This is a genomic window from Rhizobium sp. CIAT894, from assembly GCF_000172795.2.
GTDB lineage: Bacteria > Pseudomonadota > Alphaproteobacteria > Rhizobiales > Rhizobiaceae > Rhizobium.
In genome coordinates, this window is the sequence record NZ_CP020947.1 from 3,904,779 (window position 1) to 3,961,615 (window position 56,837).

Genomic DNA, 56,837 nt, shown 5'->3' on the forward strand with positions numbered 1-56,837 from the left:
GCGCAGGCCGGTATCGACGGAACCTGCCGGATCAATATTGTTCTGCCCCTTGATGGCGTTCTGCAGGTCCGGGATGGTCAGGCCGCGCTCGGCGAGCGCCTTGGACGAAACGTCGATATAGATCTTCTCGGGCTGGTCGCCGATGATGACGGCCTTCTCGACGCCCGGCGTCGTCAGCAGCATGTCGCGCGCCTGAATGGCGAATTTCTTCAGTTCCGGATAGGAATAACCGTCGCCGCTGATCGAATGCAGCGTGATGAAAGTATCGCCGAACTCGTCGTTGAAATAGGGGCCGAGCAGGCCCTGCGGCAACTCGCTCGCGATGTCGCCGACCTTCTTGCGCACCTGGTAAAAGGCATCCGCAACCTCCTGCGAATTGGTGTCGCCCTTGACCTGCAGGGTGATGATCGCACTGCCGGCCCGGGTATAGGACTTGACCCAATCGATATGCGGCGTTTCCTGCAGCTTGCGCTCGATCTTGTTGACGACCTGGTCTTCCATTTCCTGGATGGAGGCGCCCGGCCAGATCGCCTGAACGACCATGACGCGGAAGGTGAATTCCGGGTCCTCGCGCTGGCCCATGCGCATCAGGCCGAGCACGCCGGTGATGATAATCAGCCCGAAGAGGAAGCGGGCGATGCTCGGATGTCCGATCGCCCAGCGCGACAGATTGAAGGGCCGCTTTTCAGAGGTGGCGTCCATGGTCCTGTTTCCCTTTGTGACGCGATCAGCGGACCGTCTGGTCAGTATCGGCCAGAGCCGACTGCTGCTCCGGCACCTTCACCTTCAGGTTTTCGCTCATGAACTGCGTGCCGGCCGAAACGACGAGATCGCCGGTGTCGAGGCCCTCGGTCACATGCACGCCGTCGCCGGTGAAATCGGCGACCTTGATGTCGCGGCCATGCACGGTCGCCGTCGCGCGATCGACGGTCCAGACCATCTGCTTTCCGTCCTTCTCAGCAAGCGCGCTGAGCGGGATCGAGACATAGCTGTTGCCATTGCTGACGTCGGCCTCGATGGTCGCCGTCATGCCGAGCAATACCTGAGGATCGTTCGGCAGGCTCACCCGGACCGCAAAGGTGCGCGACTGCTGGTCGGCACTGCCGGAAACCTCACGCACCTTGCCGTCGAGCACCAGCCGGTCGTCGGCCCAGAAGCTTGCCTTGACTGTCTTGCCGGGCTTGAATTCGGCAATGTCGTTTTCCGGAACGGCAATCTGCACTTCCTTCTCACCGTCGACGGCAACGGTGACGACGGGAGTGCCCGAGGCAACGACCTGGCCGACATCGGCATTGATCGTGGTGACAATCCCTTTGTAGTCGGCCTTCAGCTCCGCATAACTCACCTGGTTCTTCGCCTGGTCGAGCGCCGAGGCGGCGGCATCGCGGCTTGAAACGGCCTGATCGTAACTGAGCGACGCCTGCTCGAGCTGGGATTTCGGCGAAACATTCTTGTCGAAGAGCTGCTGATTGCGCTTGTTGACGAGATCGGCGGTTTCGACGCCTTTTTCGGCGGCTGCGAGATTGGCTTCCGCGGTCTTGACCGCGAGCTGGTAATCGGTGGAGTCCATCCGGGCGAGCACGTCACCCGGCTTCACCTTGTCGCCGATATCGACGAGGCGTTCGGTGATCTTGCCGGCAACGCGAAAGCCGAGGTTCATCTCGGTGCGTGCCTTGACCGAGCCTGAATAGTCCAACTTGCGCGTGTCGCCGGCCTTGGCGATTTCGACGACCTTTACCGGCCGGATGACTTGCTTGACCTCGGCCTTTTCCTCCGAGCAGGCGGAAACACCCATGCCGATGGCGCCGACGAGCAGGAGGCTGGCGGCGGACGGCATGCGGTGGCTGAGGGTCTTGAGCGAAAACATCGTCCGCACTCCTGGATCGTTTCGGGGTTTTCGACGGCGGCTGCCGCCTGTTATTTCTTCAGCGCCCTGATCACGTAATCGATCAGTTCGTCGACGCTCGCGCGGTTGGTTTTGGCAAGACATTGCGCCACCATCTGCGGGTGGCAGAGATTGATCGTCGCCGCGCCGAAGCAGCGCGAGGCCACGACCGGATCCTGCTCGGCGAACTCGCCGGCTGCAATGCCTTCGGCAATGATTTCGGCAATGAGATCGTGAATGCGGTCGATATGTTTTTCGATGACGTGCCAGTCGCGCTCGATCGCGACGACGATCATCTCGTGCACCTTCATCTCGTCGAGCATCAGATCCAGCGTCAATTGATGCTGGGCTTCGACATAGCGGCGCAGCCGCTCACTGGCGGCGATCGGCTGGTGGCGGATGTCGTAGGCGATCTGATAGGAGGTGGCGAGCATGCGCCCACAGAGCGCCTGGTGGATTTCCACCTTGGAGGCGAAGAAACGATAGATATTGGCCGGCGACATGCCGAGATCCCGGGCAATGTCGGCCACGGTCGTCTTGCTGTAGCCATAGTGGCGAAACAGCCGCTCGGCGGCATCGAGAATGCGGGTGACATTCTCCTGCCGGGTGACGTCCAGTGTATTTTCCGCGATGTCGTCCATAGTTTCGATGCCCGAATTACGACTGACGAATTTTGAATTTCGTCAGTCGTAAAATATCAGGTGTCATTTGTCAACACTCGAACGGACAACGGGCGCCGTCAACCGATCGCACCGATAGACAACCAGGATTTATATGAAGATGATGAACACCCGGTAAAATTGAAAGTGCCGCGTCTCGGAAGACGCGGCACATTGTCGGCGGAAGCGCGGGAATCAGCCGAGCTTGACGTCGAGCGTAATCGGAACGGCGGCAAGCGCCTTGGAAATCGGGCAGCCGGCCTTCGCCTTGTTGGCAAGCTCGGTGAAGGTCGCCTCATCGGCGCCGGGAATGCGGCCGGAGAGCGAAAGATGGATGGCGGTGATGGCAAAGCCGCCCTCGACGCTTTCGAGCGTCACCTTGGCCGAGGTTTCCATATGCTCGGCGGTAAAGCCGGCCTCACCGAGGATCAAGGACAGCGCCATGGTGAAGCAGCCGGCATGGGCAGCGCCGATCAGTTCTTCCGGGTTGGTGCCGGGAATGCCTTCGAAGCGGCTGGCAAAGCCGTAGGGATAGTCCTTCAGGGCGCCGCTCTGCGTCGAGATCAGGCCTTTGCCGTCTTTGAGGCCACCGGTCCAATGAGCCGAAGCCGTGCGATTGATCTGCATGCCGTCCTCCTGTTTCGATTGTGGTTTCAGAGCAATGATGCCGAAAAGTGTGAACGGTTTTCGGACTACATCATGCTCCAACTATTTCCAGCAGCGGCAGGGCGCCGCTCCATGCCTGCGGGAGATCTGAGAGCCTTCCCGATGGACAATATAATGCTCTATCCCGAGAAGACGACAGGCCTGTAAAGATCGGCGGGAATCGAAACGCTTTCAGGCGGGATGCTGCAAGACGCTGAGGCCTCCGTCGACCGTCAGGCAGGTGGCATTCATGAATGGGCACTCGTCGGAGATCATGAACACGGCCGCCATGGCGATCTCCTCAGGTGTGGCGATGCGCCCGCCGGGATGCAGCCTCATCGTCTGCGCTTTGGCCGCCTCCGGATCGGGGAAGCCGTTCCAGTAATCGATGACCTTCTGCGTCGAGACATAACCCGGCGCCAGCGCATTCACCCGGATATTGTAGGCGGCATATTCGAGACCCAGAGATTTCGTCATCCCAAGCAGCGCATGTTTTGCCAGCGGATAGGGAAATGTGTGCGGGATAATGGTGAAAGCATGCGTCGAAGCGATATTGAGGATGACGCCGCCGCCCTGTTCGATCAGCCCAGGCAGCACCGCCTTGCAGCAGTTCCACGCGCCCTTCAGATTGATGTCGAAGCAGCGGTTCCACACCTCGTCCGTCGTCTCGAGCGGTTCGGAAAAGACGTTGACACCGGCATTGTTGACGAGCGCGTTCAACTGCCCGATCTCTTCGTTCGCCTGCGCGACCAACGTCGTGATCGTTCCGGCATCGGTAATGTCGGCCGGCAGATAACCAAGCCGGCCACCGATGCCTTTGAGCTCTTTGGCCGACCTCGCCAGCAGTGTGGCGTCGCGATCGACGAGAAAGACGGCGGCATCCTCCCCCAGAAAGGCCTTCGCCATCGCAAGACCGATGCCCTGCGCGGCACCCGTTATCAGGATGTGCTTGTCCTGCAGGCGGCTGCCCATCTATCTCCCCTCCGATTGAGCCGGCAACCCCGACATCCGGATCGTTACCGTGCCGGCAAGACTTTCGCCGGGCGCAAGCGGCGCGAGCCCGCCAAAATCAGGCAGGTGATGGCCATTCGGCAGGTGGCTCATCGGCTCGAGGCAAAAGAAGTCGTTCCGGTCGACCGGCATATAGAGCATGAAGCGCTCAAGCGCGCCGTCGGCTTGCAGCGTCGCCTGAATTCCAAGTTCCGGCCAGGCGATGGCCGCCCGCCCGTTCCACCCCTCGAAGGCATTGTTCATCCATCTCTGCGGCAAGAGCTTTTCCGATCTGAAATCGAAATAGTCGGGCACAGGACCGGGCACATCAGGCAAATGGTCCGGCCGCTCGCTCCAATAGCGATCGGCCGCAATCGTCAGTCTCGTCTGTGACGTCCGTACGAAGAAAGGGTGTTGCCCGAGCCCGAAGGGAAGCGGCGCCGCGCCGCGGTTTTCGACGGACAGCGCCAGCACCAGCGCATCGCCGGCGAGACGGATCTCCTGCCGGGTCAGATAGGCATAGGGTGAAACCCTGTCGGCGCTACGGGAAAAGGAAAACCGCGCATGCTCTGAACTGGAGTCTTCAAGCTGCCAGAGGCCGAGCCAGCCGTCGCCGTGCCGATAGAGCGGATCTGAGGTATTCGGCTGGAAGGCATAGTCGCGCCCGGCGAAGGACATGGCGTTGCCTTCGACGCGATTGCCGAACGGCACCATCGCGAAATTCGCCATCGCACCATTCGGCCCGCCGGCCGCAACAAGAAAGGGCATCTCCCGATAGGTGGCTGCGGTGACAGCAGCACCCCGACGGCTGACCCGGACGGCGAGATCGCCATGCCTCAGTTCGATTTCGTCCGCAACTCGTCCCTGGTTCATCCGCGTCGCCCCGCAGCCGAAGATCTCAAATTGTCGAGCAGCACCGCGATCAGCAGGATCAGCCCGCGCACGACATACTGGTAGAATGCCTGGATATTGAGGAGATTCATAACATTTTCGGCAATGCCCATGATCAGCACGCCGACGATGACGCCGCTCATGGCCGCCCGTCCGCCGGCCAGCGAAACGCCGCCGAGAACGCAGGCCGAAATGACCGAAAGTTCAAGTCCCGTCGCCGCATTCGGCTGGCCGGAGGTGATGCGCGAGGCAAGCAGGATGCCGGCAATGCCGCAGACGAGGCCCTGCAGTGCAAAGATCCAGATGCGCATGTTGACGACGTTCACCCCTGCCAGCCGCGAAGCTTCGGGATTGCCGCCGATCGCCAGCGTGTTCTTGCCGAAAACGGTGCGGTTGAGCACGAAACCGAAGAGGACGAAAAGCATCAGCATGATCCAGATCGGCATCGGCACGGTCAGGAAGCGCGACAGGGCCAGTTGATAGAAAGCCGGATCGTTGATGCCGACGGCGCGGCCATCCGAAGCGATCAGCGCCAGCCCGCGCACGATCTGCATGGTCGCGAGCGTCGTGATCAGCGCGTTGATCCGAAACCGGGCAATGACGATGCCGTTGACGAAGCCGACGACCGCGCCGCAAAGCAGGGCGGCCAACAGGCCAAGGGGGATGGAGCCGGTGGCGTTCGATACCATCACCGCGGCCATGCCGGAGAAGGCGACGATCGAGCCCACCGAAAGGTCGAAATCTCGCGACGCCAGGCAGAACATCATCGTGCAGGCGACAATGCCGATCGTGACGACCGATTGCAGCAGCCCCAGCATGTTGCGCTCGGTCAGGAAGTTCGGAACGAAGAGCGAGACGATCACGAAGGCGACAGCGAAGATCACTACGAGCCCCTGTTCGCCGAGAAGGATTTTTTTCAACGAATTCATCGTCCTGGTCCCAGTCTTAAACGGTGCCTGCAGCATTCTTGTCGGGAAGCCCCGCCGTCAGGATGCTGCGCTCGTCGAAATCCTGGCGGGCGACATTGGCGGCCACCCTGCCCTGGCACATCACCATGATGCGGTCGGAAATGCCCATGACCTCCGGCAGCTCGCTTGAGATCATTACGATCGCCATGCCGCCGGACGCCAGCTCGTAGAGGATTTCGTAGATTTCCGATTTCGCCCCGACATCGATGCCGCGCGTCGGCTCGTCGATCACCAGAACCTTGATGCCCTGCTCGGAGAGCCAGCGGCCGAGAATGACCTTTTGCTGGTTGCCGCCCGAGAGATTGATGATGTCCTGCTTGCGCGATGGCGTGCGCACCCGAAGCCGGGCAATGAACCGATCCGCCAGCGCCGCCTCCTGTTTCAGGCTCAGAATGCCGAACGGCGAGAAATGCCGCCGCGAGGAGATCGCGATATTCTCCTCGATCGACCGGCCCTGGACGATGCCGTCGAACTTGCGATCCTCTGGGCAGAGCACCAAGCCCGCATTGATCGCCGCCTTCGGATTGTTCGGCGAAACGGCGACGCCATCGATCGTCACCTGGCCCTGATGCCTGATGTCGGCGCCGTAGAGCAGCCGCGCCATTTCGCTGCGGCCGGCACCGATCAGGCCGAAAAAGCCGAGGATCTCGCCCTGGCGGACGGAAAAACTGATCGGATTGCGCAGCTTCGGCCCCGACAGGCCCTTGACCTCCAGCCTGACGCCGCCGAGCGCACGTTCGCGCCATCCCCAGACATTGCTGATTTCACGCCCGACCATTTCCGAGATGATCTGTTCGCGTGTCGTCTCGGCGATCCGAGGATGGTGGGCGGCAAGCTTGCCGTCGCGTAGCACCGTCAGGCTGTCGCAAAGCCGAAAGATCTCGTCGAGACGATGCGAGACATAGAGAATGACCGTTCCCTTCGCCTTCAGCCTGTCGATGAGCGAAAACAGGATTTCGCTTTCGCGCGAGGAAAGCGAGGAGGTCGGCTCATCCAGCGCGATCACCCGCGCATCGAGCATCACGGCCTTGGCAATCTCGACCATCTGCCGCGCGCCGATCGAAAGCGAGGCGACCTTGGCCGACGGGTCGACATCGATGCCGATCTCTTCGAGCTTCGAGCGCACCGTCTCGATCAGGGTTTTGGCATGGATCACGCCGCCTTTGGCTGGAAAGCGCCCGAGCCAGAGATTTTCGGCGACCGTCAGCTCCGGCACCAGCTGCAGTTCCTGATGGATGACGATGACGCCGGCATGGAAAGCGTCGCGAACGGAGCCGTAGTTCTGCTCCTCCGCCCCGATCAGGATACGGCCGGCATCGGCGGCCTGATCGCCCGACAGCACCCGGATCAGCGTCGATTTACCGGCGCCGTTTTCGCCCATCAGTCCGTGAACGGCGCCCTTCTCGACCGAGAAGGAAACATCCGCCAGCGCCTGCACGCCGGGATACCCCTTGGAAATATTGTTGAATTCGAGGAAGGCCATCGTCGCTCCATCGAGAAGGACCCGGCGGCACGCGAAGTCGCCGCCGGACGTTCGTCATCCTGGAAGGATGATCATTCGATGCCAAGATCCTTGCGGACCTTTTCGTAATCGCCGCGCAGCGCCAGCGAACCGGAGGTCAGCGTCAGTTTTGCCGGCTCCTTGTTATTGGCGATCCAGTCGTACATGTTCAGCGCCGTTTCGTAGCCGTGACGCTTCGGCGAGATGATGACCGTGCCGAAGAAGCCCGTCGCAGCCGGCTTCTTGAACTCGTTGATCGCCGATTCCGCGCCGCCGATGCCGACGCCGATGACGTTGGTTGCCGGAATGCCGACCGACTCGGAAGCACGGACGGCGCCGAGGACGGCTTCGTCGTTAAGACCGAAGGCGACCCAGTATTTCACGTCGGCATGTTTGTTGAGTACGGTGGTTGCCGCGTTGAGGGCTGCTTCCGTATCCGTCTTTGCCTGCGGCGCGTCATAGATGTTTTCGGCCGGGAAGCCGGCCGACTTCAGTACCGAGATCGCGCCTTCGACGCGGTCGACGGCGGTCGGCAACTGATCGTAGGAGATGCGGACGGCGCCGACATTCTTCATGTCCCAGCCGCGCTTCTTGATCTCGTCGACGATCGCCTGCCCAACGGTTTCGCCGATCTTGGTGGCCGAGATACCCATATGCGGCACGTCTTCCAGCGGCTTACCGTCAGCACTGACGAGACGGTCGTCGACCGTCATCAGCTTCAGCTGATTGGCTTCCGCCTTGGCGACGATGCCGGGGCCGAGCTTGACGTCGGGCGTGCAGATGATGAAGCCCTGCGCACCCTGGGCTCCGAGATTGTCGATCGCCGACTGAACCTTCTCGCCGTCTTCGGCGCCGATCTTGACGACGGTGAAGCCTTTTTCCTTGGCGGCTTGATCGGCGAATTTCCATTCGTCCTGGAACCACGGCTCTTCGGGCTGCTTGACGATGAACCCTATCTTGACGTCTGCGGAAAATGCCGAGCCGGCCGCCAGAAGGGCGAATGTGCCAGCCAGGATGGCTGCTTTGAACAAGCGCATGTCTCTCTCCCTAAACTCTGAAATCGAGCAGCTGCCTCCCAGGCAGCGTCCAATGAATTATCTAAATCATCATACCAGTCAATTGCCAATGTATGATGATTTAGATAATAGGATAGTCATGAGAGCCGGATGGACCCGTCGCAAAGCGGATCGAATTCGGATAATCAGGTTCGGTTGCTGCCCGGGAGAGAGCGCGGAGAGGTGAAGTTGGAATCGACTGAGGAACAGGCCCGAGCGGAAAGCTCCGGCAGCGAACGCCGGCCGCGTGTCCGCCGCAACGTCACGGCGGCAATCGCTCAGGATATCTGCGCCGACCGCTATCCCTCGGGCTCGCCGTTGCCCCGCGAGAACGATCTTTGCGACCTCTATGGCGTCAGCCGCACCGTCATTCGTGAATCGCTGAAAGTGTTGGAATCCAAAGGGCTCGTCCGCGGCAAACCGCGAGTCGGAACGACCGTCTGCGACAGGGACGACTGGAACATCCTGGACGCCGAGGTGCTCGACTGGATGGGGCCTTACATCAAGGACTTCGACCTGCTGGGATGCATTCTCGAAGCCCGGCGCACCATAGAACCGGCCGCCGCCGAATATGCCGCCGAGCGCGCCAGCGCCCAGGAGATCGCCGATCTCGACAAGGCCTGGCGGCAGATGCGCGACAGCGCGGGCGATCCGGAAAGTTTCACCGACGCCGACGTGATGTTTCATGCGGTGTTGCTCACCGCCAGCCACAACCAGGTGTTCCGCCGTCTGTCCAGCGCCATCCATGCTGCCCTGAAATATGCGCTGCATGCCTCCAATATCGCCGTCGAAAACCGGGAGGATGCGGTTCTCGTTCATGGTGAACTCGTCGAAGCCTTGCGCATGCGCGACAAGGCCGGCGCCAGAGAATGCGCCAATCGCATGCTCGACCTTGCGGTTCGCGACCTTGCCGCCGCCGAGAAGGCGATCGGCAGGACGAAATGATCAATCACGAGAGGCCGTGGACGCGCTGTCCCATCGCAAATCCGAGAAGAGATTGAGACCTGAGATGAAGATCACCAAACTCACCACCTATATCGTTCCGCCGCGCTGGCTGTTTCTGAAGATCGAGACCGATGAAGGCATCGTCGGCTGGGGCGAACCGGTCGTCGAAGGCCGCGCACTGACCGTCCAGGCCGCCGTCCACGAACTGGAAGACTATCTGATCGGCAAGGATCCCTTCCTGATCGAAGACCATTGGACGGTGATGTATCGCGGCGGCTTCTATCGCGGGGGCGCCGTCCATATGAGCGCGATCTCCGGCATCGATCAGGCGCTGTGGGATATCAAGGGCAAGGCCCTGGGCCAGCCGATCCATTCGCTGCTCGGCGGGCAACTGCGCAACCGCATCAAGGTCTATTCCTGGATCGGCGGCGACCGTCCTTCCGATGTTGCCAACAACGCCAGGGAAGTGGTCGCCCGCGGCTTCAAGGCGATCAAGCTCAACGGCTGCGAGGAAATGCAGATCGTCGACACCAACGAGAAGGTGGAGAAGGCCGTCGAAACCATCGCCGCTATTCGTGAGGCGATCGGCCCGCATATCGGTATCGGCGTCGATTTCCACGGCCGTGTCCATAAGCCGATGGCGAAAGTTCTCGCTAGGGAACTCGACCCCTACAAGCTGATGTTCATCGAGGAGCCGGTGCTGTCTGAAAACAAGGAAGCGCTGCGCGATATCGTCAATCACACCTCGACACCGATCGCACTCGGCGAGCGGCTCTTTTCGCGCTGGGACTTCAAGCAGGTGCTGTCGGACGGCTATGTCGACATCATCCAGCCGGATCTTTCCCATGCCGGCGGCATCACCGAATGCCGCAAGATCGCGGCCATGGCAGAAGCCTATGACGTGGCGCTCGCGCCGCATTGCCCGCTCGGCCCGATCGCGCTTGCCGCCTGCCTGCAGGTCGATGCCGTCAGCTACAACGCCTTCATCCAGGAACAGAGCCTCGGCATCCACTACAACAAAGGCAACGACATCCTCGACTACATCTCCAACAAGGAGGTGTTCCACTACGCCGACGGTTTCGTGTCGATCCCGCAAGGGCCGGGTCTCGGCATCGAGGTCGACGAGGCCTATGTCATCGAACGCGCCAAGGAAGGCCATCGCTGGCGCAACCCGATCTGGCGCCACGCCGACGGCAGCTTCGCCGAGTGGTAGGAGGAAGGGGTCGCGCAAGCGGCCCTTTTTCATTCATGGTGTCGGACATCGAGCCTCTCATCCGTCATAGTAGAAGCTCAAGAGGAGGTTTCCATATGGCCAGAGCGATCGCAATCATCGTCGCCCGCATCATTTTCAGTTTTATCTTCTTCATGGCCGCCGGCTTTAAATTCGCCGGCATCGGCACGACGGCGGACTACATCGCCGCCGCCGGTTTTCCGATGGCGACATTCCTTGCCTGGGTCGCAGCGTTGTTCGAGATCGCCCTGGCGCTCGCCTTCATAACCGGAGCCTTCTTCACCGAGGCGAGCCTGCTCGCCGGCATCTATGTGATCTTCCTCGCCTTCGCCTTCCACGGCCCATCCCATTGGCAGCAGAACCAGGCCGAGTTCGGCTTCTTTGTCGATCACTTCACCTTCCTTGCCGGCCTGCTCTTTGCCGCCGTCCATGGGCCGGAGAAATGGGCTTTGAGACACAGCCTCCTCAGATAGCCCACGAGGCACTCTCCGCCGGGCGCCGGTTCCGGCATCGGCACATCACCGGGACGCCGATCTGGATCGACGGCGGCCAGGGGCTGCTGCGATAGCGTCAGATGCGACGATCAGGCGTTGAGCCGGGCGCCGTCGAGCGTATAGAGCTCCTGCGCGCGCTGCACGCCGCGCAATGCATAGCGCCCGACACAGGCGATGGCCCCGCGCTGCTCCTCCGGTATCGCGGCGGCGAAATCGGAGGAGATCAGCAGGTTGAGATCGACCGAGCGGCACATCGAAGCAATGCGGCTGACCTCATTGACGGCAGGGCCGATGACGGTGAAGTCCAGCCGGTCCTGGCTGCCGATATTGCCGTAGAAGACGTCGCCGATATGCAGGCCGATATAGACATCCGTCGTCGGCCGGTCGCCGGCCTTGCGTTCGGCGTTCAGCTTGGCGAGCTTTTCCCGCAGCAGCGCTTCGGCCTTGAGTGCCGCGCGGCAGGTTTCCGCCGGCGCCTCGCCCTTGAAGATGGCGAGCACCCCGTCGCCGATCAGCTTCAGCACATTGCCGCCGGCTTCATGGATCGCCGAGATCACCACCTCGCTGTAATCATTGAGCAGCGGGATGATTTCCTCCGGCGGCACGCGATCGGAAATCTTGGTGTAATTCAAGAGATCGGAAAACCATAGCGCCGCTGAAATCCGCTCCGATTTGCCGCGGCTGATCTTGCCTTCCATCACCTGGCGCGCCGCATCCTCGCCGAGATAGACCTCAGCGATGGTGCGGGCGATGCGCCCGAGCGCAATGCACTTGATTGCCAGCCCCAGAACCGGCACCAGCTTGCGCAGGATGGCAAGGTCGTGATCGGAAAAGCCTTCGGGGTGCTTCGTCGAGAAATTCGAGAAGAAGCAATCCATCTCGCCGATCGTGCCGGCCTCGGCGAAACGATGCATCATCGCGATATAATCGGTATGGCCGGCCTCGACGATCTTGTCGAGTTGGCTGAAATCGATCGGATCGCCGAAGCCGATGCGGCGGCGCACCTCCCGCTCATTACCCGACCAGAGATGATAGAAGGACGAACGCTGCCAGCTCGCAGCCGCCTCGCCCGTACCCGACGGGCCATATTCGAATTCCGTCTCGACCAGCTCCTCGCTGTCCCAGCGGAAGGCGCGGCCTTCATGCACCGGATGCAGCGTATCCATCAACGCCAGGCCGCGGTCGATCCGCAGGCCGGCCTTCCGGCAGGCCGCGCAGAAACCGGTCATGAGTTCGGATTCCGAAGCGCCCTTCAGTCCCTGCTCGGTAATCCAGGCCGCAATCGTGCTGACGTCGCTGTAATCCATATCGATCACCTTTGCTCCTGCTGAAGCTGTAGCCCGAAGTCGGCATCGAAGGAAGCCGATTGGCTCAATCGCCCGCCGGCATATTATAGGGCGTGATGATTTCCACCGATGACAGCGAGGCCGAAACCGCCCGACCCGGCGACGTCGCCCGGCCCATGATTGCCCTGAAGGCCGAACGCGCATCGGTTCTGAGATCATGATGCAGCACGAAGCCGATCCGCCGCGCGGCAAGCAAGGCGCGGTTATCGGCGTCCAAATCATGGGCGACAAAGACGCCGACCCGGCGCCTGGCCGCATCGAAGGCCGCCAGCACCGCCCGGTTGCCGCCGCCGATCGAATAGACGGCGTTGATCGTAGGATCCGCCGCAAGAGCTGCCGCCGCGAGCGTTCCCGTCGCCGCATCGGCGCCGTGCCCCTCGCTGATTTCGCTGATGCCGATCTCGGGATAATGGGCGCGAATGATGCGGCGAAAGCCGATTTCGCGCTCTTCCTCGCCGCGAAACCGCCCACTCGACAGCGTCACCAGCACCTTGCCGCCACGGCTCCCGAGCACTTCGCCGATGAGATAGGCCGCCGTCTCGCCCGCTGCCCGATTATCGGCGCCGGCATAGACGATCCGCGCCGAATTCGGCAGGTCGGTTACCAGCGTCACCACAGGAATGCCGGCCGCATCCAACCGGGCGACGGCGGCCGCCACCTCGGCGACATCGGGCGCCTTGAGCACGATGCCATCAGTGCCGCGCAGCCGGATGCGGTCGAGAAGCTGCACCATCTCGGCCGGCTTCATCACTTCGGCGAAATGGAACCGGCAGCGGAAGACGCCGGGCAGGAAGGCCGCCATCTCGGCCTCGAAGGCGGCGCGCACCGCGTCGCTGAACCGCTGCGGCGTCTCCATGACGATATCGATCGCCAGCATGCGCCCGCTGCCCATCGCGCCTGCCTGCTGCTTCTCCAGCTCTGCGATCGCCGCCTTCACCCGCATTTCCGTCTGTTGGCGCACACCCGGCCGGCCGTTCAGCACCCGGTCGACGGTCGCGGTGCTGAGGCCCGCTTGAAAAGCGATATCCTTGACGAGGAAGAGATGGGCCATGGAATCCGTTTGATGGTTTTTTGATGGATTCCTGATCTATATCACCCGGTATCGCGGCGTATAGTGCCTTCATCGAAAGAGGAGGAGCCATCATGAAGACCGACAATCAGATGAAATTGCGCGCCGATCGCGTCTGGCTCAGCGAAGATGCCTGCGATCTCGAGGATTTTCGCCGTCTGGCGGAAAAGACCACCGCGCTTGCCGATTACCCCACCGCGTCTGCAGTCGAAAAAAACGTGTTGATCTATGACAGCCGGAAGGTGGCGGCGGCAGTTGCAACCACGGAGGGCCGGCGTGCCGTCCTGGCCGAGATCTCAGAGGCGTTCGGCGAAGGTCCCGGCGTCGCCGTTTTCAAGCATGCTTACCAGGATACCGGCGTCATCGACCGCGCCAGCGCGATTTTCGACCAGATTATCGAGGAACAGCACCGCACCGCGACCGGCGGCGGCGATCATTTTGCCAAGCCCGGAGCCAACGACCGCATCTGGAATTCGCTGGAAAAACATTGCCTCGCCGATCCCGCGAATTTCGCGGAATATTACGGCAACGTCATCGTTGCACTCGCAAGCCAGGCCTGGCTTGGCCCGAGCTACCAGATGACGGCGCAGGTCAATCGCGTCAATCCGGGCGGCGCGGCGCAGTCGGCCCATCGCGACTACCATCTCGGTTTCCAGTCGTCTGCAGTGATCGAGCAGTTCCCGGCGCATGTGCACCGGCTCTCGCCGGTGCTGACGCTGCAGGGCGCGGTCGCCCATTGCGACATGCCGCTCGAAAGCGGCCCGACGCTCTTCCTGCCGCACAGCCAGACCTATGTGCCGGGTTATCTCGCGCTCAAGCGCCAGGAATTCCGGGATTATTTCGAGGCCAACCATATCCAGCTGCCGCTCGAAAAAGGCGACGTCGTCTTCTTCAATCCCGCCCTCTTCCACGCCGCCGGTACCAACCGCTCGGCCGATATCAAGCGCGTCGCCAACCTCCTGCAGGTCTCCTCCGCCTTCGGCCGCGCCATGGAAACCGTCAACCGCGAGAGGATGAGCGCCAGGCTCTTTCCTGCCTTGAAAACCTTGCAAGGCAAACTCTCTCCCGACGAAATCGCCAACGCCGTCGCCGCCTGCGCCGAAGGTTATTCCTTCCCGACCAACCTCGACCGCGACCCGCCGCTCGGCGGCCTGGCGCCGAAGACGCAGGCGCAGCTGATGCACGAGGCGTTGAAAGAAGGCTGGAGCGACGAAGCCTTTACGGCGGCACTTGCCGGGCAGGCGCAGAAGAAATTGAGCTGACTAAGGAAGGGAAGCCCCTTTCATCCGCAATGACCTAAAAGCCTCCCGCGCCCGCGGGAGGCATTCGCACATCACCAAGGAGGAACCAATGAGCACAAACCACGGCCGTCTCGACGGCAGGATCGCCATCGTCACCGGCGGCACGCAAGGATTGGGCGCCACCATTGCCCGCCTCTTCGCCGAACGCGGCGCGGAAGGCATCGTCATCTGCGGCCGCAATGAAGCCAGGGGCAAGGCGAAGGCCGAAGAGATTTCGACCGTAACCGGCGTGAAGGTCGTTTACGTCAAGGCCGATCTCGCCAAAGTCGAGGATGCGAGCCACGTCGTCCACGCCTGTGACGAGGCCTTCGGCCGGGTCGATGCGCTGGTCAATGCCGCCGCCATCACCGATCGCGGCACCATCCTCGACACCAGCCCGGAACTCTTCGACGCCATGTTCGCCATCAATGTCCGGGCGCCATTTTTCCTGATGCAGGAGGCAGTAAAGGTCATGCGCCGCGAACAGACAGAAGGCACCATCGTCAATATCGGCTCGATGTCGGCCAAAGCGGGCCAGCCCTTCATCGCCGCCTATTGCGCCTCCAAGGGCGCGCTGGAAACGCTGACGAAGAACACCGCCTATGCACTGCTGCGCAACCGCATCCGCGTCAACGGCCTTAATATCGGCTGGATGGCCTCCGAAGGCGAGGATCGAATTCAGCGCGAATATCACGGCGCGCCGGCCGACTGGCTGGAGAAGGCGGCGGCAGGCCAGCCTTTCGGCCGCCTCGTCGATCCGCACGAGGTGGCGCGCGCCTGCGCCTATCTGTCGTCTTCCGAATCCGGCCTGATGACCGGCTCGGTCATCTGCTTCGATCAGTCGATCTGGGGCGCTTATGACGGCTCGCCGCATCCGGTCGCAGCCCTCTGATAAGTCCCGAGCCCGGCATTTCCCGTGGCCGGGCTCCGGCACCTCCCGGCATTTGCCGCGACAGCACCGCGCGTCTTTTCAGACGCTGCAGCACTTTGAACTGCGGCATAATTTCATCCTCAAATCGATTCCGGTTGGAGGGATTATGCAGTAGGAAGAGGGCGGCAGCATTCAGGGAGGAACTGGCTTGGCCGACAATCCGCTTTATGACATCCGCGATGAACGTTTCGCCGCTCTGGTCATCGGCAGTGCCGCACTCGAAGAGCTTTATTCCGGCTGCCGCTGGACGGAAGGCCCGGTCTGGTTTTCCGACCTGAACTGCCTTCTCTGGAGCGATATCCCGAACGAACGCATGATGCGCTGGACGCCTGACGGTACAGTCTCCGTCTTCCGCTCGCCCTCCAACTACGTCAACGGCAATAGCCGCGACCGGCAGGGCCGGCTCATCTCCTGCGAACATGGCGGCCGCCGCGTCACCCGCACCGAACCGGACGGCACGATCACCATTCTCGCCGACAGCTACAAAGGCAAGCGGCTGAACTCGCCTAACGATGTCGTCGTGCATTCCGACGGCGGGATCTGGTTCACCGATCCGACCTACGGCATCCTGTCGGATTACGAGGGTCACAAGGCCGAGCCCGAGCAGCCCACCCGCAACGTCTATCGGATCGACCCCGCAAGCGGCGCAATCGAGGCCGTCGTCGAGGATTTCATCCAGCCGAACGGCCTTGCCTTCTCGCCCGACGAGACGAAGCTCTATATCGCCGATTCCGGCTCGGCAAAACATGAAGTGCCGCGCCACATAAGAGTTTTCGACGTCGTCGACGGCCGGAGTCTGACGAACGGCCGCTATTTTTGCAGCCTCGACGCCGGCAATCCCGATGGCTTCCGCTTCGATGTCCAAGGCAATCTCTGGACGAGCGCCGGTGACGGCGTGCACTGCTTTTCGCCGGACGGCACCCTGCTCGGCAAGATCAGGGTGCCGCAGACGGTGTCCAATCTCACCTTCGGCGGCCCCAAGAAGAACCGGCTCTTCATCACCGCGACGCGTTCGGTCTATTCGATCTATACCAAGACCAACGGCGCTCAATATCCGTAGGAACTGGAACACGGCGCCCCACGCAGGACAGGCACCCGACGATATCGAATCGTCGGCCAGAACGACATTGCTCCAACACATGTCACCCGAAACACTGTGAAGCGGTTGCGGATGACGACATGCATGAAAAAAGCTAAAGCGCATCGCAGGAATCAAATTCGATGTGACGCGCTTGCGCTGCTCGCACCTTATCGCATCAAGGAGGAATATAAGATGACCCGATCTTCACGCGCCGAGAGGCACCGCACCGCTGCTGATGCCATCACCGGGAGAGGCTGATATGCGGTCCGTCGTTTCCTTCAACGAAGGCTGGAGTTTCCACGAGGGCTTCGGCCAGCGTCTGCTCGAAAGCTTCGATGCCGCCAAGTCGGTCAGTCTGCCCCATACCGCCGTCGAACTGCCCTTCAACTATTTCGACGAGACCAGCTATCAGCGCGCCTTCACCTATCAGAAAGTGCTGCGCTGGCTGCCGGAATTCGAGGGCCGCGAAATCTCCCTCGTCTTCGACGCCGCCATGGCCGACAGCGTCGTTTATTTGAACGGCGAAGAAATCATCGCCCATAAGGACGGCTACACCCCCTTCGAGGCCCGCCTCACCGGCAAGCTGCTCAAGGGCGAGAACCTCGTGACCGTCAAGATCGACGGCAGCGAAAACCCCGCCATTCCGCCTTTCGGCGGCCGCATCGATTATTTGACCTATGCCGGCATCTACCGCGACGTCTGGCTGAAAGTCACCGACCCCGTCTCGATCCGCAATCTCAAGATCGAAACCACAGACGTGCTTGCCCCGGAAAAATCGGCAACCATCCGTGTCGATATCGCCAATCCCGAGAGCCGCAGCTTCTCGGCGACCGTCACCGCGACGCTGAAGCAGGCGGACGGCACGGTGATCGCCACCGCGGCAACCGAAACGATCGGTGACCGTGCCAGGCTTTCTTTCGGTGGCCTCACCGGCATCACGCTCTGGGACATTGCCGATCCCGCGCTCTACGAGGTGACCGTCGAACTCAGGACCGAGCACGGCTCCGACCGGCTTTCCACCCGCTTCGGCTTCCGCACCGCCGAATTCACGCCGGAAGGTTTCCTCCTGAACGGCAAGCCGCTGAAGCTGCGCGGCCTCAACCGTCACCAGGCCTTCCCCTATGTCGGTTATGCCGCCGGCCGCTCCGCCCAGGAGCGCGACGCCGACATCATGAAGAGCGTGCTGAAGTGCAATATCGTCCGCACCTCGCACTATCCGCAGTCGAAATGGTTCCTCGACCGCTGTGATGCGATCGGCCTGCTGGTTTTCGAGGAAATCCCCGGCTGGCAGCATATCGGCGATGCCGACTGGCAGAAGGAATCGATCGAAAACGTCCGACGCATGATCGAGCGCGACTGGAACCATCCCTCGATCATCATCTGGGGCGTGCGCATCAACGAGTCGCAGGACAGCCACGACTTCTATGTCGAGACCAACCGCCTGGCTCGCGAACTCGACAGCACCCGCCAGACCGGCGGCGTGCGTTATATCACCGAGAGCGAACTGCTCGAAGACGTCTACACGATGAACGACTTCATCCTCGGTAATGAGGAACTGCCGGGCGCCAACCGCCCGCGCACCGTCCTTCGCGCCCAGCAGGAAAATACCGGTCTGTCCCGGAAGGTGCCGTACCTCATCACCGAGTTCAACGGCCACATGCACCCGACGAAGATCTACGACCAGGAACAGCGCCAGGCCGAGCATGTACGCCGCCACCTTGATGTGTTGAACGCCGCCTATGGCGACCCCGATATCTCGGGCGCCATCGGCTGGTGCATGTTCGATTACAACACCCACAAGGATTTCGGCTCCGGTGACCGCATCTGCTATCACGGCGTCATGGACATGTTCCGCGAGCCGAAATTCGCAGCCTATGCCTATATCAGCCAGTGCGATCCTTCCGAAGAGATCGTCATGAAGCCGGCAACCTTCTGGGCGCGCGGCGAGCGCAATATCGGCGGCGTGCTGCCGCTGATCATCCTGACCAATTGCGACGAGGTGGAACTGCAATATGGCGCGCTTTCCAAGCGCATCGGTCCGGACCGCGAGAATTACCCGCACCTGCCGCATCCGCCCGTCGTGCTCGACCATCGCCACTTCACCGCCGACGAACTCGGCACCTGGGGTCTCGAATGGATCGACGGCACTCTGACCGGCTATATCGGCGGCCAGCCCGTGGCGAGCCTGACGTTGGCGGCCGATCCCTTGCCGACGACGCTTGAAATCGTCGCCGACAGCCAGACACTGAAGGCCCGCGAACGCGACAGCACCCGCGTCATCATCCGTGCGCTCGACCAGTGCGGCCAGCGCCTGCCCTTCATGAACGACAGCATTTCGCTGAAGGTGCATGGGCCAGCAAAGATCGTCGGTCCGACCAATGTGCCGCTGCAGGGCGGCACCGCGGGCTTCTGGCTGGAGGCGACGGGCTTTACCGGCGAGATTACCGTCGAAGCGGTCTCCTCGCGTTTCGCGCCGGTGACCCTCACTGTGACGGCCATCGCTTAATTGAGCGCAGAGCCGCGCGTCTTATAGGCCCCCGGCTCTCTAATGGCCGTCACACGATCCGCACCTGGCTTTCGGGATCGAAGAACACGGCCTTGTCGAGATTGAAGGCGAGGCGTGTGTTCTGGCCTGGAGCGATGCCTGCATCGGCGCGCAGGCGGGCGACGACGGATTTGCCGCCGAGCTTGGTGACGGCGAAGGTGTCGGAGCCGGCCGGTTCGACGACCTCGATCAGGCAATCGTCCTCGGTGAGCGAACGCGCCTTGCGGTCGGCGCCGTCGGGATCGGTCAGGGCTTCCGGGCGGATGCCGAAGATCACCTGCCTGCCGGCATAGGCCGACAACCCGTTGGCGCCGGCGACCACCGGCAATCTCAGCGGCGCGCCATTCGGCCGTTCGAGTGCGACGGCAAGCCCGGAGGCGCCATTCTCGACGGTGGCGTTGAGCAGGTTCATCGCCGGCGATCCCATGAAGTCGGCGACGAAGAGATTGGCCGGGCTGTTATAGATCTCGGCCGGCGTGCCGAACTGCTGCAGCACGCCGTCCTTCAGCACGGCGATCTTGGTCGCCAGCGTCATCGCCTCGATCTGGTCGTGGGTGACATAGACGAAGGTGGTGCCCATGCGCTGGTGCAGCCGCTTGATCTCGGTGCGCATGTCGACACGCAGCTTGGCGTCGAGATTGGACAAGGGCTCGTCGAACAGGAAGACCTGCGGATTGCGCACCAAAGCCCGGCCCATGGCGACACGCTGGCGCTGGCCGCCGGAGAGCTGGCTCGGCTTGCGGTCGAGCAGATGGCCGATCTGCAGCATGTCGGAAACCTGTTTGATCGCCTTGGCCCGTTCCTCCTTCGGAACGCCGCGGATCTCCATGCCGAAGGCGATATTTCCGGCCACCGTCATGTTCGGATAGAGCGCATAGGACTGGAACACCATGGCGATATCGCGCTTGGACGGATGCAGACCGCTGATGTCGCGCCCGTCGATCCTGATATCGCCAGACGTGATCGTCTCCAGCCCGGCGATGGTGTTGAGCAGGGTCGACTTGCCGCAGCCGGACGGGCCGACCAGCACCAGGAAGCCGCCCTTTTCGAGTTCGAGGTCGATCCCCTTGAGGATGTCGACGGCGCCGAAGCGTTTTCTGAGACCGGAGATTTCCAGGAAGGCCATGACTTACCCTTTGACTGCGCCCGCCATCAGACCGCGCACGAAGTAGCGGCCGGCGAGGATATAGACGATGAGCGTCGGAACGGCCGCGATCATCGCCGCCGCCATGTTGACATTGTATTCGACCACCCCGGTCGAGGTGTTGACGACATTGTTGAGCGCCACCGTCATCGGCATGGAGTCACCGGTGCCGGCGTAAGCGGAGGCAAACAGGAAGTCGTTCCAGATATTGGTGAACTGGTAGATGACGGTGACGACGATGATCGGCAGCGAGTTCGGCAGCATGATGCGGCGGAAGATCTGGAAGAAGCTGGCGCCGTCGACCTGGGCGGCCCTGACCAGCTCGGTCGGAAAGGCCTCGTAGAAATTGCGGAAGAACAGCGTCGTGAAGCCGAGGCCATAGACGACATGGACGAAGACCAGGTTGACCGTCGAATTGCCGAAGCCGAAGGAAAAGCCGGTGGCGTTCTGCAGCGTCACCCCGAAGCGGCCGAGCGAGCCGAGGATGGTCGCCATCGGCAAGAGCACCGACTGGAACGGGATGAAGCAGGCAAACAGCATCAGCCCGAACACCAGCGTATGGCCGGGGAAGCGCCATTTGGTCAGAATATAGCCGTTCAGCGCCCCCATGATGGTGGAGATCGCGACTGCCGGCACCACCATCTTGATCGAGTTCCAGAAGTAGCCCTTGATGCCGGCGCAGGTCAGCCCGACGCAGGTCTCGCCCCAGGCCTTGATCCAGGGATCGAAGGTCGGCGCCTCAGGCAGCGCCAGCATGTTGCCGTTCTGGATCTCGTCCATGGTCTTGAACGAGGTCGTCAGCATGACGAAGAGCGGCATCAGGTAGAGGATGGCGAAGATCACCAGCAGGCCGTAGATGACCAGCCGGCCGATCCAGCGGGTGTTGCTGTTCCTGATGTCGCTGCCCTGGGAGGCCGGTGCGGTTGCAGTCGAGATTGCGGTCGAGGCGGTCACGCTGCTCATCGCGCCTTCTCCTTCAGTTCGGAATAGAGATAGGGCACGATGATCGCCGAGATGGTCATCAGCATGATGATGGCGCTGGCCGAGCCGACGGCCATCTCGTTGCGCTTGAAGGTGTATTCATACATGAAGTTGGACGGCAGCCAGGCCGAGCCGCCCGGCCCGCCCGAGGTCAGCGCCACGACGAGGTCGTAGGATTTGATGGCCATATGGGCGAGCACGATGAAGGCGGAGAGAAAGATCGGCCGCAGCAGCGGAATGACGATGCGGCGATAAAGCTGGAAGGGCGAGGCGCCGTCGATCTCAGCCGCCTTCATGATCTCGCCGTCGATGCCGCGAAGCCCTGCCAGGAACATCGCCATGACGAAGCCCGAGGCCTGCCAGACACCGGCGATGACGACGGTATAGATGACGAAGTCCTTGTTCTTGATCCAGTCGAAGTGGAAGCTCGTCCAGCCGAAGTGGTGCAGCGTCTGTTCGAGACCGAGGCCGGGGTCGAGGAACCATTTCCAGGCCACCCCGGTGACGATGAAGGAGAGCGCCATCGGATAGAGGAAGATCGGCCGCAATAACCCCTCGCCGCGGATCTTCTGGTCGAGCAGGATGGCAAGCAGCAGGCCGAGGCTCAAACAGATGCCGACATAGAGAAAGCCGAAGATCGCCATGTTGGTGATCGAGGTGTACCAGGAGGACGGCGGGTCGCTCTCGAAGGTCCAGCGCCACAGCCGCTGATAGGCGCGCCCCCCGGTCAGCGCATAGGAGGGGAAGGTCTTGGAATTGGTGAAGGACAGATAGGCCGTCCAGACGATGAAGCCGTAGACGAAGATGAGGGTGATGACGAAGCTCGGCGCCAGCACGATCTTCGGCAGCGCATCCTGCAGCCGGCCCCGCAGCGAGACGCTCGTCGATCGCCCGGGGGTCAGAACCGGGTCGGTGGTCGCAACTGTGCTCATGGATATCATCTCCCTTCCCGCAGGATCGCTCGGCATTTATCGCTGCGGAGCCTGGAGCTTCCCCGCGAGGTCACGCGGGGAAGCATATTCATCGACGACCCTTAGCGGGCGTCGTCGATCGCCTGGACGAGCTGCTTGACGGCTTCGTCGGAGCTCTTGATCTGGCCGTGGACGAACTTCGAGACGACGTCCTTATAGGCATTGGCGATCGCCGGAGGCGCGCCGTAGCCCTGGGCGAGCGAACCGAACAGCGTGCCGCCCTCGTTGGCCGCCTTCAGGTCGGCGATGCCCTTCTTGCCGCAGGCGTCGAAGTCGGTGTCGGGAACGTCGGTACGGGCCGGCACCGACCCCTTGACGACGTTGAAGGCCGACTGGAAGCTCTTCGACAGCGTTGCCGTTGCCAGCGCCACCTGGGCCGCCTTGCGGTCGTCGGGGACGTTGAACATGCCGAACATGTCGGAGTTATAGATGACGCTGCCATCGGTGCCGGGGAAGCGGTAGCACAGGAAGTCCTTGTCCGGGGTCTTCTTGGCGGCGACGAATTCGCCCTTGGCCCAGTCGCCCATCACCTGCACCAGCGCATCACCCTTGATGACCATGGCGGTCGCCAGGTTCCAGTCGCGGCCGGAGAAGTTCGGATCGACGTATTTGACGATCTTCGCCAGGTTGTCGAAGGACTTCTTCATCGTGTCCGACTTCAGCGACGCCTCGTCGAGGTCGTTGAAGGCCTTCTTGTAGAATTCCGGGCCGCCGGTCGACAGCACGATGGAATCGAACATCGTCGCTTCCTGCCAGTTCTGGCCGCCGAGCGCCAAGGGGATGACGCCGGCAGCCTTCGCCTTGTCGAGCAGGGCGATCAGATCGTCGAAGCTCTTCGGCTGGGTGCCGCCGATCTTGTCCATCACAGCCTTGTTGATCCACAGCCAGTTGACCGAATGCACGTTGACCGGGGCTGCGACCCACTTGCCGTCATAGACGGAGAACTTCTGCAGGGCCGCCGGCACCGACTTGTCCCAGCCTTCCTTCTTGGCCGTCTCGGTCAGATCGCCCATCACGCCGGCCTGGGCATAATCGAGCACGGTATAACCCAGCATCTGCGAGGCCGTGGGATAAGTGCCCGCCGCCACCATCGCCTTCAGCGCCGTCATCGCCGCGTCACCGCCGCCGCCGGCCACCGGAACGTCCTTCCAGGCAAACCCTTCCTTCGACAGATCCTGCTTCAGGACGTTCAGCGCCGCCGCCTCGCCGCCCGACGTCCACCAGTGCAGCATCTGCACTTCCTTCACGTCGGCAGCCTGGGCCGCACCAAGGCCAGCCATCATCACGACGGCAATCGCCGCCGAGCTCAAAAACTTGCGCATGAATTTCCTCCCATTTGAAAATCGGCGGCGGGCCCTCCCTGCCGCCCGATGTTTTCCACCGGTTGCGGCGGTCGACATCGGCCGCGCTCCTCCGCGCGGTTGCTAATTTAAAACGTTATAAGCCATAGATCGTCAAGCCCTTTCTCGACTCCCGAGAAAAATATGGATATTTCCATAAACTATTGAATTTTATATTCAATATTGATTTGGCTAACAGATCGTTAAAATTTAAAACGTTTTCATTCCACGATTGCGCGCCCGAGTCATCGTGTTATTGTATCGGCAATTCCACCACGGAAAGCCGAAAGTGACCGAACCGTCCCGGCCGCGACGCGGCGAAAGTCTCGATATCACCCATAAGCGCGGCAAGCCGACCTTGCGAACGATCGCCACGATCGCCGGCCTTGCGGTGACGACGGTGTCACGCGCGCTCGCCGATGCGCCGCAGATTTCGCTGGAGACCCGCCAGCGCGTGCGCCGTATCGCCGGCGAGATCGGCTATCTCCCCGACCGGGCTGCGCAGCGCCTGAAGACCGGCCGCACCAATGTCATTGCCATCCTGCTCGATTCGCACGAGGAAGTGGTCGGCTTCAGCACCTCGATCATGTACGGCATCGCCAAGGCATTGAAGGAGACCTCCTACCATCTCGTCGTCGCCCCGAACTTTCTGTCGACGACCGATGTCGAGGCCGTAGACTACATCATCCGCAACCATCTCGCCGACGGGTTGATCTTCACGCGGACGGAGCCGCTCGATGCCCGCGTCCGCCTGCTGCTCGAAACCGGCTTTCCATTCATCTGCCACGGCCGCACGGAATTTTCGACGCCCCACCCCTATGTCGACTACGACAATTTCACCTTTGCCTATGAGGCGACGCGCCGGCTGATCGCCAAGAAACGCAGAAAAGTGGCGGTGATCCTGCCGCCCAAACGGCTGACCTTCTGCCAGCATATCCTGCACGGCTTCATGACGGCGGTGCGCGAGGCAGGCATTGCCTATGAGATCCCCGAAACGGTCGATCTCGATACGCCGGCGGATGTGCTGCGCGATTTCATCTGCAGCCGCGCCGCCGCTCCGGATGCGCCCGATGGTTTCATCTGTCCCGGCGAGGTCTCTGCTCTCGCCGTCATCGGCGGCATGGGCGACGCCGGCCGGACACTGGCTGTCGATTACGATATCGTCGCCAAGGAAACCTCCCGCCTCCTCACCCAGTTGCAGCCGAAAGTCGACACGATCCATGAGGACCTGACGGCGGCGGGTGAGGATCTCGGCCGCATGCTGCTGCAGCGCATCAACAACCCTGACGCCGAGGGCCTGCATCTGCTGCTGCCGCCGCAGATCAATTTCCCGATCGGTTGACCCCTCCGAAGGCTCGCGCCTTAAGCCTATTCCCAACGCGCAGGTTTTGCCCTAGAAGCACGCCGTAATCCGGTCGCAGCCCACCCGGTCAAAACAAGGGAATCCAAAATATGAAGATCATCGTCGTCTGCTCTGGCGGACTCGACTCCGTTTCGCTTGCCCATAAGATAGCAGCGGAAGAACAGCTTATCGGCCTCGTCTCCTTCGACTACGGCCAACGGCATCGCAAGGAACTCGATTTCGCCGACAAATGTGCCGCACGCCTTGCCGTTCCCCACCATATCATCGACATATCAGCCATCGGCGGCCATCTCAGCGGATCGGCGCTGACCGACAATGTCGAGGTCCCGGACGGCCACTACGCCGAAGAGACCATGAAGGCCACCGTCGTGCCGAACCGCAATGCCATCATGCTGGCAATCGCCTTCGGCCTGGCGGCTGCCCAGAAAGCCGATGCCGTTGCCGTCGCCGTGCATGGCGGCGACCACTTCATTTACCCGGACTGCCGTCCGGGCTTCATCGACGCCTTCCAGCGCATGCAGGACGAAGCGCTGGATGGTTATGCGAGCGTCAGACTGCTTGCACCCTATGTGGAGGTGTCGAAAGCAGCGATCGTGATCGACGGCGAAAAACATGCGACGCCGTTTGCGGAAACATGGTCCTGCTACAAGGGCGGCAGGCTCCATTGCGGACGCTGCGGCACCTGCGTCGAACGCCGCGAGGCCTTCCATCTTGCCGGCGTCCCCGATCCCACCGAATACGAAGACCCGGATTTCTGGAAGGCGGCGGTGTCGCAATATTCGGCCGCGGAGGTGCGTTGATGTACCGCATCACCAAGGAGTTTCATCTTTCCGCTTCGCACCAGCTGGATCATCTGCCGGCCGACCATCAATGCGCCCGGCTCCACGGTCATAACTATATCGTGGTCGTCGAGCTCGCGGCCGAAAACCTGAACGATGACGGCTTCGTGCGCGACTATCACGACCTCTCGCCGCTCAAGCGCTATATCGACGAGGCGCTCGATCACCGGCACCTGAACGAGGTCTTCGGCCATTCGAAAGTCACCTCCGAATTCCTGGCAAGGCACTTTTACGACTGGTGCAAGCAGCGCTTTCCCGAGACGTCGTCCGTCCGCGTCAGCGAGACGCCGAAGACCTGGGCGGAGTACCGGCCATGAGCGGAGAGACCATTCGCGTCAGCGAGATCTTCGGCCCCACCATCCAGGGCGAAGGCGCTCTGATCGGGCTGCCGACGGTATTCGTCAGGACGGGCGGCTGCGACTATCGCTGTTCCTGGTGTGACAGCCTCCACGCGGTCGACAGCGCATACCGGGATCAATGGATTCCGATGGCGGTCGATGCGATCTGGCAGGAGGTGACCAAGCTGTCCGGCGGCAGGCCGATGACGGTTTCCCTTTCCGGAGGCAATCCGGCGATCCAGCCCCTGGGACCGCTGATCGAGCTCGGCCATTCCCAAGGCTACCGCTTTGCGTTGGAAACGCAGGGAAGTGTGGCCCGGAACTGGTTTCGCGACCTCGACATGCTGGTCTTGAGCCCCAAGCCGCCGTCAAGTGGAATGCTGACCGATTGGGGTGAGATCGACAATTGTCTTCGGCTGACCGCCGGCGGGCCGGAGATCGCATTGAAAATCGTCGTCTTCGACGATGCCGACTATGCCTTTGCGCGAGAGGTGGGCCAGCGCTACCCCTATATTCCCCTGTACCTTCAGCCGGGCAACCACACGCCGCCGCCCCCCGATGACGACGACGCCCGCATCGATATCGACGGCGTGATGGATCGCATGCACTGGCTCGTCGAGAAGGTGACGGCCGACGGATGGTTTGCGCCACGCGTGCTGCCGCAACTGCACGTGCTGCTGTGGGGAAACAAGCGCGGCGTCTGACGCTGTCTGAGCCTAAAGCGCGTCGCGATCTTTCAGATTCGCTCCTCGCGCTTTAGCTCTTTGTTTTTACACATGTCGTTGCGGCAAAAGCGCTTCGGGCTTTGCCTGGGAAAACCGCGGCACACTTTTGCGCAACATGTTCTAACGCTCCGGAAAAGCGAAGACATCGACAGGCTCTCCGAGCCCGCGCAGCGGGAAGGTACCCAGGCTGTCCATGTCCTTGGCGCAGTCCGCCATTTCGACGAAGGCCCGCGACAAGAGCACCGGACGCTTGACCTCTTTGGTCAGGCTTTCCAGCCGCGAGGCGACATTGACCGCCGGGCCGATGACGGTGAAATCCAGCCGCCGGCGCGAGCCGATATTGCCGTACATGACGTCGCCGACATGCACGCCGACGCCGTAACGCAGCGGCTCGCGCCCCATGCGCAGATGCTGCTCGTTCAACTCGGCCATCGACGCCTGCCCTTCGCGGATCGCCTGCAGCAGATCGAGGCAGGCGGTTTCCTTGGTCAGCGGGAAAATCGCCAGCAATCCGTCGCCCATGAATTTGAGGATCTCGCCGCCATAGCGCTCGATCGGATCCGACATTGCGTCGAAATAGTCATTGAGCAGGTGGATGACATCGTCGCGCGGCCAGAGATCGGAAATCGCCGTAAAGTCGCGCAGGTCGCAGATCATGATCGCCGCGCCGACAGTGGCGCCGCTGCCGCGCGTCGTCACGCCCGACAGGATCTGCTCGCTCGCATGCGGCCCGACATAGGTCTGCAGCAGCGTGCGCGCCATGATGTTCTTCAGCCTGATTTCGCTGACGAGGGTCAGTGCCGGCAGGAGATCGCGCAGGAAATCGACATGCTCGCGCTCGAAGCCGCCCGGCCGGCTGGTGGAAAATGTCACGACATGCCGCTTGCCGAGGGTGTGCTCGAGCGGCCAGGCGATATATTCGGTCAAGCCGTCGTCATGCAGGTCCTGATAGAATGAATCCAAGTCGCCGACGGCTGCGCCTTCCAGCTGCCTGCGCACCTCCTCCGCGCCCTGATGGATCGCGTTGACAGGACTGTTCAGGAACTCCGGCGTGTTTTCGACGCCATAGGCGAATGTATCGATCTTCGCTTCCGCCAGTCCCTCCTTCCAGAGAAGGCGAGCACCTATCCATTGCGGGTGGTTCACCCTGAAATGCAGCGTCGCCCGCGCCACCGGCACGCCGGCCGCCAGCAGCTTCCCACACATGTCCACCAGGATATTGTCGATGAAACGCTCGCCCCGCGTCTCGTTCACCAGCCAGTCGAGAATCCGTCTCCGGCGAATCGGCCAGACGCCTTCGTCCGCCTCGACTGAGGTCCCGACCTTGTTCAAAAAAGACGACATCTAAAACTCCCGCTACGCCACTTCACTGGCGAGTGCCGAACTCAATTTTCCCGCTGAATGTGGTCGATGGGAAAGCAAATGATAAGGGGAGGTATCGATTAAACCTCAGAAATCCCAGTCCTCGTCTTCGGTCGCCACGGCCTTGCCGATCACATAGGAGGAACCGGAGCCGGAGAAGAAGTCGTGGTTCTCGTCGGCGTTCGGCGACAGCGCTGACAGGATCGCCGGATTGACCTTGCAGGCCTCGGCCGGGAAAAGCGCCTCATAACCGAGATTCATCAGCGCCTTGTTGGCGTTGTAATGCAGGAATTCCTTGACGTCTTCGGTCAGCCCGACTCTGTCATAGAGCGCCTCGGTATATCTGGCCTCGTTGTCGTAGAGCTCGAGCAGCAGGTCAAAGGCGAAATCCTTGAGTTCCTGCCTTCTTTCTTCCCCGAGCAGCTCCAGCCCGCGCTGGAACTTGTAGCCGATATAATAGCCGTGCACCGCCTCGTCGCGAATGATCAGCCGGATCATGTCGGCCGTATTGGTCAGCTTGGCGCGGCTCGACCAGTACATCGGCAGGTAGAAGCCGGAATAGAACAGGAAGCTTTCGAGGAAGACGCTGGCGACCTTCTTCTTCAGGGGATCGCCGGAGGCATACTGCTCCATGATCAGCGCCGATTTGCGCTGAAGGAATTCGTTCTCCTCCGACCAGCGATAGGCATTGTCGACATCGGGCGTCGAGCAGAGCGTCGAGAAAATCGAGGAATAGGAGCGCGCGTGCACCGCCTCCATGAAGGAGACATTGGAAAGCACCGCCTCCTCATGCGGCGTTATCGCATCCTCCATCAGCCTGATGGAGCCGACACCGTTCTGGATCGTGTCGAGCAGCGTCAAGCCGGTGAAGACGCGAATGGTCAGCTGCTGCTCGGCCGCCGTCAGCGTCGCCCAGGACGGAATGTCGTTCGACAGCGGCACCTTTTCCGGCAGCCAGAAATTGCCGGTCAACCGGTTCCAGACCTCGAGATCCTTATCGTCCTCGATGCGGTTCCAGTTGATGGCGCGCACGCGGCTGATTGGCTTTATGGATATGTTCATTGGATGGTCTTTCTTCCACAAATTCTAACGGAGTGCGGAGCCCCCTCACCCTGCCCTCTCCCCGCTGGGGAGAGGGGAACGCCGTGCAATCGGCTTGTCTCTTCTCCCCAGCGAGGAGAAGGTGCCGGCAGGCGGATGAGGGGGCTACCAGCTCGAAACTCTCGGCCAGCAGCCCAAACTCACAGCGTACAAGACACACACCCCTGCACCTCGGTACCGGACAGCGCCATCTGGCGAAGGCGGATGTAGTAGATCGTCTTGATGCCCTTCTTCCAGGCGTAAATCTGCGCCTTGTTGATGTCACGTGTCGTCGCCGTATCGCGGAAGAACAGGGTGAGCGACAGGCCTTGGTCGACATGCCGGGTCGCCGCCGCATAGGTATCGATGATCTTCTCCGCCCCGATCTCGTAGGCGTCTTGATAATAATCGAGATTGTCGTTGGTGATGAACGGCGCCGGATAATAGACGCGGCCGATCTTGCCTTCCTTGCGGATCTCGATCTTCGAGACGATCGGATGGATCGAGGAGGTCGAGTGGTTGATGTAGGAGATCGAGCCCGTCGGCGGCACCGCCTGCAGGTTCTGGTTATAGAGGCCGGAGGTCATGACCGCCGTCTTCAACGCCGCCCAATCATCCTGTGTCGGAATATGGATTCCTGATTTGTCGAACAGCGCCTGCACCTTCTCGGTCGCCGGCTTCCATTCCGTTTCGATATATTTGTCGAAATAGTCGCCGGAGGCATATTTTGAATTTTCGAAGCCCTTGAAGCTCTGGCCCCGCTCGACCGCCAGCAGGTTCGAGGCGCGGATCGCGTGATAGGTCACCGTATAGAAATAGATATTGGTGAAATCGACGCCTTCCTCCGACCCATAGAAGATGCGCTCGCGGGCGAGATAGCCGTGCAGGTTCATCTGGCCGAGCCCGATCGCATGGCTTTCGTCATTGCCCTTCTCGATCGACGGAACCGAGGCGATATGGCTCATATCGGAGACCGCCGTCAGCGCCCGGATCGAAGTCTCGATCGTCTTGCCGAAATCGGTGGAATCCATGGCCGCGGCGATATTCAGCGAGCCGAGATTGCAGGAAATATCCTTTCCGAGGTGCTTGTAAGAGAGGTCGTCATTGTAGTCGCTCGCCTCGCTCACCTGCAGGATCTCCGAGCAGAGATTGCTCATCGAGATGCGACCCGCAACCGGGTTTGCCCGGTTCACCGTGTCCTCGAACATGATGTAGGGATAGCCGCTCTCGAACTGGATCTCGGCGAGCACCTGGAAGAATTCACGCGCCTTGATCTTCTTCTTCGAGATGCGGGCGTCCGCCACCATCTCCCGGTACTTTTCCGTCACCGAAATCTCGGTGAAGGGCACGCCGTAGACACGCTCCACGTCATAGGGCGAGAACAGGTACATGTCCTCATTATTCCTGGCGAGTTCGAAGCTGATGTCAGGCACGACGACGCCGAGCGACAGCGTCTTGATGCGGATCTTCTCATCGGCATTTTCCCGCTTGGTATCGAGGAAACGCATGATGTCGGGGTGATGGGCGTTAAGATAGACGGCACCCGCACCCTGGCGCGCGCCGAGCTGGTTGGCATAGGAGAAACTGTCTTCCAAGAGTTTCATCACCGGAATAATGCCTGACGACTGGTTCTCGATCTGTTTGATCGGCGCGCCGGCCTCGCGGATGTTCGTCAGCGACAGCGCCACGCCGCCGCCGCGCTTCGACAATTGCAACGCCGAATTGATCGACCGGCCGATCGATTCCATATTATCCTCGACCCGCAGCAGGAAGCAGGAAACCAGTTCACCGCGCTGTTTCTTGCCGGCATTGAGGAAGGTCGGCGTCGCCGGCTGGAAACGGCCGGAAATGATCTCGTCGACCATATCGCGGGCAAGGGCTTCGTCGCCCCGCGCCAAGGTCAGCGCCACCATGCAGATACGGTCTTCGTAGCGCTCGAGATAGCGCTTCCCGTCGAATGTCTTCAGCGTGTAGCTGGTGTAATATTTGAAAGCGCCGAGGAAGGTCGGGAACCGGAATTTCCTGGCATAGGCCTGGTCGAACAGGTCGCGGACGAAATTGAAGGAATACTGGTCGAGAACCTCCTGCTCGTAATAACCTTCGGTCACGAGGTAATCGAGCTTTTCCCGGAGATTGTGAAAGAACACGGTGTTCTGGTTCACATGCTGCAGGAAATACTGCTTCGCCGCCATGCGGTCCTTGTCGAGCTGGATCCTGCCCTCGTCGTCATAGAGGTTCAGCATCGCGTTCAGCGCGTGATAGTCGAGCGTTTCCGCCGCTTTCAAAGGGCGTTCGCCGGCGGGATGAGCAAAAGTGTTATGCGGTTTTGCGCCCACATCCCGCGTCAGAGTTGTTCCCGTGTCCAAAATCGTTCCATTCCGTGTTTGACGTTGGCGACATCCTCGGCCGTGCCCATGAGCTCGAACCTGTAGAGGTAGGGCACCTGGCATTTGCGCGAAATCACGTCGCCGGCGAGCCCGTATGTCTCGCCGAAATTGCTGTTGCCCGCGGCAATCACGCCCCGGATGCGTCCTCGATTCTCCGCATCGTTCAAGAAACGGATCACCTGCTTGGGAACGGCACCCTTGCCACCGTCGCCGCTATAGGTCGGTACGATGAGAACGAAGGGTTCGCCGATATGGAACGCCTCTGCGCCGCTAGAAGGAATGCGCACCGCGTGCATCCCGAGCTTGGCGACGAATCGATGGGTGTTCTCCGATCGGCTGGAATAATAGACGATCAGCCCCATCGCCGTTTTCCGGTCAGGAGAGCGCGCTGATCATGTCGGGACGGAAACCCGCCCAATGCCGCTCGCCGGCAATGACGACGGGCGCCTGCATGTAGCCAAGGCTGCGGACGCGATCGAGCGCTTCGGCATCCTGCGAGATATCGACGATATCGTAATCAACGCCCAGGCGGTCGAGGGCGCGATAAGTGGCGGTGCATTGGACGCAAGCAGGTTTGCTATAGACGGTAACGCTCATCATCTTCCTCGTGATGTCAAAGAATTCAGGACGCAATACTGGGATCGGGCGCCTTGCGACGTCCGGGGCAACGCTTGATGCTGATCTGGCAAAGTCGGCGGTTTAAACGCCCGATACGATCCCTTTCGGGATTTGCGCGGACGGCGGCCTTGATGTTGTGGACATGACTTCAACCCCGAACTGCTCATGCGGACGTTCGGGGCAGAGCAACAGTCGCGGATCCTTCCGCTTCATGCGCGCGACCTTCCGGACACCCCGCCCGTGGACATCTCGTTCAAGGCAGGTCTCCTGGCTTGCGGGTCGAAGCACCCTGCCCCAGCCTTCCCAAGGCATCATGCCTCAGTGACCTGAAATCGGACAGTTGCTCGCCGCTCACAGTTGCGGGGGCAGCTCCGGCCTTGTTGCGCCGTCATGGCGAAACGCACCGTATTCCCGTCTTAGCCCGCGATCCTGACGAATCGAAGGAACCTTGAACACTAGATATAGTATCTGAATCAAAAATCGCGTCAACGGGTGGTTTGCGCATCGCGTTACGGCAGGTTTGAAATCGCTGCGTTCCTGTGAAAAACATGGATAATAAAGGCTTAAACAAAACGAACTGTGGAGAAGGCCGTGATGAGCAGGCCAGCCTGGTCGGCTCCCAGGCTGCTGACAAACCACAGCAAAACCCTTGACGTCATCCCAGGCCTTGTGCCGAGGATCTACGCACGATCAATTAAGTATTTGAAAATAAACGTTTTCCCGTCAGGAAATTACCGTAGTTAGATGCTCGGCACACGGCCGAGCATGAAGGAGGAGACTTTGTCGGCAAACCGAGAGCCGGCCTGACTGAGGATCGGCTCCGCTATTTTCAATTCTCGATCAGGCCCGAACCGGCAGCAGTCTTCACGCCGCCACCGGAAAAACATTCATCCCTTTACGCGAAGCAGCCTGAGCGCGTTGATCGTCACCAGCACGGTGGCGCCGGTATCGGCGAGAATCGCCGGCCAGAGCCCGGTAATGCCGGCGATCGTCGTCACCAGGAACACCCCCTTCAGCCCGAGCGCGATGGTGATATTCTGCAGGATGTTGCGCATCGTGCGTTTGGACAGTTCGATCATCCGCGCCACATCGCCGACACGTCCATGCAGCACGGCGGCATCCGCCGTCTCCAGCGCCACATCGGTGCCGCCGCCCATGGCGATGCCGATATCGGCAGCGGCCAGCGCCGGAGCGTCGTTGATGCCGTCGCCGACCTTGGCGACGATGAAGCCCTGGTGCTTCAATTCGCCGACGACTTGCTGCTTGTCCTCCGGCATCATCTCGCCACGCCAGTCGATGCCGAGCATGCCGGCAACCGCTGCCGCCGTCCGCCTGTTGTCGCCCGTCAGCATCATTGCCTTGACGCCGGCCGATTTCAGGGCGGTGAGCCCGGCCTGCGCATCCTCGCGCGGCTCGTCGCGCATGGCGATCAGGCCGGCCGCAACACCATCGACGAGCAGCACCGAGACACTCTTGCCTTCATCGTTCAAAACAGTAATGCGCGCATCCTTTTCGCCGTCGAGTGCTCCGCGCTCGCGGGCTGCGGACGGCGACAACAGGTCCAGCGTCTGACCGCCGGCCTTGCCGCTGACACCCTTGCCCGGCAGTGCTTCCAGTTCGAAGGCCGGCGGCACGGGAAGGCCGTCGGCCTTGGCGCGGTTGAGGATCGCCAGCGCCAAGGGGTGGCTGGAGCCCTGCTCCAGCACCGCCGCGCGCGACAAGATCTGCGCTTCGCTCAATCCGAAGGAAACGATGTCGGTCACTTGAGGCTTGCCTTCCGTCAGCGTGCCGGTCTTGTCGAAGGCGACCATCGTCACCTTGCCGAGCGTTTCCAGGACGGCGCCGCCCTTCATCAGCAGCCCGCGCCGCGCACCCGCCGAAAGCGAGGCGGCGATCGCCGCCGGCGTCGAAATGACGAGCGCGCAAGGGCAGCCGATCAGCAGGATGGCAAGGCCCTTATAGACCCATTCACTCCACAAACCGCCGAGCAGCAGCGGCGGCAAGACCGCAACAAGGGCTGCGACCACGACCACGCCGGGCGTGTAATAACGCGAGAACCGATCGATGAAACGTTCCGTCGGCGCCTTCGATTCCTGCGCCTCCTCCACCAGCTTGACGACGCGGGCAATGGTATTGTCGGCAGCGGCCGCCGTGACGCGAACCCTGAGCACCGCATCGCCATTCACCGTTCCGGCAAAAACGACGGCATCAATACCCTTGCGCACCGGCGTGCTCTCACCCGTTACCGGCGCCTCGTCGATCGCACTCTCGCCCGAGATGATAATGCCGTCGGCCGAGATGCGGTCGCCCGGACGCACCATGATGATGGCGCCGACAGCGAGACTTTCCGCCGGCACTTCCCGCGTCTGGCCATTGTCTTCGAGCAAGGCATTCTTCGGCACCAGCGTCGTCAGCGACTGGATGCTTTCGCGCGCCTTGCCGGCCGCCACGCCCTCCAGCAGCTCGCCGACGAGGAACAGGAATACGACGGTCGCCGCCTCCTCCCCCGCATTGATGATGACGGCGCCGACGGCGGCGATCGTCATCAGCATCTCGATCGAAAACGGCGTGCCGGAGAGAGCCGCCATGACCGCGCGCCGCGCGATCGGCACCAGGCCGACCAGCATGGCGATGATGAAGGCATAGGATCCGATCGCCGGCACCAGATGGCCGATCGCATAAGCGGCAATGAGCGCTGCACCCGAGAAGATCGTCAGCCGGCCCTTCTTGCTCTGCCACCAGGGACCGGTCGTCGGCCCATGGTCGTGTCCATGCAGACCTTCGATTTCCTTCTCGCCATGGTCATGATCGTGACCTGCGTGATCATGGCCGGCATGTTCGTGATCATGGCCGGTATGATCATGACCTGCGTGATCGTCATGGTCGTGGTCGTGATGATCGTGCGAACCATGGTCCCGCGCCGACGCTGCGCTTCCGGTAAAAGGCGAGACCGTGTAACCGAGCCCCGTCACCTTCTTCTCGATCGCCTTGAGGTCGCTGCTGCCGTCATGGCGGACGGTCATCGTGCCCGCCATCACTGAGACGGAAACATCGGCGACACCCGCCACGCGTCTCACCGCCGTATCGATCTTGGTCGCACAGGAGGCGCAATCCATGCCGCCGACCCGGTATCGTGTCTCGTTCGTCTCAGCCATAATCCGCTTCCTTGCCAAACAGAAGCATCCCTCCTACATCCTCTAGCGACTAGAGGTGCAAGAGAAAAATCATGAAAAAGATCACGATTGGTGAGGCCGCTCGTCAGAGCGGCGTCAAAGTGCCGACGGTGCGTTATTACGAGAGCATCGGCCTGCTTGCCGCGCCGAGCCGCAGCGAAGGCAACCAGCGCTCCTTCGAGCCCGCCGATATCAACCGCCTCGCCTTCATCCGCCATGCCCGCGAGCTCGGCTTCGAGATCGAGGCGATCCGCACGCTGCTCACCCTGCAGGATGATCCGCACCAATCCTGCGCCTCGGCCGATGCCATCGCCAAGGCCCGCCTCGTCGAGGTCGAGCAGCGCATCCGCAGCCTGATGGCGCTGAAGGCCGAGCTGGAAACCATGGTGGAAGGCTGCGGCCATGGCCGCGTCGACCAATGCCGCGTCATCGAGGTTCTCGCCGATCACGGCCAGTGCACGCATTCGCACCACTGACGAACTGACGGCCTTGCAGGCAACGCGCGCCCGCGCCAAAACTGCAGCAGAAAGAATCGGGCAAAGACATCGATGAACCAGAAGCGAATTGCCATCATCGGCGGCGGTCCGGCGGGCCTTGCGGCCGCCGAACTGCTTTCGCTTTCCGGTCATGCCGTGACGGTCTACGACGCGATGCCGACCTTCGCCCGCAAGTTTCTGCTGGCCGGCAAATCAGGTCTGAACATCACCCATTCCGAGGATTATGCCCGTTTCGTCACGCGCTTCGGCGCCGCCGCCAGCCGTCTGCGCCCGGCTCTCGATGCCTTTACCCCTGCCGATATCAGGGATTGGGCCGCAGAGCTCGGGACGGAAACTTTCGTCGGCTCGTCCGGGCGGGTCTTTCCGACGGTGATGAAAGCCTCTCCCTTGCTGCGCGCCTGGCTCAGGCGATTGGAGGTGCAGGGCGCCACGCTGCGCAGCCGCCACCGCTGGATCGGTTTTACCGATGAGGGCTATGTTTTCGAAACCCCCGAAGGACGCAGCATCGTAGATTGCGACGCCGCCCTGCTGGCGCTCGGCGGCGCAAGCTGGCCGCGCCTCGGCTCCGATGGACGCTGGCTGCCGTGGTTATCGGAGAAGGGTGTCGAGATTGACGCCTTCCAGCCCGCCAATTGCGGCTTCGTCGTCGGGTGGAGCCAAAACTTCAGCGAGCGTTTCGCCGGCGAGCCGGTGAAGTCGGTCGCAGCCACATCCGAGGCCGGCACCTTTCCCGGCGAATTCGTCATCACCGCAAGCGGCATCGAGGGCAGCCTGATTTACGCCCATGCCGCCGCACTGCGCGATCGGCTGCAAAACCATGGCCGCGCCATCCTGACGCTCGACCTCGCACCAGGACGGACAGTTGAACGACTGACAAGCGACCTGGTGCGGCAGGACGCCAAATCGAGCTTTTCGAACCGCTTGCGCAAGGGCGCCGGCCTCGACGGCGTCAAGACGGCGTTGCTGCGGGAGTTCGCTCCCGAGCGCGACCGCACCGACCCTCGACGTCTCGCCGGCATGATCAAGGCCCTGCCGGTGCCCGTTCTCGAAACCCGGCCGATCGCCGAGGCGATTTCCTCGGCCGGCGGCATCCGCTGGAGCGGCGTCGACGACCACTTCATGCTGAAGGCGCTGCCGGGCATCTTCGTCGCCGGCGAGATGCTCGACTGGGAGGCGCCGACCGGCGGTTACCTCCTCACCGCCTGCCTTGCGACCGGCCGGGCGGCCGCGCGCGGCATCGAAGCCTGGCTGTTGCGGTAGACGTCGTGATCCTGAACCGGATCTAGATCAATGAAGTGGAGCACAATATCGTGTGACGATCGCTGACACTTTCAGCATCACGCCCGGATTGCCGAGGGCGAAGGCAGGATGGCCGCCGAGGCAGGCAATTTGCAAACCGGCCTCTTTTCCATCAGACTATGCTGAAGTTCCGTGGGAGGAGCAGATGCACGAACAGTCAGCGCATGCGGAGCATGTCTACACCTCTGCGCAACGGAATTCCGCCGCCGCGAGTTCTCCGATCGTCGCGTCGTGGCGGCGGTGCATGACCATGCATCGTCTCGCGCCCGAGGACGAGCGTGCGCCGCTACGCCTCACCGATCAGGAATTTCACCACACTCGCCAACGGTCGGAACAACTGATTGCCGGTGCGAGCGAGGAACTCGACCGCCTCTTCACGACCGTCGGCAGAGCCGGCTGCTGTATTCTTCTGACGGACAGGAACGGCATTGCCTTGGAGCGCCGGGGCTCCGCCGGCGACGACAAGGACTTCCACGCTCTCGGCCTCTGGACCGGGTCGGTATGGACCGAGGCGAGCATCGGCACCAACGGCATCGGTACGGCGCTTGCCGACGAGCGCGCTGTGGCCATCTTCCGGGACCAGCATTTCTTCTGCTCGAATATCCGGCTGAGCTGCACGACGGCGCCGATCCGGGATCATCGCGGCGAACTCACAGCGGCCCTCGACATCTCCACGTGCCGCGAAGACGTCAGCGAGATGACGCTTGCGATCCTCACGCAGGCCGTGCGCGACGCGGCGATACGCATCGAGCTCAATCTTTTCCGTTCAGCCTTTGCCGGCGCTCGTTTTCTGATGGTCCCCACAAGCACCAATTCCACGGCCGCCTTGCTTGCCGTCGACAGGCACGACCTCGTGCTTGGCGCCACCCGCGCCGCCCGCATCGCGCTGCAATTGGACGACAAGCGTATTGCCGCCGGCATCCCGGCCGCCGATGCCCTGCAAGAGGCGAGCATTTCGCAGCAGGAAGAAATGGTGGAAGCGGAAAAGGCGGCACTGCTGCGTGCTCTGTCACGCACCAGCGGCAACGTTTCGCAAGCGGCCATCGCCCTAGGGATCAGCCGCGCGACGCTTCACCGGAAGATGAAAAAGTTCGGCCTGCATTAGGCAAGGCTCCAGCAGTTCCATGGATGCAGCAATCAAGATGTGCCCCTGTCGCATGTCTGCGACAGTGTGCACTGCGGTATCGAAGACCTCCCCTGTTCCCTTCGCCAAAACACGCACATTTTCCTCCCACCGGTTCGCTTGGGAACCTGGATCATCAAGGGAGGATGACATGCTTCATCAGAAAGTCGTCGAGTCGCCGTTCAAGCTCAAATACGGCAACTATATCGGCGGCGAATGGCGCGAGCCGGTCGAAGGCAAATACTTCGAAAACCTGACGCCCGTTACCGGCGGCAAGCTCTGCGACATTCCCCGCTCCAGTGAAAAGGACATCAATCTGGCGCTCGATGCCGCCCATGCGGCCAAGGACAAATGGGGCCGCACTTCGGCTGCCGAGCGCTCCAATATCCTCATGAAGATCGCCCAGCGCATGGAAGACAAGCTGGAATTGCTCGCCCAGGCCGAGACCTGGGACAACGGCAAGCCCATCCGCGAAACCATGGCGGCCGACATTCCGCTGGCGATCGACCATTTCCGCTACTTCGCCTCCTGCATCCGCGCCCAGGAAGGTTCGATCGGCGAGATCGATCACGATACGATCGCCTATCACTTCCACGAACCGCTCGGCGTCGTCGGCCAGATCATTCCCTGGAACTTCCCGATCCTGATGGCCACCTGGAAACTTGCTCCGGCGCTTGCCGCCGGCAACTGCGTCGTCTTGAAGCCTGCCGAGCAGACGCCGGCCTCGATCCTGCTCTGGGCCGAACTGGTCGGCGATCTCCTGCCGCCCGGCGTGCTCAACATCGTCAACGGCTTCGGCATCGAGGCCGGCAAGCCGCTGGCGACCAGCCCCCGCATCGCCAAGATCGCCTTCACCGGCGAGACGACGACCGGCCGGCTGATCATGCAATATGCCAGCCAGAACCTCATTCCGGTGACGCTGGAACTCGGCGGCAAATCGCCCAACATCTTCTTCGCCGATGTGATGACCGAGGATGACGACTTCCTCGACAAGGCGCTCGAAGGTTTTGCGATGTTTGCCTTGAACCAGGGCGAAGTCTGCACTTGCCCGAGCCGCGCCCTCGTCCAGGAATCGATCTATGACCGCTTCATGGAAAAGGCGGTCAAACGTGTCGAGGCGATCAAGCAGGGCAATCCGCTCGACAGCGCGACGATGATCGGCGCCCAGGCCTCGACCGAGCAGCTGGAAAAGATCCTCGCCTATCTCGACATCGGTAAGCAGGAAGGCGCCGAGGTTCTGGCCGGCGGCTCCCGCAACGATCTCGGCGGCGATCTGGCGAACGGCTACTACGTCAAGCCGACGATCTTCAAGGGTCACAACAAGATGCGGGTGTTCCAGGAGGAGATCTTCGGGCCGGTTGTTGCGGTCACGACCTTCAAGACCGAAAAGGAAGCGCTCGAAATCGCCAATGACACGCTCTACGGTCTCGGCGCCGGTGTCTGGAGCCGCGACGCCAATCGCTGCTACCGTTTCGGCCGCGAGATCCAGGCCGGCCGCGTCTGGACCAACTGCTACCATGCCTACCCCGCCCATGCCGCCTTCGGCGGCTACAAGCAGTCCGGCATCGGCCGCGAAACCCACAAGATGATGCTCGAACACTACCAGCAGACCAAGAACATGCTGGTGAGCTACAGCCCGAAGGCGCTCGGTTTCTTCTGAGATGCTCCCGCATGATGGGAGAGGGTCAAACCCCTCCCCAACCCCTCCCCACAAGGGGGAGGGGCTTAACCCGCTGAACCGCCTCGCTCTGGAACTCACATATCTCCTTGCTGAAACGTCATTGAGGAAAGTTGCCGGTGCGGCAGCTTAGCCCCTCCCCCTTGTGGGGAGGGGTTGGGGAGGGGACTTCTTCTCCCCGAAACTTTGGAGGAAGACCGATGGAAACCACCGTCAACGGCGAACCGCGTGTTCTCGCAACCGACGCGGCCCTCGACCTGATCACGGAGATCAGGCGCGATCATCCCGATATCCTCTTCCACCAGTCCGGCGGCTGCTGCGACGGTTCTTCACCCATGTGTTATCCCACCAGTGAATTCATGGTCGGCGACAGCGACGTCAAACTCGGCGAGATCGGTAGCGTGCCGGTCTATATCAGCGCCAGCCAGTTCGAGGCATGGAAACATACGCAGTTGATCATCGATGTCGTGCCCGGCCGCGGCGGCATGTTCTCGCTCGATAACGGCCGCGAGAAACGCTTCCTCACCCGCTCCCGCCTCTTTACCGGCGGCGAGGCCTGCGCCGTCCCTGATGTGACGTCCCGCATATAGTTTAGAGATGTCTCGCCTTGTCTCGGCAGCGGGCGTACGCTACCGAAAGCATATATGCGACATCCCTCAACAGCGGCACCGTCAGGAGATTGATTGTGATGAACGAGCAGAAAGCCGTGATCGTCACGGGAGCCGGCGGCAATCTCGGCAGCGCCGTCGTCCGCGAGCTTGCTGCGGGCGGCGCCAAACTCGTCTGCATGAACCGTTCGAGCCAGGAGCTGGAAGCCTTGGCCGGCGATCTTCCCGCCTCCACGGAATTTCTGTCGATCGCGGGGACGGATCTCACCGATTATGCCTCCTGCGCCGCCGCCGTGGCCCGGGCGGTCAAGCGCTTCGGCGGCGTCGGCGCATTGGTCAACACCGTCGGCGGCTTCCAGATGGGACCGGTCGGCCCGGAGGCCCCCGCCCAATGGGACACGATGATGACCGCCAACGCCCGCACTGCGCTGACGATCAGCGCTGCGGTACTGCCGACCATGAAGGCATCGGGCTACGGCCGCATCGTTCATGTCGCCGCCGCACCCGGCCTGAAGGCCGGCCCCAACCAGGCCGCTTACGCCGCCTCGAAAGCCGCGGTCATCCGGCTGACGGAAGCGCTTGCCGCCGAATGCCGCGACGACCGCATCACCGCCAATTGCATTCTGCCCGGGACGATCGACACGCCTGAAAATCGCGCCGCCATGCCCAATGCGAAGACGGACGGCTGGGTATCGCCGCAATCGATCGCGCGGCTCATCGCCTTCCTGATTTCGCCGGCCGCAGCCGTCGTCACCGGTGCGGCGATCCCGGCGACGGGCCGCGAATAATCCAAGGCGGGGCCTGACCGACGGCCTCGATGTTCACGGAACCTCGCGAGGATGAAACGACCTCAAAGTTTTGGCCGGCGACATACGATCTGACTTGAGCTTCTGTTCGCCTTGAGGCAGCCTCATCTCTGCTTGGCTCAGATGGCGGGCGGGAGGCAGCGGGCGGACATGATGGGGTTGATGATCGCACGGCATTTGCCGGAAAACGGGCGGGGCCGATGACGGACGGTCCCGCATTGCGCGCGGTCAGCGCCACCAGCCTGGTGCGCGAGGAATGGTTCCTGGGCGTCAGCATCGCGACGAGCCTGGTCTTTCTTGCTTTCCAGGAGCAGCTCTTCGCGCAGCTTTCCGATCCGCTTTGGTTCACTGTCGTTTTCGGCTGGCTGTTTGCCGTGGTGCTCGGTTCCGCTCTGTCGGTCGTGCGGCACGCAGACCACTTGGCGGAGCGGTTGAAGGAGCCTTACGGCACGCTCATTCTGACGCTTGCCATCACCTCGATCGAGGTCATGGCCATATCAGCCGTCATGCTTCACGGCGAAAACAACCCCACGCTTGCCCGCGACACGCTGTTTGCCGTGGTCATGATCATCCTGAACGGCATGGTCGGCCTGTCCTTGCTGCTCGGCGCCTGGCGGCGACCGGAACAGCAGCACAACCTGCAGGGCGCCAACGCCTATCTCGGCGTGATCGTGCCGCTGGCGACCTTGAGCCTGGTCATGCCGACATTTCTTGCAGGCCCGGACGGACAGCATCCCTCGGCAGCGAGACAAATGGTATTGGGCGTAATATCGGTCGGTCTTTACGCGACGTTTCTGTCTCTCCAGGCTGGCCGCCATCACGATTATTTCACCACCGATCGCAACCGCGATCAGCATCCCGGCGAACACGCTCCCACTCGCGGGCAGCTCTGGCCCCATACCGTTCTGCTCTTCGCCTATATGGGTCCGGTCGTCTTTCTGGTCGAGCAGCTTGCACGGCCGATCGACTACATTATCGAAACCCTGCATGCGCCGACCGCTTTCGGCGGCGTTGTCATGGCCATCCTTGTCGCGACGCCCGAGGCGGTCAGCGCCGTGCGCGCATCCATCGCCGATAATCTTCAGCGTTCCGTCAATATCTTTTTGGGTTCGGTCTTATCGACGATCGGGCTGACGGTGCCGGCGATGCTGGTGGTTAGCCGTCTTTACGGGCACCCGGTCACCCTCGGCCTGGAGCACGGCGATCTGGTGATGCTCCTGCTCACTCTCGCCGTCAGCATCATCACCTTTGCCAGCGGCCGCACGCATCTGATGCAGGGTGCCGTCCACCTGGTGCTTTTCCTGGCTTACGTGCTGCTCATTTTCCAGCAATGATGTCCGCCGGCGCAAGAACAGAAAAGTAAAGAGTTCCACGCTCCCTTGGTCTTCCGCTATGATGACGGCAGCTATTGCACCGCTTGCAGGCATTATATCGCTTGCGGGATAGACGTGACGATACGGAGACCGGACTTGAGTTCACTGTTGCTTGGCGGGCTTGTATTTGTTTTTCTGTCGGCGGCGACATCGCTGGGAATGGTGGTGCGCGGCCGTTTGCCGGATCATCATCTCAGCTCGGAATCCAAGGACGTCATCAGGCTGGCGACAGCGGTGGTGGGGACGCTGTCTGCCTTGGCGCTCGGCCTGCTGATCGCATCCGCCAAATCGACCTACGACAATGCCGAGGTGGAGATGAGGACGGCGGCAGCGCGGGTCCTGCTGCTGGACCGCGTCATGGCGCAATACGGCCCGGAAACCGGCGATGCGCGTCGGCTGCTGCGCCAGCTCATCGAAAGACGGCTGAGCCGCGGCTGGACCGCCGAAACCACCGACGAGGCATCCGGCAAGGCGCTCGGAGAATATCAGGATATCGAGGCGGTTCAGGGCGACCTTCGATCCTTGTCGCCGAAGGATGCCGTCCAGCACTTTCTCCAGACGCGCGCGCTCGATGTCAGCGGCATGGTGGCTGAGACCCACTGGCTGCTGGTCGAATCCGGCAGTGAGGGCTTGCCCTGGGCGTTCCTCGCCGTTCTCGTCTGTTGGCTGTCCCTGCTTTTTGCCACCTTCGGGCTGCAGGCGCCGCCCAACCCGACGGTGATGTCAATTCTCTTCGTCTGCGCGCTCTCCGTCGCCGGTGCGGTGTTCCTGGTTTCGGATATGGCCAATCCGTATGTCGGACTGGTCCGCGTGTCGGACGCCCCCTTGGAATCGGCCCTGGAACGGCTCGGGAAACCGTAACCGCGGTGCCCGCTCCAGCTCTTCCGGCCTCGGCAGTTCAATTGTGCACCAAGGGCTATTGCAATTTTGAGCAATGCCGCGACATAATATCGCACGACTTGAACTTCGGCAGGCCGATTGGGGGCCGCCGTCGAGGCACGCATGAAGACGACAGCGCCACGCGTCGTTCAGAGGCGCAAGGGACGTTGTCGCATTTTTTGAATTGCCTGCATATTTCCTTCAGTCGATCCCGATTGAAGGAAATATGCAGTGGGCTCTTGACCTGTCGAGGCGGCGGCAATGCGTGGGAGATTGCATCAGGGTCTGCGACTGTTTTTGACATTGGCCGGCATGGCAATTTTTGCCGGCTGCGAGGAGAGCGGCAACACCTATGTTCCCCCTCCGCCGCCCGCGGTTCGGGTCGCCCAGCCGGTGCAGCAGCCGGTGACGCTCTATTTCGAACTCACGGGCAATACGGCGCCGCTCAATGCCGTCGATATCGAGGCGCGCGTCCAGGGCTATATCCAGTCCATCGATTACCAGGACGGGATGATGGTGAAGAAGGGCACCAAGCTCTTCGGCATCGAGCGCGATACCTACCAGGCGCAACTGGATCAGGCGAAGGCATCGCTCGCCTCGCAGCAGGCCTCCCAGGTCGGCGCAAAGCAGGAATATGACCGACAGCTCAATCTCATGAAGCAGGAGGTCACCACCCAGACCGCGGTCGACAGCGCCAAGGCGACGCTCGACGAGGCGAATGCGGCCATCCTCAACGCCCAGGCCAATGTCGAACTCGCGACGATCAATCTCGGCTATACGGAGGTGCTCGCTCCTTTCGACGGCATCGTCACGGATCACCTCGTCGATATCGGCACGCTGGTCGGCGTGTCGGGCCCCACCAAACTCGCCAGCATCGTCCAGACCGATCCGCTTTACGCCTATTTCAACGTCAGCGAAACGCAGGTGCTGATGATCAAGGAAACCCTGGCAAAGCAGGGACATACCTTCAGGCAGACGGACCTGCCGAGCATACCGGCGGAGATCGGTCTGCAGACGGAAGAAGGTTACCCCCACAAGGGACATCTCGATTACGTATCGCCTCAGCTCGACGCCTCCACGGGCACGCTCCAGGTCCGTGCCCTGTTCGACAACAAGGATCACGCCATGCTGCCCGGTCTCTTCGTGCGCGTTCGGGTGCCGGTCGGCCATAACGACAAGGCGCTGCTGGTGCGCGACGATACGATCGGAACAAACCAGCTCGGCAGCTACGTGCTCGTTCTCGGCAAGGATGATGTCGTCGAGCAGAAGCAGGTCAAGACCGGCCAGCGTGAAGGTGCGCTCCGGGTCATCCAATCCGGCCTCGATCCGGCTGACTGGGTGGTGACCCAAGGGATTCAGCAGGCCATTCCCGGCAGCAAGGTCACGCCGGAAAAAATCGAAATGAACCCGGCGGTTGGCGCCGCCGGCGATGCCAAGGCCAACACCACCACGCAATGAATTCGCCACCATGCTTCATCTGAACGTCTAAGGACAACAGCATGATCTCGCGTTTTTTCATCGAGCGACCGGTACTCGCCAACGTCCTCGCATTGGTTTTCCTGCTCGTCGGCGCGGTCGCGCTGTTTCAACTGCCTGTGGCGCAATATCCGAATGTCGTCCCACCGACGGTGCAGGTGACGACGCGCTTTCCCGGCGCCAGCGCCCAGACCCTCGTCGACACCGTCGCGCTGCCGATCGAGCAGCAGGTCAACGGCGTGCAGGACATGCTCTACATGCAGTCGACCAGCGCCAGCGACGGCACCTATTCGCTGATCGTGACCTTTGCCATCGGAACGGATCCGGATCAGGCACAGGTTCTGGTGCAGAATCGCGTCGCCATCGCAATGTCGTCGCTTCCCGAGGCGGTGCAGCTTCAGGGCGTGACGACGCAGAAGAAATCGACGGCGATCCTCGGCTTCGTCAGCCTGACCTCGCCCGACAGCCGCTATGACAGCCTGTTCCTGTCGAACTACGCCGTCATCAACCTGCAGAACGAACTCGCCCGCCTGCCTGGCGTCGGCAATGTGACGGTCTTCGGCGCCGGCCAATATGCCATGCGGATCTGGATGGATCCGAACCTGCTGCAGGCACGCGGCCTGACGCCGCAGGACGTCGTCAATGTCGTGCAGCAGCAGAGCCAGGAGGTCACCGCCGGCCAGATCGGCATTCCGCCGGTGCCGAAAGGGCAGGTCTTCCAATACACGCTGAATGTCAACGGCCGGCTGAACGACGCCGCCGACTACGAGAACATCGTCGTCAAGGTCGAAAGCGGACAGGGCGGCCGCATCACGCGCGTCCGCGATATCGGCCGCGTCGAACTCGGCGCCCAGACCTACAGCCAGTCCTTCACGCAAAACGGCCGGCCGGCGGCCGGCATCGGTATTTTCCAGCTGCCGGAAGCGAACGCCATTGCCGTGGAGCAGGCGGTGAATGCGAAGATGGCGGAGCTCTCGAAGAATTTCCCGCCGGGCCTCGAATATCATCTGCCGTTCGATACGACGAAATTCGTCAAGGCCTCCATCGACGAGGTTTACGTCACCTTGATCGAGGCGGGCGTGCTCGTTCTCATCGTCATTCTGGTTTTCCTGCAGGATTGGCGGGCAATGCTCGTGCCGGCGACCACTGTTCCCGTCACCATCATCGGCGCCTTCGCGGCCATGGCGGCCTTGGGCTTCACGGTCAATCTGTCGACGCTGTTTGCTATCGTTCTCGCGATCGGCATCGTCGTCGATGATGCCATCGTCATCGTCGAAGGCGTCGCCCGGCACATCGAGGCCGGCATGTCGGGCCGCAAGGCGGCAGAGAAAGCGATGGAGGAACTGCTCGGCCCCGTCATGGGCATCACGCTGGTGCTGATGGCCGTTTTCATTCCGGCCGCCTTCCTGCCCGGACTGACCGGTCAGCTCTATCGGCAGTTCGCGCTCGTCATCGCCGCCACCGCGCTGATCAGCGCCGTCAATGCCGTGACGCTGAAACCGACGCAATGCGCTCTTTGGCTGCGAGCACCGGTGCCGCCCGAGAAACGCAACGTCTTCTATCGCGGCTTCAACCGGGGCTATGACTGGGGCGAACGCCACTATGCCGGATTGGTCGGAGCGATGACCCGCCACAGCGGCGTCATGGCGATCGGCGCACTCGCGCTGATCGGCGTCGCCGTCTGGGGGCTCACGCGCCTGCCGACGGCATTCCTACCGATCGAGGATCAGGGCTATGTGCTGATCAGTGCGCAATTGCCCGATGGCGCCTCGAAGGAGCGGACCGATGCCGTCATGGAAGAGGTCGGCAAGATCGCCGAGGCTGCCCCTGGCGTCGATCAGGTGCTGACCATCAGCGGCCTTTCCGTTCTCGACAATAGCGCCAGCCTGCAGAATGCCGGCGTCGCCTATGTCATCCTCAAGGATTGGGACGTGCGCGGCAAGGAGAAGGGACAGGACCTGCTGTCGATCTATCAGCATCTGAACGACGCGCTGCAGCATGTGCTCACCGCAAAAACGCTGGTGGTCGTGCCGCCTCCGATCCAGGGCATCGGCAATGCCAACGGCTTTACCATGCAGGTCGAACTCCGCAACGGCGTCTCCGACTATCCGCTGCTGCAATCGCTTGCCGATACCATCGTCAAGAACGGCAATGCCCAGTCATCGCTGCAAAGGCTGAGCACGCCGTTTCGCTCGAACGTGCCGCAGCTTGCGGTCTCCGTCGATCGCATCAAGGCGGAGACGCTGGGAATTACCGTGGGGCAGGTTTTCTCCGCACTCTCCGGCTATGTCGGATCGAGCTATGTCACCCAGTTCAACAAATTCGGCCGCACCTTCCAGGTCTATGCGCAAGCCGCTTCAGATTTCCGTGTCAGCCCCGACGATATCCGCAATCTGAAGGTCAAGGCCGGCGACGGGACCATGGTGCCGCTAGGCACGGTGATCGATGTCACCACGACGGAAGGCCCCTCGCTAATCAGCCTCTACAATCTCTATCCCACCGCCACCATCGTCGGCGGACCGGCCGCCGGCTTCAGTTCCGGCCAGTCGCTCGAGGTCATGGAGCAGATCGCCGACCATACATTGCCGCCGGGAGCCGGCTTCGAATGGACGGCGCTCTCCTATCAGGAGAAAGCCGTGGGCGGGCAGATCTACTTCATCTTCGCGCTCGCCATGCTGCTCGTCTATTTCGTGCTCGCCGGCCAATATGAAAGCTGGATCCTGCCGCTGGCGGTCATCTCAGCCGTGCCGCTCGCCCTGCTCGGCACGGTGGCGGCACTCACGGCAGCGGGTGTGGCCAACAATCTCTATACCCAGATCGGCCTGATCCTGCTGATTGCGCTGGCGGCCAAGAATGCCATCCTCATCGTCGAATATGCGCGGGAAAAACGGGCGGAAGGCATGGAAATCCTGGATGCGGCCGTCGAGGCCGCCCGGCTGCGTTTCCGGCCGATCCTGATGACGTCCTTCGCCTTTATCCTCGGGGTCCTGCCGCTTGTGCTGGCGACGGGCGCCGGCGCATCGGCCCGCAAATCGATCGGCATCTCGGTCTTCAGCGGCATGATCGCCTCGACCTGCCTCGCCGTGCTCTTCGTTCCCTCTTTCTACGTGCTGCTGCAGCGCCTCGAGGAACATTGGAAGCGGCGCGGAGCCACCGTAAATACGGCCGCGAGGGTGACGGAAACGGAGATATCGAACGTCGGGTAAAACAATCGCGGCAGTTATTGCACGATCACCTGCACATAGACGCTTCCGCTCTTGGCGTAATAGGACGACCCGCACCGATAATAATAGCCGCCATAATAGGCACCGTAGAGACAGCCTGCCGGAAGCACGGCGATGGTCGTCGCCGTCCGCGTCACGACCCGCCGCGTCGTTCTGCGGGCAACGCCGGCATAAGAGAGCGGCGTCAACGGCCTGCCGATGACGGCGCCCGCCGGCGTGGCAAACCCGATCGACAGCGGCATGGAGCCTTGGCCCTCGACGCGAAGGTCGGTGAATGTCAGGACACCGGCCAAGCCGAGAATGAACAGCAGCTTGTTATAGGTCATTTCGCTTCTCCCGCATCGGCAGCCGCCGGAAGCTCATCGAGCGATTGCAGCTCGCTGAGATCGACCGTCTTGGCACTGCCGGGAATCTCGATGTTGTAGGAAACGGCCGCGACATCTGCTCCGCTCTTGAAATCGCTGATCTCAAGCGTGTACTGCGGCGCCTGGACGACATGTTTGCTGGTGATGACGTAACGGCGCGGTATGGGTTGCGCGCCAGTCTGTATCCAGATCTGCCAGTCGATCTCCGGCGTCCGGAAGGCCAGATATTCGCATTCGACGCCATCCACGAAAGCACTGGAAATGTGTTTGGCCTCGACCACATCGGACATCAGCGTGTCGTATACGTTGGAGGACAGCAGATCGGCGCCGGGAGCCTCGACGCCGGCGGTCATCAGCCTGTCGATCAGATCGTCGAGCGAACCCTTGCCGTCGATCTTGGCATAGGCGTCGAGATTCTTGCCATGCACCGTCAGCGACGAACCGTCGAAACTCACGTCGAGGTCGGCAAAGCCGCCGGTTCTCGTCACGCGCAATTTGTCGGGACGCGTCAGGTTGGCCGTCCCCGAGCTTACGAACTGGAGCTTCTCGAAGGCAGGCGTCACCGCTTCGAGCGACGATTGGTAGGTGAAGGATATCGTCTTCTGCGCCGCCAGAAAATCGGACATCGTTTTTAGAAGGGCTTTCGCATCATCCGCCCATGCGCTGGTCGGCAGCGCGACGCTGGCGGCAAGCGAAGCATAGAGGAGGATCCGCTTCAATCGCGGGAAAGAGAAAGTCGATGACATGGCAATGCCTTTCGTTGGTGTCGTCATTGATTTCATCGAATTACAGACGGCGGCTGCCGGACCCGCCGCAGCCGGATATGACATGTGAGAGATGCAGTGCATGCATGCGGGCGACGGCCATTTGCCGGCCTTTGCGGGATCGCACACCGAATGTCTGGCCAGCGCGCGACGACCTCTTTCTGAAAGCAAGCTTCGAACGGGCGCTACAATCCCGAGGTCAACACGCGATGGCAGGCCGGTGACACGCGTTGCAGATTGTCGCGCAGGCAGGCAATGCCCCGGCCTCCCCCTAAAGGCACCATGCGGCATAAGGCCCGGAAGTCCGCTCCGCAGGTTTCCCGCAGGATCATCACTTCCTCGCGCGGGGAGAAGGCCGGCATCGTTGCCGGAGGCGCCGGCGTGATCGCACCGGTGGCAGCAGCATTGCCGGTCGCCGGCGCCGCCGATCCCCCTAATGCCGCAACCGCTTGCTGACATGGCGCCGAGAGAGCGGCGTTGTGCTGTTGCAGACAGCTGAGCGCCGCCGAACCTCCCGGGGTGACACCGGAACATTGCGCCATGAAATCGCGCTGGCAGGCCGATTTGACCGCATTGCGCTGCGCCTGCGTCGGTTGATGCGCCGGCGTGCCGGTCGCTGGCGCTGGTGTGGCTGTCGCAGGCGCCGGCGTGGTCGCCGCCGTATTGGCCGGTGCAGCCGGCGTTGGCTCCGCGGATGTTGATTTAGTTTTGACGTCTACCGCCGAAACCGCTTTCCGGCAGCCCGCCGAAAGCGTGGCGCTGTGCTGCTGCAGACAGGTGAGCGCCTCGATACCGCCCGGTGTCACCCCGGAGCATTTCGCAATGAAATCGGAGCGGCACTCTGCCCTGATGGCATCGCGCTGCTCTTCGGTCGGCGCTTGCGCCGACGCAATCCCGGTGAGGAACACCGCTGCGCAGAACACAGGCAAGCCGGAGATGACCGAGAGAAGACGACGCCTCCGATCCGGAGAGGCCGGTAGAGAAGATAGCCGTTTTCGCATGATTCCCCCCCTATAAATCGCTGATCTACTTCCTGAAATCGAAATGCGTTCTGAATAGGATAATAGGCGCCGCCGAATGGACGGACGTTGCTTGCTGCCATGAAAATATAAAAACGCGCCTGACCTACATATATTAGAATATTATCGCTTTAGCAACTATCTCGTCATCGCGCGAAGGCCGATTGCAACTCGCAGGAATATGATTTCCTGTCGCCCAGAAACGCAAAAAGCCCCATAGAAGGGCTTTTGCGGATGGTCGCGGCATCGTCACAGGCCGTAACATTGGGATTATGCGAAGAGACCTTCCACTTCGGCCTCGATGTCGCTGCAGAGCTGTTCATATTCCGCAATCAATTTGCTGTTGGCCTCCGAATGGGAGCTGAAGTGATCGAGCGCGCTGGTGGCGAGCTCATAGGACTCGAACAGCTCATTGATTGTATCGTTGGAAAGGAGCCGCAACCGGTCGCGCAAGGCCGGTAGCTTGAGCATAAGTTTTTTCCGTCCCCGCTCTTTGTTGCGGATGGAATGCATACCGTCCTCACTTATGCCGTTTCGGGATACGTCAGATACGTAATGGGATCTGCCGCAGATCGTTCCATACCGATGCATTTTCCGATGGATCTTTAATTGACTGCGGGTGGAACGTGCCTTGGAAAAAGGGCCGTCATCTGTTCATCGATCTCGGCCGGTCGTCCGCATTCCGATCCGGCGAGCTGCCGGACGCAGGCATAGATGCTACGCGATGTTACAGGCCTTTGGAGTTTGCAGATGCTAGCTTGGCGACGGCGTCTGTGGTCAGCGACACTTCTCACGCCACGATGCAGGTTGGAAACGGGGTATCGGGCCGCGTGAAATTACTCGATATACGTCCTCTTGGAATTTGTTGCATGAGAAGGCTCAGCCTCTTGCTGGCTTTCCTCATGCTGACGGGCTGTGGCCACCAGACCGGTGTCATGACGCCACTCGCAGCCACAGCGTCGACACCGTCTACCGCAAAGGTCGACATGCTGGTCGCCACGACCCGCCAACCCTCCGGCGACCCGGCGACGCTTTTTAACGGTGAGCGAAGCGCCAAGCCGCATTTGACCGAGGTGTCCATCTCGATACCGACCAATCGCAAGTCGGGAACGGTTCAGTGGCCCGAGCGCCTGCCGCCCAATCCGGCAACGGACTTCGCAGTCACCCGGGTGCAGCAAGTCTCGACGATCGCCGAAGGCCGGGCCTGGTTCAGGCAACATCCGCAAGGCGGCCACGCGCTTGTCTTCATTCATGGTTTCAACAACACCTACGAAGATTCGGTCTTCCGCCTGGCGCAAATCGTCCACGATAGCGGAATGCAGGCAACGCCGGTGCTGTTTACCTGGCCGTCGCGAGCCGAGGTCGTCGCCTACCAATACGACAAGGAAAGCACGAATTATTCACGCACCGCTTTGGAGCAGGCCTTGCGCACATTGGCGGACGACCCGAACGTCAAGGACATAACCATCCTCGCCCACTCGATGGGAACGTGGCTGGCCATGGAATCCCTGCGTCAGATGGGAATCCGAGACGGCCACGTGAACGCGAAAATTCACAATGTCATCCTCGCCTCGCCTGATATCGACATCGATGTCTTCGCCAAGCAATATGTCGAGCTGGGTGCGCCACGGCCGAAATTCACGCTCTTCGTGTCCCAGGACGACAAGGCATTGGCCGTCTCGCGGTTCATCAGCGGGCGCGTCTCCCGCCTCGGAGCGATCGACCCGACGGAGGAACCCTATCGTTCAAAGCTGGAGAAGGCGGGCATCACCGCGATCGATCTGACAAAGGTCAAGGCGAAGGATGGCCTCAACCACGGCAAGTTCGCCGAGAGCCCGGAGATCGTGCAATTGATCGGCCAGCGGCTTATGACCGGGCAGCCGCTGACGGATTCAAAAGTGACCCTCGGCCAAGGGATTACAGCCGTCGTCGGAGGCACGGTGTCGACGATTGGCACTGTTGCAGCCTCCGCCGTCGCCGCGCCGGCGATCATCGTCGAGCAGCCGTTGAACCGCAACAAGCGACCAAGCGCAACCGCCGATCAGCTTGACGACAACCTGAAGCCCCAGCCGCTCACACAATAGCCGAGAACCGCTTGGCGAAGCTGGGATTCCTTTCGGAGGGTACCGTATTTTACGGTAACCTACGTCCTGCTGACTTGGCTATCGTGCGGAGGAGTAGGCGTTGTTTCACTTCGTATTCGGCAGCAGCCTCATCGCGGCCACCGTTGCTATTCAAGCAGCATTCATGTCCGCCGGTCTCAAGGTCTTTCGGCGCCTGGAAGAGACCCGTCCCGAATTTTTATCGAAACGGCCGACCACGATCACCGTGATATGGGTCATCTATCTCATGATTCCGATCATGATCGATGTCTGCCTTTGGGCGCTATTTTACGCGCTGATAGACGCTCTGCCGAGCTTCGAGGACGCCATATATTTTTCGACCGTTACATTCACCACAGTGGGTTATGGCGATATTGTCCTGACAAAGGAATGGCGCCAGGTAGCCCCTTTCGAAGCGGTCAATGGCTGGATCATATTCGGCTGGGCGACCGCGCTGATGATGGCAGTCATTCAGCGCCTGTACTTCCGTTCCGGCACGTAAAGGATAAACCCTCAGGACGGCACGGCAGGCGGCAAAAGAAACAGCGTGAGCCCGAAAATCGCGTAGACGGCCAACGCCATGACGCCCATATACCAGACACCGCGGCCGCCATTGGACAGGAAGGTCGCCGCCATGGTGGCGATCAGCATCATCGTGACCGCGCCGGGCCAGAATTGCAGCGACATCGGTTCGGGGCCGAGGAAATAGCTGACGATCACCAGGATCGGCGCGACGAAGAGCGCGATCTGTGCGGCACTGCCCAATGCGATGCCGACACTGAGATCGAGACGGTTGGCGCGCGCTGCCGAAAACGCGGTCGTCATTTCCGCCGCTCCGCCGACCAGCGCAACGACAATGAAGCCGACGAAAGCAGGCGTCATGCCGAGACGGTCGGCCGCTGCCTGAACCGAGCCGACGAAGATTTCGCTGATCAGCGCGACGAAAAGCGTGACGACGACAAGGATGACGACGCTGACGGTGAGCGGCCATGAGCTGTGATCCTCCTCGGCGTCGCTCGCGCTTGCAAAAAGTTCGCGGTGTGTTTTCAGGGAAAACAGCATGCCCATCGCGTAGACGGCGATGAGCAGCACGGCCAGGCCCAGGCTCAGTTTCTGCGAAACGACGGATGCTTGATCCACATCGCTGATGATCGATGGCACCATGATGGCGACGGTCGCCAGGAACAGCAGGCAGGCCTGGAAGCGCGCATTGACCCTGTTGAATTCCTGCACATGATGCTTCAGTCCTCCGAACAGAAATGCGCCCCCCAGCAAGAACAGGGCGTTGGTGACGATGGCTCCGGCAAGTGATGCCTTGACCAGCAGATACTGGCCGGCCTGCAAGGCAGCCAGCGAGATCACCAGTTCGGTCAGGTTTCCGAGAGTGGCATTGAGCAAGCCCCCGACCGCATCTCCCGTCCGTGCGGAGACCGCTTCGGTTGCGCGGCTTAAAAGCATTGCCAGGGGCACGATCGCACAGACCGACATGGCAAAAAGCAGCGTATGCGCCTGCGGAGACGTGTGTTCCAGCACGATGACAAGCGGAACGAAGACGATCAGCACCAGCAACGGTGCTTGCCGAACCTCGGTCATCGCAGCCCTCGTTATCGCAGCGATGCGCGATGGCGCAATGGCGTCTCTCTGCTCAAGATTACGCATGGCAACCCCCGTCACTAGAGTATGTCGCGCAAAAGTGTGCCGCGGTTTTGCGATAACGACATGCGTAAAAACAAAAACCTAAAGCGCGAGGAGCGAATCTGAAAGATCGCGACGCGCTTTAGGCCCCGTCTCCAGGCCCATCTCTCGGACTGTCCCTTGGACAAGCATACGGAAAGGTCTGCGGTCGTGCATTGATCCCGGTCAAAAGTTGAAACATGTCGCGTAAAACTGTGCGGCGTTGCGCCGGCGGCGTGCGTAAGGTAGCGCCTTGATTCAACTGGCGGATCGCAGCCAGCTGTTGCCCGCAGGCATGAGTGGGATCACCATTTTCATCAGCTGAGGGAGATTGCGGGCCTTCATCTTTGCCATGACATTTGCACGATGAACTTCGACGGTGCGTGCGCTGATGCCGAGTTCAAAAGCGATCTGCTTGTTTTGAAGCCCGTCCACGATCCCGGTCAGCACCTGCTGCTCGCGCTGGGTCAATTGGTGAATACGTGCCAGCACGACATCGTCACGTTGTTCTTCGGATATATCGGAATGCGCCGTCGCTTCCTTGATCGCCGCGATAAGGACATCTTCCTTGAAAGGCTTTTCAATGAAGTCGACGGCGCCCGCCTTCATCACCTGAACCGCCAGGGCGATATTCCCCTTACCGCTGATGATGATCGCCGGTATGCCGTTGTGGCGCGCCTTCAGACATTCCAGCAGTTCGACGCCGTCAACCCCTTGCATCGGGAGTTCGATCAGCAGGCAACATTTTCCTTCCGAAAGAGGCTGATCCAGAAACGCAGTCGCAGACGTATGCGCGCGTACCGCAAAGCCGGCGCAGACGAGCAGGAAAGTCAGAGACTTTCGGACCTCTTCTTCATCATCGACGATGTGTACGGTGATGTCGTTTTGCATGAACCACCTCGCCCGTAGCGCATCCGGCCAGGGACGGCTCGAACAAATGCCCCAGTCAAAGACTAGCACCGTCAGGCTGCAAGTGCCTGTAGCATCACGTAAGCTCTCGCGATGTAGGTTGACGTTACTGCCGGCTGGATATCGCGTCGGCGATCTGCCGGGCGATTTCTTCCTGGACGTCGAGAATACTTCGGCCCTCGAAGGTTCTGTCATAAGCGCCTGTCCAGGTTACCGTGCCGTCGGCGCGATCGACCAGCCGGATTTGGACATGCAGCCTGGAGCCTTCCGTTCCCAAGCTTCCCTGCAGGGAAAGCTGCCGTTGGTTTGACGCGACGATCTGCGTTTGCGGACCGGCCGCCTTGACGATGACGGAGTTGATCTTCGTCAGCTGCGCGATCACTTCGTCCGTCAGCCCTTTGGCTATCTCCGCATCGCCATTCTGGCGACCTGTGCCGACCAGAGGTTCCACGAGGATCTCAGCCCTCAATTCATCTCCCTTGGACGAGACCGAGGCGACCGAGGGGGTGGAGGAGCCGAAAAGTCCTTCGAGCGGCCGTATCAGCGAGAGGATCGCCACAAGACCAAGGACAAGCGGCACGCCGATCGGCAGAAGGAGGTCCCGATAGGATGACGGCTTCTGTTGTGCCGCTGGCGCCTTGTGCCGACGACTATCCTTTGGCTCGGACCGGCTTTCTGATGAGATAGCCTGCTGCCTTACGATAAAGCTCGGTACGTAGCGGCCCTTGGGAATGGTGATCTGGATCGGATCGTCTCGTCCGACCACCAGATAGTAGCGCTCCAGAGCCCGGCGGATACGCCCCGCCTCGATGCGAACGACCGGGTCGTTTTGTGCATCGAAGGACGCATCCCGGCCGAAGACCGCCTGGGCAATTGCGTAGGCTTTCAGGTTCGTCTCCCGTCCTGCCAGGGTTTCGGCGACAATATATGCCAGAAACCGTCGGCTGCGGTCCGGAGCCTGGAATTCTCCGCTCGATAGGATGCGATCAAGCTGATCGCGGATCCTTGCGGTGTCCGCTGTCGGATCGTCATCTTGCCCGCCCTGCGAGCCCATCGCGCCCTCCCGTGAACACGCCGTTTGACTTCACCGGTCCGGAACAGCGTCTGCGCCACCGGGCCGATGGCCTGATAGGTCGTGCGCTCGCCCATGCCCCTCCATCGAAGCATTGGCAAACTGCTGATCTGAAACGCCCATCAGATCTGG

51 protein-coding genes, 1 pseudogene and 1 riboswitch (2 of these 53 cut by a window edge) are annotated in these 56,837 nt (G+C 61.4%); of the genes and pseudogenes, 23 read left to right on the forward strand and 29 right to left on the reverse strand.

Going from position 1 to position 56,837, the window contains the following annotated elements:
• From RHEC894_RS19185 to RHEC894_RS19230, 9 genes are all read right to left on the reverse strand, one after another.
• Nucleotides 1-702, reverse strand: partial view of an efflux RND transporter permease subunit gene (locus RHEC894_RS19185; RefSeq protein WP_085738462.1) — the beginning only. It extends 2,442 nt beyond the left edge of the window; 702 of the gene's 3,144 nt are visible here — the first part of the coding sequence; the start codon lies at nucleotides 700-702; its stop codon lies beyond the left edge, outside the window.
• Between the two features lie 25 nt (nucleotides 703-727).
• Entirely contained in the window at nucleotides 728-1,867 is a 1,140-nt protein-coding gene (locus tag RHEC894_RS19190) for an efflux RND transporter periplasmic adaptor subunit (RefSeq protein WP_010069692.1), read from the reverse strand.
• A 50-nt stretch (nucleotides 1,868-1,917) separates the two neighbouring features.
• Nucleotides 1,918-2,526, reverse strand: a complete 609-nt coding sequence (locus tag RHEC894_RS19195; protein ID WP_010069691.1) for a TetR family transcriptional regulator — start codon at nucleotides 2,524-2,526, stop codon at nucleotides 1,918-1,920.
• Nucleotides 2,527-2,739: 213 nt separating this feature from the next.
• Entirely contained in the window at nucleotides 2,740-3,171 is a 432-nt protein-coding gene (locus RHEC894_RS19200) for an OsmC family protein (RefSeq protein ID WP_085738463.1), read from the reverse strand.
• Nucleotides 3,172-3,381: 210 nt separating this feature from the next.
• Entirely contained in the window at nucleotides 3,382-4,161 is a 780-nt protein-coding gene (locus RHEC894_RS19210; protein WP_085738465.1) for an SDR family oxidoreductase, read from the reverse strand.
• The gene (locus tag RHEC894_RS19215) at nucleotides 4,162-5,052 is read right to left on the reverse strand and encodes an aldose 1-epimerase (RefSeq protein WP_085738466.1); all 891 of its coding nucleotides are present in this window, start codon (nucleotides 5,050-5,052) and stop codon (nucleotides 4,162-4,164) included.
• Entirely contained in the window at nucleotides 5,049-5,999 is a 951-nt protein-coding gene (gene araH / locus RHEC894_RS19220; RefSeq protein WP_085738467.1) for an L-arabinose ABC transporter permease AraH, read from the reverse strand. The genes RHEC894_RS19215 and araH overlap by 4 nt, the downstream gene beginning before the upstream one ends.
• 16 nt (nucleotides 6,000-6,015) lie before the next feature.
• Nucleotides 6,016-7,521, reverse strand: coding sequence for an L-arabinose ABC transporter ATP-binding protein AraG (gene araG, locus RHEC894_RS19225; protein ID WP_085738468.1), 1,506 nt, complete (start codon nucleotides 7,519-7,521; stop codon nucleotides 6,016-6,018).
• A gap of 71 nt (nucleotides 7,522-7,592) precedes the next feature.
• The gene (locus RHEC894_RS19230) at nucleotides 7,593-8,576 is read right to left on the reverse strand and encodes an arabinose ABC transporter substrate-binding protein (protein WP_085738469.1); all 984 of its coding nucleotides are present in this window, start codon (nucleotides 8,574-8,576) and stop codon (nucleotides 7,593-7,595) included.
• Between the two features lie 201 nt (nucleotides 8,577-8,777).
• On the opposite strand from RHEC894_RS19230, the gene RHEC894_RS19235 reads away from it, so the two are divergent.
• The 3 genes from RHEC894_RS19235 (at nucleotide 8,778) to RHEC894_RS19245 (ending at nucleotide 11,243) form a co-directional block, all read left to right on the forward strand.
• Complete coding sequence (locus RHEC894_RS19235; protein ID WP_206427877.1) at nucleotides 8,778-9,539, forward strand: FadR/GntR family transcriptional regulator; 762 nt, start codon at nucleotides 8,778-8,780, stop codon at nucleotides 9,537-9,539.
• 64 nt (nucleotides 9,540-9,603) lie between these two features.
• A complete protein-coding gene (gene dgoD / locus RHEC894_RS19240; RefSeq protein WP_085738471.1) occupies nucleotides 9,604-10,752 on the forward strand; it encodes a galactonate dehydratase in 1,149 nt (382 codons plus the stop codon).
• 95 nt (nucleotides 10,753-10,847) lie between these two features.
• On the forward strand, nucleotides 10,848-11,243 hold the full coding sequence (locus tag RHEC894_RS19245) for a DoxX family protein (RefSeq protein ID WP_010062252.1): 396 nt from the start codon (nucleotides 10,848-10,850) through the stop codon (nucleotides 11,241-11,243).
• Nucleotides 11,244-11,353: 110 nt separating this feature from the next.
• Here the strand turns inward: RHEC894_RS19245 and RHEC894_RS19250 are convergent, their stop codons facing one another.
• Both RHEC894_RS19250 and RHEC894_RS19255 read right to left on the reverse strand, forming a co-directional pair.
• Nucleotides 11,354-12,571, reverse strand: coding sequence for an adenylate/guanylate cyclase domain-containing protein (locus RHEC894_RS19250; RefSeq protein ID WP_085739058.1), 1,218 nt, complete (start codon nucleotides 12,569-12,571; stop codon nucleotides 11,354-11,356).
• A 64-nt stretch (nucleotides 12,572-12,635) separates the two neighbouring features.
• Complete coding sequence (locus RHEC894_RS19255; protein WP_085738472.1) at nucleotides 12,636-13,661, reverse strand: LacI family DNA-binding transcriptional regulator; 1,026 nt, start codon at nucleotides 13,659-13,661, stop codon at nucleotides 12,636-12,638.
• A 92-nt stretch (nucleotides 13,662-13,753) separates the two neighbouring features.
• On the opposite strand from RHEC894_RS19255, the gene RHEC894_RS19260 reads away from it, so the two are divergent.
• The 4 genes from RHEC894_RS19260 to RHEC894_RS19275 all read left to right on the forward strand — a co-directional run bounded on the left by RHEC894_RS19260 (nucleotide 13,754) and on the right by RHEC894_RS19275 (nucleotide 19,477).
• Nucleotides 13,754-14,941 (forward strand): phytanoyl-CoA dioxygenase family protein, encoded by a 1,188-nt coding sequence (locus tag RHEC894_RS19260; RefSeq protein ID WP_085738473.1) that lies wholly within the window; start codon nucleotides 13,754-13,756, stop codon nucleotides 14,939-14,941.
• Between the two features lie 88 nt (nucleotides 14,942-15,029).
• Nucleotides 15,030-15,851, forward strand: coding sequence for an SDR family oxidoreductase (locus tag RHEC894_RS19265; protein WP_085738474.1), 822 nt, complete (start codon nucleotides 15,030-15,032; stop codon nucleotides 15,849-15,851).
• A 187-nt stretch (nucleotides 15,852-16,038) separates the two neighbouring features.
• Nucleotides 16,039-16,950 carry an SMP-30/gluconolactonase/LRE family protein gene (locus RHEC894_RS19270; protein ID WP_010068346.1) on the forward strand — a complete coding sequence of 304 codons (912 nt, stop codon included), beginning with the start codon at nucleotides 16,039-16,041 and terminating at the stop codon, nucleotides 16,948-16,950.
• Between the two features lie 280 nt (nucleotides 16,951-17,230).
• A complete protein-coding gene (locus tag RHEC894_RS19275) occupies nucleotides 17,231-19,477 on the forward strand; it encodes a glycoside hydrolase family 2 TIM barrel-domain containing protein (RefSeq protein ID WP_085738475.1) in 2,247 nt (748 codons plus the stop codon).
• Nucleotides 19,478-19,526: 49 nt separating this feature from the next.
• Here the strand turns inward: RHEC894_RS19275 and RHEC894_RS19280 are convergent, their stop codons facing one another.
• From RHEC894_RS19280 to RHEC894_RS19295, 4 genes are all read right to left on the reverse strand, one after another.
• Nucleotides 19,527-20,642 (reverse strand): ABC transporter ATP-binding protein, encoded by a 1,116-nt coding sequence (locus RHEC894_RS19280; RefSeq protein ID WP_085736941.1) that lies wholly within the window; start codon nucleotides 20,640-20,642, stop codon nucleotides 19,527-19,529.
• Nucleotides 20,643-20,645: 3 nt separating this feature from the next.
• Nucleotides 20,646-21,623, reverse strand: a complete 978-nt coding sequence (locus tag RHEC894_RS19285; protein ID WP_085738476.1) for a carbohydrate ABC transporter permease — start codon at nucleotides 21,621-21,623, stop codon at nucleotides 20,646-20,648.
• On the reverse strand, nucleotides 21,620-22,573 hold the full coding sequence (locus tag RHEC894_RS19290) for a sugar ABC transporter permease (RefSeq protein ID WP_085738477.1): 954 nt from the start codon (nucleotides 22,571-22,573) through the stop codon (nucleotides 21,620-21,622). The genes RHEC894_RS19285 and RHEC894_RS19290 overlap by 4 nt, the downstream gene beginning before the upstream one ends.
• A 101-nt stretch (nucleotides 22,574-22,674) precedes the next feature.
• A complete protein-coding gene (locus RHEC894_RS19295) occupies nucleotides 22,675-23,934 on the reverse strand; it encodes an ABC transporter substrate-binding protein (RefSeq protein WP_085738478.1) in 1,260 nt (419 codons plus the stop codon).
• 307 nt (nucleotides 23,935-24,241) lie between these two features.
• Here RHEC894_RS19295 and RHEC894_RS19300 point away from each other — a divergent pair, with 307 nt between their 5' ends.
• The 4 genes from RHEC894_RS19300 (at nucleotide 24,242) to queE (ending at nucleotide 27,196) form a co-directional block, all read left to right on the forward strand.
• Nucleotides 24,242-25,294 carry a LacI family transcriptional regulator gene (locus RHEC894_RS19300; RefSeq protein ID WP_085738479.1) on the forward strand — a complete coding sequence of 351 codons (1,053 nt, stop codon included), beginning with the start codon at nucleotides 24,242-24,244 and terminating at the stop codon, nucleotides 25,292-25,294.
• Between the two features lie 110 nt (nucleotides 25,295-25,404).
• A complete protein-coding gene (gene queC, locus RHEC894_RS19305) occupies nucleotides 25,405-26,115 on the forward strand; it encodes a 7-cyano-7-deazaguanine synthase QueC (RefSeq protein WP_085738480.1) in 711 nt (236 codons plus the stop codon).
• Nucleotides 26,115-26,471, forward strand: a complete 357-nt coding sequence (queD, locus tag RHEC894_RS19310) for a 6-carboxytetrahydropterin synthase QueD (RefSeq protein ID WP_085738481.1) — start codon at nucleotides 26,115-26,117, stop codon at nucleotides 26,469-26,471. Before queC ends, queD begins: the two co-directional genes overlap by 1 nt.
• The gene (gene queE, locus RHEC894_RS19315) at nucleotides 26,468-27,196 is read left to right on the forward strand and encodes a 7-carboxy-7-deazaguanine synthase QueE (RefSeq protein ID WP_085738482.1); all 729 of its coding nucleotides are present in this window, start codon (nucleotides 26,468-26,470) and stop codon (nucleotides 27,194-27,196) included. The genes queD and queE overlap by 4 nt, the downstream gene beginning before the upstream one ends.
• Before the next feature lie 141 nt (nucleotides 27,197-27,337).
• Here the strand turns inward: queE and RHEC894_RS19320 are convergent, their stop codons facing one another.
• The 6 genes from RHEC894_RS19320 to RHEC894_RS19345 form a co-directional block, all read right to left on the reverse strand.
• Nucleotides 27,338-28,561 (reverse strand): adenylate/guanylate cyclase domain-containing protein, encoded by a 1,224-nt coding sequence (locus RHEC894_RS19320; RefSeq protein WP_085738483.1) that lies wholly within the window; start codon nucleotides 28,559-28,561, stop codon nucleotides 27,338-27,340.
• A gap of 105 nt (nucleotides 28,562-28,666) precedes the next feature.
• Nucleotides 28,667-29,641, reverse strand: a complete 975-nt coding sequence (gene nrdF / locus RHEC894_RS19325) for a class 1b ribonucleoside-diphosphate reductase subunit beta (RefSeq protein ID WP_010067493.1) — start codon at nucleotides 29,639-29,641, stop codon at nucleotides 28,667-28,669.
• A 179-nt stretch (nucleotides 29,642-29,820) separates the two neighbouring features.
• Nucleotides 29,821-32,025: a class 1b ribonucleoside-diphosphate reductase subunit alpha gene (gene nrdE / locus RHEC894_RS19330; RefSeq protein ID WP_089152720.1), complete on the reverse strand. Its 2,205-nt coding sequence runs from the start codon at nucleotides 32,023-32,025 to the stop codon at nucleotides 29,821-29,823.
• A complete protein-coding gene (nrdI, locus tag RHEC894_RS19335) occupies nucleotides 32,004-32,408 on the reverse strand; it encodes a class Ib ribonucleoside-diphosphate reductase assembly flavoprotein NrdI (RefSeq protein WP_085738485.1) in 405 nt (134 codons plus the stop codon). The genes nrdE and nrdI overlap by 22 nt, the downstream gene beginning before the upstream one ends.
• A 13-nt stretch (nucleotides 32,409-32,421) precedes the next feature.
• A complete protein-coding gene (gene nrdH, locus RHEC894_RS19340) occupies nucleotides 32,422-32,643 on the reverse strand; it encodes a glutaredoxin-like protein NrdH (RefSeq protein ID WP_010068756.1) in 222 nt (73 codons plus the stop codon).
• A gap of 260 nt (nucleotides 32,644-32,903) precedes the next feature.
• Nucleotides 32,904-33,130: riboswitch (cobalamin riboswitch) on the reverse strand.
• Nucleotides 33,131-33,551: 421 nt separating this feature from the next.
• The gene (locus RHEC894_RS19345; RefSeq protein ID WP_085738486.1) at nucleotides 33,552-35,819 is read right to left on the reverse strand and encodes a heavy metal translocating P-type ATPase; all 2,268 of its coding nucleotides are present in this window, start codon (nucleotides 35,817-35,819) and stop codon (nucleotides 33,552-33,554) included.
• 71 nt (nucleotides 35,820-35,890) lie between these two features.
• Here RHEC894_RS19345 and RHEC894_RS19350 point away from each other — a divergent pair, with 71 nt between their 5' ends.
• The 10 genes from RHEC894_RS19350 to RHEC894_RS19395 all read left to right on the forward strand — a co-directional run bounded on the left by RHEC894_RS19350 (nucleotide 35,891) and on the right by RHEC894_RS19395 (nucleotide 48,782).
• Complete coding sequence (locus RHEC894_RS19350) at nucleotides 35,891-36,313, forward strand: helix-turn-helix domain-containing protein (protein WP_010065049.1); 423 nt, start codon at nucleotides 35,891-35,893, stop codon at nucleotides 36,311-36,313.
• 72 nt (nucleotides 36,314-36,385) lie between these two features.
• Nucleotides 36,386-37,594, forward strand: coding sequence for a TIGR03862 family flavoprotein (locus RHEC894_RS19355; protein WP_085738487.1), 1,209 nt, complete (start codon nucleotides 36,386-36,388; stop codon nucleotides 37,592-37,594).
• Nucleotides 37,595-37,778: 184 nt separating this feature from the next.
• A complete protein-coding gene (locus RHEC894_RS19360; protein ID WP_085738488.1) occupies nucleotides 37,779-38,738 on the forward strand; it encodes a helix-turn-helix domain-containing protein in 960 nt (319 codons plus the stop codon).
• 169 nt (nucleotides 38,739-38,907) lie between these two features.
• A complete protein-coding gene (gene adh, locus RHEC894_RS19365) occupies nucleotides 38,908-40,416 on the forward strand; it encodes an aldehyde dehydrogenase (protein ID WP_085738489.1) in 1,509 nt (502 codons plus the stop codon).
• 218 nt (nucleotides 40,417-40,634) lie between these two features.
• Entirely contained in the window at nucleotides 40,635-41,024 is a 390-nt protein-coding gene (locus tag RHEC894_RS19370) for a DUF779 domain-containing protein (protein WP_010066247.1), read from the forward strand.
• Between the two features lie 98 nt (nucleotides 41,025-41,122).
• Nucleotides 41,123-41,830: an SDR family NAD(P)-dependent oxidoreductase gene (locus tag RHEC894_RS19375; RefSeq protein WP_085738490.1), complete on the forward strand. Its 708-nt coding sequence runs from the start codon at nucleotides 41,123-41,125 to the stop codon at nucleotides 41,828-41,830.
• A gap of 218 nt (nucleotides 41,831-42,048) precedes the next feature.
• Nucleotides 42,049-43,182 carry a putative cation/proton antiporter gene (locus tag RHEC894_RS19380; RefSeq protein ID WP_010068609.1) on the forward strand — a complete coding sequence of 378 codons (1,134 nt, stop codon included), beginning with the start codon at nucleotides 42,049-42,051 and terminating at the stop codon, nucleotides 43,180-43,182.
• A 135-nt stretch (nucleotides 43,183-43,317) separates the two neighbouring features.
• Entirely contained in the window at nucleotides 43,318-44,082 is a 765-nt protein-coding gene (locus RHEC894_RS19385) for a DUF4239 domain-containing protein (RefSeq protein WP_206427878.1), read from the forward strand.
• Nucleotides 44,083-44,361: 279 nt separating this feature from the next.
• Nucleotides 44,362-45,558, forward strand: coding sequence for an efflux RND transporter periplasmic adaptor subunit (locus RHEC894_RS19390; RefSeq protein ID WP_085738492.1), 1,197 nt, complete (start codon nucleotides 44,362-44,364; stop codon nucleotides 45,556-45,558).
• 41 nt (nucleotides 45,559-45,599) lie between these two features.
• Nucleotides 45,600-48,782, forward strand: coding sequence for a multidrug efflux RND transporter permease subunit (locus RHEC894_RS19395; RefSeq protein WP_085738493.1), 3,183 nt, complete (start codon nucleotides 45,600-45,602; stop codon nucleotides 48,780-48,782).
• 14 nt (nucleotides 48,783-48,796) lie between these two features.
• Here the strand turns inward: RHEC894_RS19395 and RHEC894_RS19400 are convergent, their stop codons facing one another.
• The 4 genes from RHEC894_RS19400 to RHEC894_RS19415 all read right to left on the reverse strand — a co-directional run bounded on the left by RHEC894_RS19400 (nucleotide 48,797) and on the right by RHEC894_RS19415 (nucleotide 51,461).
• Nucleotides 48,797-49,126, reverse strand: coding sequence for a hypothetical protein (locus RHEC894_RS19400; protein ID WP_085738494.1), 330 nt, complete (start codon nucleotides 49,124-49,126; stop codon nucleotides 48,797-48,799).
• Nucleotides 49,123-49,911 carry a DUF2092 domain-containing protein gene (locus RHEC894_RS19405; protein WP_010068125.1) on the reverse strand — a complete coding sequence of 263 codons (789 nt, stop codon included), beginning with the start codon at nucleotides 49,909-49,911 and terminating at the stop codon, nucleotides 49,123-49,125. Before RHEC894_RS19405 ends, RHEC894_RS19400 begins: the two co-directional genes overlap by 4 nt.
• 203 nt (nucleotides 49,912-50,114) lie before the next feature.
• Entirely contained in the window at nucleotides 50,115-50,930 is an 816-nt protein-coding gene (locus RHEC894_RS19410; RefSeq protein WP_085738495.1) for a hypothetical protein, read from the reverse strand.
• Between the two features lie 288 nt (nucleotides 50,931-51,218).
• Nucleotides 51,219-51,461, reverse strand: coding sequence for a hypothetical protein (locus tag RHEC894_RS19415; RefSeq protein WP_085738496.1), 243 nt, complete (start codon nucleotides 51,459-51,461; stop codon nucleotides 51,219-51,221).
• Nucleotides 51,462-51,817: 356 nt separating this feature from the next.
• On the opposite strand from RHEC894_RS19415, the gene RHEC894_RS19420 reads away from it, so the two are divergent.
• Nucleotides 51,818-53,032: an alpha/beta hydrolase gene (locus RHEC894_RS19420; RefSeq protein WP_085738497.1), complete on the forward strand. Its 1,215-nt coding sequence runs from the start codon at nucleotides 51,818-51,820 to the stop codon at nucleotides 53,030-53,032.
• A 100-nt stretch (nucleotides 53,033-53,132) separates the two neighbouring features.
• A complete protein-coding gene (locus RHEC894_RS19425) occupies nucleotides 53,133-53,552 on the forward strand; it encodes a potassium channel family protein (RefSeq protein WP_010069324.1) in 420 nt (139 codons plus the stop codon).
• An 11-nt stretch (nucleotides 53,553-53,563) separates the two neighbouring features.
• Here the strand turns inward: RHEC894_RS19425 and cax are convergent, their stop codons facing one another.
• From cax to RHEC894_RS32545, 4 genes and pseudogenes are all read right to left on the reverse strand, one after another.
• A complete protein-coding gene (gene cax, locus RHEC894_RS19430; RefSeq protein ID WP_085738498.1) occupies nucleotides 53,564-54,709 on the reverse strand; it encodes a calcium/proton exchanger in 1,146 nt (381 codons plus the stop codon).
• A 273-nt stretch (nucleotides 54,710-54,982) separates the two neighbouring features.
• Nucleotides 54,983-55,615 (reverse strand): LuxR C-terminal-related transcriptional regulator, encoded by a 633-nt coding sequence (locus RHEC894_RS19435; protein ID WP_085738499.1) that lies wholly within the window; start codon nucleotides 55,613-55,615, stop codon nucleotides 54,983-54,985.
• A gap of 124 nt (nucleotides 55,616-55,739) precedes the next feature.
• The gene (locus RHEC894_RS19440; RefSeq protein ID WP_085738500.1) at nucleotides 55,740-56,687 is read right to left on the reverse strand and encodes a hypothetical protein; all 948 of its coding nucleotides are present in this window, start codon (nucleotides 56,685-56,687) and stop codon (nucleotides 55,740-55,742) included.
• A 35-nt stretch (nucleotides 56,688-56,722) separates the two neighbouring features.
• Nucleotides 56,723-56,837 (reverse strand): annotated as a pseudogene (locus tag RHEC894_RS32545) (arginine deiminase); its annotated part runs 91 nt beyond the window's last position; the annotation flags it as partial.

Coding starts and splice junctions, on each gene's coding strand:
- RHEC894_RS19215 (WP_085738466.1), bottom strand. CDS start 5,052: ATGAACCAGGGACGAGTTGCGGACGAAATCGAACTGAGGCATGGCGAT.
- araG (WP_085738468.1), bottom strand. CDS start 7,521: ATGGCCTTCCTCGAATTCAACAATATTTCCAAGGGGTATCCCGGCGTG.
- RHEC894_RS19405 (WP_010068125.1), bottom strand. CDS start 49,911: ATGTCATCGACTTTCTCTTTCCCGCGATTGAAGCGGATCCTCCTCTAT.
- RHEC894_RS19195 (WP_010069691.1), bottom strand. CDS start 2,526: ATGGACGACATCGCGGAAAATACACTGGACGTCACCCGGCAGGAGAAT.
- RHEC894_RS19190 (WP_010069692.1), bottom strand. CDS start 1,867: ATGTTTTCGCTCAAGACCCTCAGCCACCGCATGCCGTCCGCCGCCAGC.
- RHEC894_RS19275 (WP_085738475.1), top strand. CDS start 17,231: ATGCGGTCCGTCGTTTCCTTCAACGAAGGCTGGAGTTTCCACGAGGGC.
- RHEC894_RS19265 (WP_085738474.1), top strand. CDS start 15,030: ATGAGCACAAACCACGGCCGTCTCGACGGCAGGATCGCCATCGTCACC.
- araH (WP_085738467.1), bottom strand. CDS start 5,999: ATGAATTCGTTGAAAAAAATCCTTCTCGGCGAACAGGGGCTCGTAGTG.
- RHEC894_RS19420 (WP_085738497.1), top strand. CDS start 51,818: ATGAGAAGGCTCAGCCTCTTGCTGGCTTTCCTCATGCTGACGGGCTGT.
- RHEC894_RS19415 (WP_085738496.1), bottom strand. CDS start 51,461: ATGCATTCCATCCGCAACAAAGAGCGGGGACGGAAAAAACTTATGCTC.
- RHEC894_RS19400 (WP_085738494.1), bottom strand. CDS start 49,126: ATGACCTATAACAAGCTGCTGTTCATTCTCGGCTTGGCCGGTGTCCTG.
- RHEC894_RS19295 (WP_085738478.1), bottom strand. CDS start 23,934: ATGCGCAAGTTTTTGAGCTCGGCGGCGATTGCCGTCGTGATGATGGCT.
- queD (WP_085738481.1), top strand. CDS start 26,115: ATGTACCGCATCACCAAGGAGTTTCATCTTTCCGCTTCGCACCAGCTG.
- RHEC894_RS19350 (WP_010065049.1), top strand. CDS start 35,891: ATGAAAAAGATCACGATTGGTGAGGCCGCTCGTCAGAGCGGCGTCAAA.
- RHEC894_RS19440 (WP_085738500.1), bottom strand. CDS start 56,687: ATGGGCTCGCAGGGCGGGCAAGATGACGATCCGACAGCGGACACCGCA.
- nrdF (WP_010067493.1), bottom strand. CDS start 29,641: ATGAACATATCCATAAAGCCAATCAGCCGCGTGCGCGCCATCAACTGG.
- RHEC894_RS19200 (WP_085738463.1), bottom strand. CDS start 3,171: ATGCAGATCAATCGCACGGCTTCGGCTCATTGGACCGGTGGCCTCAAA.
- RHEC894_RS19210 (WP_085738465.1), bottom strand. CDS start 4,161: ATGGGCAGCCGCCTGCAGGACAAGCACATCCTGATAACGGGTGCCGCG.
- adh (WP_085738489.1), top strand. CDS start 38,908: ATGCTTCATCAGAAAGTCGTCGAGTCGCCGTTCAAGCTCAAATACGGC.
- RHEC894_RS19390 (WP_085738492.1), top strand. CDS start 44,362: ATGCGTGGGAGATTGCATCAGGGTCTGCGACTGTTTTTGACATTGGCC.
- nrdH (WP_010068756.1), bottom strand. CDS start 32,643: ATGAGCGTTACCGTCTATAGCAAACCTGCTTGCGTCCAATGCACCGCC.
- RHEC894_RS19250 (WP_085739058.1), bottom strand. CDS start 12,571: ATGGATTACAGCGACGTCAGCACGATTGCGGCCTGGATTACCGAGCAG.
- RHEC894_RS19370 (WP_010066247.1), top strand. CDS start 40,635: ATGGAAACCACCGTCAACGGCGAACCGCGTGTTCTCGCAACCGACGCG.
- RHEC894_RS19260 (WP_085738473.1), top strand. CDS start 13,754: ATGAAGACCGACAATCAGATGAAATTGCGCGCCGATCGCGTCTGGCTC.
- RHEC894_RS19435 (WP_085738499.1), bottom strand. CDS start 55,615: ATGCAAAACGACATCACCGTACACATCGTCGATGATGAAGAAGAGGTC.
- RHEC894_RS19375 (WP_085738490.1), top strand. CDS start 41,123: ATGAACGAGCAGAAAGCCGTGATCGTCACGGGAGCCGGCGGCAATCTC.
- RHEC894_RS19345 (WP_085738486.1), bottom strand. CDS start 35,819: ATGGCTGAGACGAACGAGACACGATACCGGGTCGGCGGCATGGATTGC.
- RHEC894_RS19360 (WP_085738488.1), top strand. CDS start 37,779: ATGCACGAACAGTCAGCGCATGCGGAGCATGTCTACACCTCTGCGCAA.
- RHEC894_RS19290 (WP_085738477.1), bottom strand. CDS start 22,573: ATGAGCACAGTTGCGACCACCGACCCGGTTCTGACCCCCGGGCGATCG.
- RHEC894_RS19245 (WP_010062252.1), top strand. CDS start 10,848: ATGGCCAGAGCGATCGCAATCATCGTCGCCCGCATCATTTTCAGTTTT.
- RHEC894_RS19395 (WP_085738493.1), top strand. CDS start 45,600: ATGATCTCGCGTTTTTTCATCGAGCGACCGGTACTCGCCAACGTCCTC.
- RHEC894_RS19355 (WP_085738487.1), top strand. CDS start 36,386: ATGAACCAGAAGCGAATTGCCATCATCGGCGGCGGTCCGGCGGGCCTT.
- RHEC894_RS19230 (WP_085738469.1), bottom strand. CDS start 8,576: ATGCGCTTGTTCAAAGCAGCCATCCTGGCTGGCACATTCGCCCTTCTG.
- queC (WP_085738480.1), top strand. CDS start 25,405: ATGAAGATCATCGTCGTCTGCTCTGGCGGACTCGACTCCGTTTCGCTT.
- RHEC894_RS19380 (WP_010068609.1), top strand. CDS start 42,049: ATGACGGACGGTCCCGCATTGCGCGCGGTCAGCGCCACCAGCCTGGTG.
- RHEC894_RS19320 (WP_085738483.1), bottom strand. CDS start 28,561: ATGTCGTCTTTTTTGAACAAGGTCGGGACCTCAGTCGAGGCGGACGAA.
- queE (WP_085738482.1), top strand. CDS start 26,468: ATGAGCGGAGAGACCATTCGCGTCAGCGAGATCTTCGGCCCCACCATC.
- dgoD (WP_085738471.1), top strand. CDS start 9,604: ATGAAGATCACCAAACTCACCACCTATATCGTTCCGCCGCGCTGGCTG.
- RHEC894_RS19255 (WP_085738472.1), bottom strand. CDS start 13,661: ATGGCCCATCTCTTCCTCGTCAAGGATATCGCTTTTCAAGCGGGCCTC.
- nrdI (WP_085738485.1), bottom strand. CDS start 32,408: ATGGGGCTGATCGTCTATTATTCCAGCCGATCGGAGAACACCCATCGA.
- RHEC894_RS19285 (WP_085738476.1), bottom strand. CDS start 21,623: ATGAGCAGCGTGACCGCCTCGACCGCAATCTCGACTGCAACCGCACCG.
- RHEC894_RS19280 (WP_085736941.1), bottom strand. CDS start 20,642: ATGGCCTTCCTGGAAATCTCCGGTCTCAGAAAACGCTTCGGCGCCGTC.
- RHEC894_RS19410 (WP_085738495.1), bottom strand. CDS start 50,930: ATGCGAAAACGGCTATCTTCTCTACCGGCCTCTCCGGATCGGAGGCGT.
- cax (WP_085738498.1), bottom strand. CDS start 54,709: ATGCGTAATCTTGAGCAGAGAGACGCCATTGCGCCATCGCGCATCGCT.